55 protein-coding genes, 1 tRNA gene and 1 rRNA gene (1 of these 57 cut by a window edge) are annotated in these 55,948 nt (G+C 69.2%); 37 read left to right on the forward strand and 20 right to left on the reverse strand.

Translation table 11 applies throughout. From position 1 onward, the window contains the following. Nucleotides 1-16: 16 nt before the first annotated feature. Nucleotides 17-133: ribosomal RNA gene (gene rrf, locus AC3A3J_RS08035) — 5S ribosomal RNA — on the forward strand. A gap of 69 nt (nt 134-202) precedes the next feature. Here the strand turns inward: rrf and AC3A3J_RS08040 are convergent. Next, nucleotides 203-1,312 carry a hypothetical protein gene (locus AC3A3J_RS08040; RefSeq protein ID WP_487671781.1) on the reverse strand — a complete coding sequence of 370 codons (1,110 nt, stop codon included), beginning with the start codon at nt 1,310-1,312 and terminating at the stop codon, nt 203-205. On the opposite strand from AC3A3J_RS08040, the gene AC3A3J_RS08045 reads away from it, so the two are divergent. The 5 genes from AC3A3J_RS08045 to AC3A3J_RS08065 all read left to right on the forward strand — a co-directional run bounded on the left by AC3A3J_RS08045 (nt 1,265) and on the right by AC3A3J_RS08065 (nt 4,854). After that, a complete protein-coding gene (locus tag AC3A3J_RS08045; RefSeq protein WP_487671782.1) occupies nt 1,265-2,113 on the forward strand; it encodes a hypothetical protein in 849 nt (282 codons plus the stop codon). The genes AC3A3J_RS08040 and AC3A3J_RS08045 overlap by 48 nt on opposite strands. After that, the gene (locus tag AC3A3J_RS08050) at nt 2,113-3,150 is read left to right on the forward strand and encodes an HAD-IIA family hydrolase (RefSeq protein WP_487671783.1); all 1,038 of its coding nucleotides are present in this window, start codon (nt 2,113-2,115) and stop codon (nt 3,148-3,150) included. Before AC3A3J_RS08045 ends, AC3A3J_RS08050 begins: the two co-directional genes overlap by 1 nt. Nucleotides 3,151-3,204: 54 nt before the next feature. Beyond that, the gene (locus tag AC3A3J_RS08055; protein ID WP_487671784.1) at nt 3,205-3,384 is read left to right on the forward strand and encodes a hypothetical protein; all 180 of its coding nucleotides are present in this window, start codon (nt 3,205-3,207) and stop codon (nt 3,382-3,384) included. After that, the gene (locus tag AC3A3J_RS08060) at nt 3,381-4,178 is read left to right on the forward strand and encodes a TlyA family RNA methyltransferase (RefSeq protein WP_487671785.1); all 798 of its coding nucleotides are present in this window, start codon (nt 3,381-3,383) and stop codon (nt 4,176-4,178) included. The genes AC3A3J_RS08055 and AC3A3J_RS08060 overlap by 4 nt, the downstream gene beginning before the upstream one ends. A gap of 82 nt (nt 4,179-4,260) precedes the next feature. Next, nucleotides 4,261-4,854 carry a hypothetical protein gene (locus tag AC3A3J_RS08065; RefSeq protein ID WP_487671786.1) on the forward strand — a complete coding sequence of 198 codons (594 nt, stop codon included), beginning with the start codon at nt 4,261-4,263 and terminating at the stop codon, nt 4,852-4,854. 458 nt (nt 4,855-5,312) lie between these two features. Here the strand turns inward: AC3A3J_RS08065 and AC3A3J_RS08070 are convergent, their stop codons facing one another. From AC3A3J_RS08070 to AC3A3J_RS08100, 7 genes are all read right to left on the reverse strand, one after another. After that, nucleotides 5,313-5,933, reverse strand: coding sequence for a recombinase family protein (locus AC3A3J_RS08070; protein WP_487671787.1), 621 nt, complete (start codon nt 5,931-5,933; stop codon nt 5,313-5,315). Between the two features lie 240 nt (nt 5,934-6,173). Further along, nucleotides 6,174-6,398, reverse strand: a complete 225-nt coding sequence (locus AC3A3J_RS08075) for a hypothetical protein (protein WP_487671788.1) — start codon at nt 6,396-6,398, stop codon at nt 6,174-6,176. After that, nucleotides 6,395-6,550: a hypothetical protein gene (locus AC3A3J_RS08080; protein WP_487671789.1), complete on the reverse strand. Its 156-nt coding sequence runs from the start codon at nt 6,548-6,550 to the stop codon at nt 6,395-6,397. Before AC3A3J_RS08080 ends, AC3A3J_RS08075 begins: the two co-directional genes overlap by 4 nt. Further along, nucleotides 6,547-6,948, reverse strand: coding sequence for a hypothetical protein (locus AC3A3J_RS08085; protein WP_487671790.1), 402 nt, complete (start codon nt 6,946-6,948; stop codon nt 6,547-6,549). The genes AC3A3J_RS08080 and AC3A3J_RS08085 overlap by 4 nt, the downstream gene beginning before the upstream one ends. Before the next feature lie 2 nt (nt 6,949-6,950). Further along, nucleotides 6,951-7,346, reverse strand: coding sequence for a hypothetical protein (locus AC3A3J_RS08090; protein ID WP_487671791.1), 396 nt, complete (start codon nt 7,344-7,346; stop codon nt 6,951-6,953). A 560-nt stretch (nt 7,347-7,906) separates the two neighbouring features. Beyond that, nucleotides 7,907-8,500 (reverse strand): hypothetical protein, encoded by a 594-nt coding sequence (locus AC3A3J_RS08095; RefSeq protein WP_487671792.1) that lies wholly within the window; start codon nt 8,498-8,500, stop codon nt 7,907-7,909. An 819-nt stretch (nt 8,501-9,319) separates the two neighbouring features. After that, nucleotides 9,320-10,339, reverse strand: coding sequence for a tyrosine-type recombinase/integrase (locus AC3A3J_RS08100; RefSeq protein WP_487671793.1), 1,020 nt, complete (start codon nt 10,337-10,339; stop codon nt 9,320-9,322). Nucleotides 10,340-10,531: 192 nt separating this feature from the next. Here AC3A3J_RS08100 and AC3A3J_RS08105 point away from each other — a divergent pair, with 192 nt between their 5' ends. From AC3A3J_RS08105 to AC3A3J_RS08190, 18 genes are all read left to right on the forward strand, one after another. After that, nucleotides 10,532-11,452: an NAD kinase gene (locus tag AC3A3J_RS08105; RefSeq protein WP_487671794.1), complete on the forward strand. Its 921-nt coding sequence runs from the start codon at nt 10,532-10,534 to the stop codon at nt 11,450-11,452. After that, nucleotides 11,449-13,131 (forward strand): DNA repair protein RecN, encoded by a 1,683-nt coding sequence (gene recN, locus AC3A3J_RS08110; RefSeq protein WP_487671795.1) that lies wholly within the window; start codon nt 11,449-11,451, stop codon nt 13,129-13,131. The genes AC3A3J_RS08105 and recN overlap by 4 nt, the downstream gene beginning before the upstream one ends. Nucleotides 13,132-13,157: 26 nt before the next feature. Next, nucleotides 13,158-14,852 carry a CTP synthase gene (gene pyrG / locus AC3A3J_RS08115; protein ID WP_487671796.1) on the forward strand — a complete coding sequence of 565 codons (1,695 nt, stop codon included), beginning with the start codon at nt 13,158-13,160 and terminating at the stop codon, nt 14,850-14,852. Next, on the forward strand, nt 14,845-15,426 hold the full coding sequence (locus AC3A3J_RS08120; protein WP_487671797.1) for an NUDIX domain-containing protein: 582 nt from the start codon (nt 14,845-14,847) through the stop codon (nt 15,424-15,426). Before pyrG ends, AC3A3J_RS08120 begins: the two co-directional genes overlap by 8 nt. A 4-nt stretch (nt 15,427-15,430) precedes the next feature. Continuing rightward, entirely contained in the window at nt 15,431-16,333 is a 903-nt protein-coding gene (xerD, locus tag AC3A3J_RS08125; protein WP_487671798.1) for a site-specific tyrosine recombinase XerD, read from the forward strand. Nucleotides 16,334-16,504: 171 nt separating this feature from the next. Further along, a complete protein-coding gene (locus AC3A3J_RS08130; RefSeq protein ID WP_487671799.1) occupies nt 16,505-17,527 on the forward strand; it encodes a hypothetical protein in 1,023 nt (340 codons plus the stop codon). 335 nt (nt 17,528-17,862) lie between these two features. Further along, nucleotides 17,863-18,684, forward strand: a complete 822-nt coding sequence (locus tag AC3A3J_RS08135; protein WP_487671800.1) for a nucleotide exchange factor GrpE — start codon at nt 17,863-17,865, stop codon at nt 18,682-18,684. Nucleotide 18,685: 1 nt separating this feature from the next. Beyond that, the gene (locus AC3A3J_RS08140) at nt 18,686-20,287 is read left to right on the forward strand and encodes an efflux RND transporter periplasmic adaptor subunit (RefSeq protein WP_487671801.1); all 1,602 of its coding nucleotides are present in this window, start codon (nt 18,686-18,688) and stop codon (nt 20,285-20,287) included. Next, the gene (locus AC3A3J_RS08145) at nt 20,284-20,958 is read left to right on the forward strand and encodes an ABC transporter ATP-binding protein (RefSeq protein WP_487671802.1); all 675 of its coding nucleotides are present in this window, start codon (nt 20,284-20,286) and stop codon (nt 20,956-20,958) included. Before AC3A3J_RS08140 ends, AC3A3J_RS08145 begins: the two co-directional genes overlap by 4 nt. A 212-nt stretch (nt 20,959-21,170) precedes the next feature. Then, nucleotides 21,171-22,316, forward strand: a complete 1,146-nt coding sequence (locus tag AC3A3J_RS08150) for an ABC transporter permease (RefSeq protein ID WP_487671803.1) — start codon at nt 21,171-21,173, stop codon at nt 22,314-22,316. Between the two features lie 49 nt (nt 22,317-22,365). Beyond that, nucleotides 22,366-23,256 carry a ParA family protein gene (locus tag AC3A3J_RS08155; protein WP_314648116.1) on the forward strand — a complete coding sequence of 297 codons (891 nt, stop codon included), beginning with the start codon at nt 22,366-22,368 and terminating at the stop codon, nt 23,254-23,256. Then, nucleotides 23,240-24,094, forward strand: coding sequence for a segregation and condensation protein A (locus AC3A3J_RS08160; protein WP_487671804.1), 855 nt, complete (start codon nt 23,240-23,242; stop codon nt 24,092-24,094). The genes AC3A3J_RS08155 and AC3A3J_RS08160 overlap by 17 nt, the downstream gene beginning before the upstream one ends. After that, on the forward strand, nt 24,084-24,710 hold the full coding sequence (gene scpB, locus AC3A3J_RS08165; protein WP_487671805.1) for an SMC-Scp complex subunit ScpB: 627 nt from the start codon (nt 24,084-24,086) through the stop codon (nt 24,708-24,710). The genes AC3A3J_RS08160 and scpB overlap by 11 nt, the downstream gene beginning before the upstream one ends. After that, nucleotides 24,707-25,495 (forward strand): pseudouridine synthase, encoded by a 789-nt coding sequence (locus AC3A3J_RS08170; protein ID WP_487671806.1) that lies wholly within the window; start codon nt 24,707-24,709, stop codon nt 25,493-25,495. The genes scpB and AC3A3J_RS08170 overlap by 4 nt, the downstream gene beginning before the upstream one ends. After that, nucleotides 25,492-26,628, forward strand: coding sequence for a prephenate dehydrogenase (locus AC3A3J_RS08175; RefSeq protein WP_487671807.1), 1,137 nt, complete (start codon nt 25,492-25,494; stop codon nt 26,626-26,628). Before AC3A3J_RS08170 ends, AC3A3J_RS08175 begins: the two co-directional genes overlap by 4 nt. Continuing rightward, on the forward strand, nt 26,621-27,331 hold the full coding sequence (gene cmk / locus AC3A3J_RS08180) for a (d)CMP kinase (RefSeq protein ID WP_487671808.1): 711 nt from the start codon (nt 26,621-26,623) through the stop codon (nt 27,329-27,331). The genes AC3A3J_RS08175 and cmk overlap by 8 nt, the downstream gene beginning before the upstream one ends. Nucleotides 27,332-27,368: 37 nt before the next feature. After that, entirely contained in the window at nt 27,369-28,841 is a 1,473-nt protein-coding gene (gene der, locus AC3A3J_RS08185; RefSeq protein ID WP_487673086.1) for a ribosome biogenesis GTPase Der, read from the forward strand. A 154-nt stretch (nt 28,842-28,995) separates the two neighbouring features. Further along, nucleotides 28,996-29,889 (forward strand): NUDIX domain-containing protein, encoded by an 894-nt coding sequence (locus tag AC3A3J_RS08190; RefSeq protein ID WP_487671809.1) that lies wholly within the window; start codon nt 28,996-28,998, stop codon nt 29,887-29,889. Between the two features lie 84 nt (nt 29,890-29,973). Here the strand turns inward: AC3A3J_RS08190 and AC3A3J_RS08195 are convergent, their stop codons facing one another. The 4 genes from AC3A3J_RS08195 to AC3A3J_RS08210 are packed head-to-tail and all read right to left on the reverse strand — an operon-like array spanning nt 29,974 to nt 33,077. Further along, entirely contained in the window at nt 29,974-31,599 is a 1,626-nt protein-coding gene (locus tag AC3A3J_RS08195; protein ID WP_487671810.1) for an HNH endonuclease signature motif containing protein, read from the reverse strand. A 38-nt stretch (nt 31,600-31,637) separates the two neighbouring features. Continuing rightward, nucleotides 31,638-32,018, reverse strand: a complete 381-nt coding sequence (locus tag AC3A3J_RS08200; RefSeq protein WP_487671811.1) for an RNA-binding S4 domain-containing protein — start codon at nt 32,016-32,018, stop codon at nt 31,638-31,640. 10 nt (nt 32,019-32,028) lie between these two features. Next, nucleotides 32,029-32,484, reverse strand: coding sequence for a hypothetical protein (locus AC3A3J_RS08205; RefSeq protein ID WP_487671812.1), 456 nt, complete (start codon nt 32,482-32,484; stop codon nt 32,029-32,031). After that, nucleotides 32,481-33,077 carry a GNAT family N-acetyltransferase gene (locus tag AC3A3J_RS08210; RefSeq protein ID WP_487671813.1) on the reverse strand — a complete coding sequence of 199 codons (597 nt, stop codon included), beginning with the start codon at nt 33,075-33,077 and terminating at the stop codon, nt 32,481-32,483. Before AC3A3J_RS08210 ends, AC3A3J_RS08205 begins: the two co-directional genes overlap by 4 nt. Nucleotides 33,078-33,184: 107 nt before the next feature. Between AC3A3J_RS08210 and AC3A3J_RS08215 the strand changes: the two genes are divergently transcribed. Continuing rightward, nucleotides 33,185-33,261, forward strand: a tRNA-Pro gene (locus tag AC3A3J_RS08215). Between the two features lie 92 nt (nt 33,262-33,353). Here the strand turns inward: AC3A3J_RS08215 and AC3A3J_RS08220 are convergent. Next, nucleotides 33,354-33,662, reverse strand: coding sequence for a hypothetical protein (locus tag AC3A3J_RS08220; protein WP_487671814.1), 309 nt, complete (start codon nt 33,660-33,662; stop codon nt 33,354-33,356). Between the two features lie 9 nt (nt 33,663-33,671). Then, nucleotides 33,672-34,550, reverse strand: coding sequence for a DUF72 domain-containing protein (locus tag AC3A3J_RS08225; protein ID WP_487671815.1), 879 nt, complete (start codon nt 34,548-34,550; stop codon nt 33,672-33,674). Between the two features lie 324 nt (nt 34,551-34,874). On the opposite strand from AC3A3J_RS08225, the gene AC3A3J_RS08230 reads away from it, so the two are divergent. Beyond that, nucleotides 34,875-35,255, forward strand: coding sequence for a hypothetical protein (locus AC3A3J_RS08230; RefSeq protein ID WP_487671816.1), 381 nt, complete (start codon nt 34,875-34,877; stop codon nt 35,253-35,255). A gap of 36 nt (nt 35,256-35,291) precedes the next feature. On the opposite strand, the gene AC3A3J_RS08235 is transcribed toward AC3A3J_RS08230, so the two are convergent. From AC3A3J_RS08235 to AC3A3J_RS08245, 3 genes are read right to left on the reverse strand one after another with little or no spacing between them, the layout of a single operon-like run. Next, on the reverse strand, nt 35,292-38,741 hold the full coding sequence (locus AC3A3J_RS08235) for an error-prone DNA polymerase (RefSeq protein ID WP_487671817.1): 3,450 nt from the start codon (nt 38,739-38,741) through the stop codon (nt 35,292-35,294). Continuing rightward, complete coding sequence (locus AC3A3J_RS08240; RefSeq protein WP_487671818.1) at nt 38,741-40,279, reverse strand: DNA polymerase Y family protein; 1,539 nt, start codon at nt 40,277-40,279, stop codon at nt 38,741-38,743. Before AC3A3J_RS08240 ends, AC3A3J_RS08235 begins: the two co-directional genes overlap by 1 nt. After that, complete coding sequence (locus tag AC3A3J_RS08245) at nt 40,276-41,040, reverse strand: hypothetical protein (protein ID WP_487671819.1); 765 nt, start codon at nt 41,038-41,040, stop codon at nt 40,276-40,278. The genes AC3A3J_RS08240 and AC3A3J_RS08245 overlap by 4 nt, the downstream gene beginning before the upstream one ends. Nucleotides 41,041-41,192: 152 nt before the next feature. Between AC3A3J_RS08245 and AC3A3J_RS08250 the strand changes: the two genes are divergently transcribed. The 6 genes from AC3A3J_RS08250 (at nt 41,193) to AC3A3J_RS08275 (ending at nt 45,587) form a co-directional block, all read left to right on the forward strand. Then, the gene (locus tag AC3A3J_RS08250) at nt 41,193-41,663 is read left to right on the forward strand and encodes a prepilin peptidase (protein ID WP_487671820.1); all 471 of its coding nucleotides are present in this window, start codon (nt 41,193-41,195) and stop codon (nt 41,661-41,663) included. A 47-nt stretch (nt 41,664-41,710) separates the two neighbouring features. Then, nucleotides 41,711-41,923 carry a response regulator gene (locus AC3A3J_RS08255; RefSeq protein ID WP_487671821.1) on the forward strand — a complete coding sequence of 71 codons (213 nt, stop codon included), beginning with the start codon at nt 41,711-41,713 and terminating at the stop codon, nt 41,921-41,923. Continuing rightward, nucleotides 41,916-42,530 (forward strand): CYTH domain-containing protein, encoded by a 615-nt coding sequence (locus tag AC3A3J_RS08260; protein ID WP_487671822.1) that lies wholly within the window; start codon nt 41,916-41,918, stop codon nt 42,528-42,530. Before AC3A3J_RS08255 ends, AC3A3J_RS08260 begins: the two co-directional genes overlap by 8 nt. Before the next feature lie 70 nt (nt 42,531-42,600). Further along, nucleotides 42,601-43,767 carry a type III polyketide synthase gene (locus tag AC3A3J_RS08265; protein WP_487671823.1) on the forward strand — a complete coding sequence of 389 codons (1,167 nt, stop codon included), beginning with the start codon at nt 42,601-42,603 and terminating at the stop codon, nt 43,765-43,767. Further along, the gene (locus tag AC3A3J_RS08270) at nt 43,760-44,479 is read left to right on the forward strand and encodes a methyltransferase domain-containing protein (RefSeq protein WP_487671824.1); all 720 of its coding nucleotides are present in this window, start codon (nt 43,760-43,762) and stop codon (nt 44,477-44,479) included. The genes AC3A3J_RS08265 and AC3A3J_RS08270 overlap by 8 nt, the downstream gene beginning before the upstream one ends. Continuing rightward, nucleotides 44,466-45,587: an FAD-dependent oxidoreductase gene (locus tag AC3A3J_RS08275; RefSeq protein ID WP_487671825.1), complete on the forward strand. Its 1,122-nt coding sequence runs from the start codon at nt 44,466-44,468 to the stop codon at nt 45,585-45,587. The genes AC3A3J_RS08270 and AC3A3J_RS08275 overlap by 14 nt, the downstream gene beginning before the upstream one ends. Nucleotides 45,588-45,638: 51 nt before the next feature. On the opposite strand, the gene lpdA is transcribed toward AC3A3J_RS08275, so the two are convergent. Together lpdA and AC3A3J_RS08285 are read right to left on the reverse strand one after the other, a co-directional pair. Continuing rightward, nucleotides 45,639-47,036 (reverse strand): dihydrolipoyl dehydrogenase, encoded by a 1,398-nt coding sequence (gene lpdA, locus AC3A3J_RS08280; RefSeq protein ID WP_487671826.1) that lies wholly within the window; start codon nt 47,034-47,036, stop codon nt 45,639-45,641. A 9-nt stretch (nt 47,037-47,045) separates the two neighbouring features. Then, the gene (locus AC3A3J_RS08285; RefSeq protein WP_487671827.1) at nt 47,046-47,702 is read right to left on the reverse strand and encodes a copper resistance CopC family protein; all 657 of its coding nucleotides are present in this window, start codon (nt 47,700-47,702) and stop codon (nt 47,046-47,048) included. 100 nt (nt 47,703-47,802) lie between these two features. Between AC3A3J_RS08285 and AC3A3J_RS08290 the strand changes: the two genes are divergently transcribed. The 3 genes from AC3A3J_RS08290 to AC3A3J_RS08300 all read left to right on the forward strand — a co-directional run bounded on the left by AC3A3J_RS08290 (nt 47,803) and on the right by AC3A3J_RS08300 (nt 49,613). Continuing rightward, complete coding sequence (locus tag AC3A3J_RS08290) at nt 47,803-48,288, forward strand: FHA domain-containing protein (protein WP_487671828.1); 486 nt, start codon at nt 47,803-47,805, stop codon at nt 48,286-48,288. After that, a complete protein-coding gene (gene ftsR, locus AC3A3J_RS08295; protein WP_487671829.1) occupies nt 48,288-48,968 on the forward strand; it encodes a transcriptional regulator FtsR in 681 nt (226 codons plus the stop codon). Before AC3A3J_RS08290 ends, ftsR begins: the two co-directional genes overlap by 1 nt. A 99-nt stretch (nt 48,969-49,067) precedes the next feature. Next, on the forward strand, nt 49,068-49,613 hold the full coding sequence (locus tag AC3A3J_RS08300; RefSeq protein ID WP_487671830.1) for a MerR family transcriptional regulator: 546 nt from the start codon (nt 49,068-49,070) through the stop codon (nt 49,611-49,613). An 81-nt stretch (nt 49,614-49,694) separates the two neighbouring features. Here the strand turns inward: AC3A3J_RS08300 and AC3A3J_RS08305 are convergent, their stop codons facing one another. Then, nucleotides 49,695-50,507: a ParA family protein gene (locus AC3A3J_RS08305; protein ID WP_487671831.1), complete on the reverse strand. Its 813-nt coding sequence runs from the start codon at nt 50,505-50,507 to the stop codon at nt 49,695-49,697. A gap of 90 nt (nt 50,508-50,597) precedes the next feature. On the opposite strand from AC3A3J_RS08305, the gene AC3A3J_RS08310 reads away from it, so the two are divergent. Together AC3A3J_RS08310 and AC3A3J_RS08315 are read left to right on the forward strand one after the other, a co-directional pair. Then, nucleotides 50,598-54,005, forward strand: coding sequence for a pyruvate carboxylase (locus tag AC3A3J_RS08310; RefSeq protein ID WP_487671832.1), 3,408 nt, complete (start codon nt 50,598-50,600; stop codon nt 54,003-54,005). Nucleotides 54,006-54,065: 60 nt separating this feature from the next. Then, on the forward strand, nt 54,066-55,948 hold the 5' portion of the coding sequence (locus tag AC3A3J_RS08315) for a MinD/ParA family ATP-binding protein (protein WP_487671833.1). 133 nt of this gene lie beyond the right edge of the window; only the first 1,883 of its 2,016 coding nucleotides appear in the window; the start codon lies at nt 54,066-54,068; its stop codon lies off the right edge, out of view.

Consider the following 55,948-nt stretch of genomic DNA (forward strand, 5'->3'; position numbering starts at 1 on the left):
GAAACATCAATAGTGTTTCGGCGGCCATAGCGTGAGGGAAACGCCCGGTTACATTCCGAACCCGGAAGCTAAGCCTCACAGCGCCGATGGTACTGCAGGGGGGACCCTGTGGGAGAGTAGGACACCGCCGGACTTCTTTTAAGTAAAATGGCCACCCAGTGCTGGGTGGCCATTTTGCGTTTACGGGACAGGAGTCACCATGTCAGAAGAAGAGCGTCGCCCGCGTCGCAACGATGATCGATCGCGCGCAGAGCGCCCTTCTGGTGACCGTCCGCGTTACCGCGACAGCGCCCCGCGCCGCGAGGGCGGGTACAACCGTGACAACCGCGATGGTGCCCCGCGCCGCGAGGGCGGGTACAACCGTGACAGCCGTGATGGTGGTGCGCCGCGTCGCGAGGGTGGTTACAACCGCGATGGTGGTGGCCCGCGTCGCGAGGGCGGGTACAACCGTGATGGCGGTGCGCCGCGTCGCGAGGGTGGTTACAACCGCGACAACCGTGATGGGCGTGCCCCGCGTCGCGAGGGCGGGTACAACCGTGATGGCGGTGCGCCGCGTCGCGAGGGTGGATACAGCCGTGACGGCGGTGCCCCGCGTCGCGAGGGCGGGTACAACCGTGATGGTGGCGCTCCGCGTCGCGAGGGTGGATACAGCCGTGACGGCGGTGCCCCGCGTCGCGAGGGCGGGTACAACCGTGATGGTGGCGCTCCGCGTCGCGAGGGTGGATACAACCGTGACGGCGGTGCCCCGCGCCGCGAGGGTGGATTCAGCCGTGACAGCCGCGATGGTGGTCCGCGCCGCGAGGGTGGTTACACCCGCGACGGTGGTCCGCGTCGTGAGGGTGGTTACAACCGCGATGGCGGTGCCCCGCGCCGCGAGGGTGGATTCAGCCGTGACAGCCGCGATGGTGGTCCGCGCCGCGAGGGCGGCGGCTTCAGCCGTGACAATCACGATGGTGCCCCGCGTCGCGAGGGTGGATTCAACCGTGACAACCGTGACGGTGGCCCGCGCCGCGAAGGCGGCTACAACCGTGACGGTGGCGCCCCGCGTCGTGACTCCCGCGACGGTGATTCGCGCGGTCGTTCGTTCCCGCAGCGTGGGGGAGCGGGCCGCGAACGCCCGGTCCAGGCGTCCAACGAGCGCGAGCGCGTCGACGAGCCCCGCATCCCGGAGGAGGTCACCGCGCGTGATCTGCACGGCGCCGCTCGCAACGAGCTGAAGACCCTCAGCAAGGAGAACGCCGAGCACGTGGCTCGACACCTCGCGATGGCATCCCGCCTGATCGACGAAGACCCGGAACTGGCGCATCGTCATGCTCTCGCCGCTTCGCGGCGTGCGGGGCGCATCGCGATCGTTCGTGAGACGCTCGGCATCACGGCGTATGCGACGGGCGACTTCGCTCTCGCCCTGCGTGAGCTGCGCACCTACCGGCGGATCTCCGGCAACGACGACCAGATCGCCCTGATGGTCGACAGCGAGCGTGGAATCGGTCGTCCCGACCGCGCACTCGAGACCGGGCGTGCCGTCGACCGCTCGACGTTGACCACGCCGGTACGGGTGGCGCTCGCGATCGCGATGTCGGGCGCGCGCCTCGACCAGGGTGACCTGGAGCTCGCGCTCGGTGAGCTGGAGATCCCCGAACTCGACCCCGACCGCGCCTTCGAGTACAGCCCGGCCCTGTTCGCTGCGCGCGCCGCGGTGCTGGAGGACCTCGGCCGTACTGAGGAAGCGGCGTTCTGGGCCCGTCGTGCCGACGTCGCCGCCGAAGCCCTGGGGCTCGATGGGGCCGGCGACGAGGAGATCTACGTCGAGGACGGCCTGATGGAGGACGACTTCTCCGACGACGACAGCGACGGGGTGTCCGCCTCTGAGCGTGACGCGGATGCGGATGCGGAAGCCCACGCGGAAGCCAATGCCGATGTCGACACGCGCGCTTCCGACGCGTCGCACCCGACTGAGGACTCGGAGCCCGAACCGTCGGTGGAAGACGAGGTGCGCGAGCTGCTCGGCGAGACCGACGACTCGGTCGATTCCGACACCGCCGCCGACGCCGCGGACACCGTCGAATCCGACGACGCGTCCCGCCCGGACGACGACGCGGACGACGCCCGCTGATGGCGCTCTTCTCCCGGCGGCGCACCCCGTCGACGCCGCTCGACGGGGTCGACACCGTGCTCGCCGACCTCGACGGGGTCGTCTACGCGGGCCCTGGCGCACTGCCGCACGCGGTGGAGAGCCTGAACGAGGCGGGCAAGACCCGTCGTCTGGGCTACATCACCAACAACGCCTCGCGGACGGATGCATCCGTGGCCGCGCACCTGTCCGGCCTCGGGCTCGATGTCGCACCGCACGACGTGGTGACGAGTCCGCAGGCTGCCATGCGTCTGCTGGCGGGTATCGTGCCGCCGCCGGCCACGATTCTCGTTGTCGGCGGCGACGGACTCGTCGACGAACTCGGGAAAGCCGGCTACACCGTCACCCGCAGCGCTCAGGACGAACCGAGCGCCGTGGTGCAGGGGTTCGCGCCGGAGGTGGCGTGGACCGACCTCGCCGAGGCGTCGTTCGCCCTGCAGCTGCCGGAGGACGAAGGCGGAATCCCATGGATCGCCACCAACACCGACTGGACCATTCCGCGCGAACGCGGGGTCGCCCCGGGCAACGGCACGCTCGTCTCGGCCGTCCACACCGCGGTCGGCCGTCTGGCGACCGTGGCCGGAAAACCCGAGACGCCGATCTTCGAGGAGGCCCTCGCGCGGTTCGAGGCGAAGAAGGCGCTGTTCATCGGCGACCGTCTGGACACCGACATCCTCGGCGCGAGCCGCGCCGGCATCGATTCGGCGCTGGTGCTGACGGGCATCGACCGGCCGAAGCACGTGCTGGCCGCCCCCGAGGGGTCGCGGCCCACGTTCGTGCTCAGCGACCTGCGTGAACTGCATCAGCCGTATCCCGAGGCCGTCGCGCGCGACGGGGCGTTCCACGTGAACGGTGCAGCCGTGCGGGTGCGCGGTGCCGACGTCGAGATCGTGGCGGACTCCGGTTCGCAGATCGACCTGCTCCGGGCCGGTGCCGCGGCGATCTGGGCGTCGGGCACCCCGGTGTTCGTGCTGCGCGTGCCGGAGAAGCTGTACGCCGACCCGTTCCACCGCCCCTGAGCATCCGCGCTGCGGCGCCACGGAGACGTCGGATGCTCCGCGTACAGTAGAAGCGTGAGCGATCAGACGAGAGACAGCGCGCCGACCGACGGCCTCTGGAGCCGCCTGCGCCTGATCGAGGGTCAGCCGCTGGCCGCGCGCGCGGAGGCGTACTCCGCGCTGCACGACGACCTGGCCCGCCGGCTCGACGGCGGCGGCCGTCTCGATCAGCGCGACGCCCCGGCATCTCGATGACCCGTCTCGACGCCGCACTTGCCGCACGAGGCCTCGCCCGGTCGCGCACGCATGCCGCTGCTCTCATCGCCGATGGGCTCGTGACGGTCGACGGACGACCGGTCGTCAAGGCTTCGACCGCGGTCGACGACGGTGCCGACATCGCCGTGGCGGGCGACGACCACTATGTCGGTCGCGCCGCCCACAAGCTCGTCGCCGCGCTCGACGCGTTCGAGGTGCCGGTCGCGGGGCGGCTGGCACTCGACATGGGCGCGTCCACCGGGGGGTTCACGCAGATCCTCCGCGAGCGCGGTGCGCGCCGAGTGCTCGCGGTCGACGTCGGCCACGGTCAACTCGCGCCGACGATCGCCGCCGACGCCGGCGTCGTGGCGGTGGAGGGCTTCAACGTCCGGCACATGACCCCGGAGAATCTCGCCGAAGCCACGGGCGAGACCGCCGCCCCCGATCTCGTGGTCGGCGACCTGTCTTTCATCTCGCTCGAACTCGTGCTCCCAGCAGTGGTGGCTGTCGCCGCATCCGACGCCGACATCGTGCTCCTCGTGAAACCGCAGTTCGAAGTGGGTCGCACCGCGGTGCGCGGCGGCCTCGTCACCGATCCGGCCACGCGAGCCGATGCCGTCGCGCGCGTCGTATGGAGCGCGTGGGACGGGGGACTCGGCATGCTCGGAATCGTCCGGTCGCCGTTGCCCGGCACGCACGGCAACTCCGAATTCCTCGTGCACCTCGCGCCGGGCCGGGGAAGCAATCCGACAGAGTTTATGGATCGGATCAACTCACTGTCAATTTCTAGATAATGACAGGGCTCCCGCGTAGTTCTGCGGGGGAGCGTGGCCATGTTGTGGCCACGGACTGGCCACGCACGAAGGGGACCTTCTGATGATCTTGATGGCGGCGAAAAGTGCTCAGCCTCTCATCTCCGATACCGTCGGCACTGTCCTGGCCACGGGCCTGGTGAGTGTCGCTGTCGCTGTTCTCACGCTGATCCTGTCGAATCGGCACTCACGCAAAGAGGCTGAGGCTCAACGGCGCGAGGCACGAAGAGTCGAGGTGCGGAAACTAATCGCCCAGTTTGTCCATGCGGGGGTCGCTCTGGCTTCGACGAACCAGGCTCTAGTGGCGTCGTACTACGAGGCCGCTGGAACTTCTGACCCTGATTCCTGGTTGGAACTTTCAGATTCTGAGACGAGTAGTCAACTCAGAGACGACCGTTCCACCATCGCCCGGACGGGGCGGGAACTGAAGTTGCTCGTGCGAGACGAGAAACTGCGCGAGGCGATCACTAAAGCTATCGATTCGGTCGTCCAAGACTGGCCGATGAAGGAACTTGTGGACGAGGCGAAGGCCAATGGTGGGGTGGCTCCCGTCGGCAAGAACGCGATGGGCAACGCATCTATGTACTTCCAGTACATGATGATGCGATTCGAACAGGTCGAGATGCGAGCATCCTCAATGCTCCAGGTCGAACTGTGAGACGGCCCGACTACGTGTCTGTCACACCCCAAAACTATGAGTACCTTGCGGCCACCAACTGAAGTTCTAGTTGAACGTGCCCCAGCTTGAGCGCACGACAGTCCAAGTCGTTTCCCAGGTGACGAAGGAAGCGGGATCAAACGTGGAGTCCAGTACCGTCACGCTAACAATCTGAGTCGCGGTGAGCGACAGCACATGGTTGCTAGCGCTATCGCTTTCGAAGTCCCAGAAGTGATAGCAGGGTGTCTTGTCTTTCGCGCGCTTTCGGGGCGCATAGTCCATCGGAGCACACCTCCGAACCAGTACGCGACCGTAGTCCTCCTTAGAACGGAAGGTGACTTCGACCTCGTGGAGATCGTGAATCGCTCGAATAATCTCGTCGTGGTTATCCAACTGCATATGTGCGCTCCTCGCTGAGTAACTTATCCAGACTCTAGCGTGGGTTACGTGCCTCGCTGTCAACCGTGCACCACAGGATCGTACGGGGCGACCTCCAGACGGTGAGCGGCGATGATTCGGTGGACGCTCCCGGACGACAGCCCGGTGAGCTTGGCAATCTCGCGCATGCTGTTACCTGCCTCCCGGTACTTCAATACCTGCTTGGTGTTCTCATCCGTCATCGCACTGCGCGGGCGTCCTGCTACCTGCTCACCGGCCCGAGCGCGGGCGGCGCGAGCGGCCCTAGCCTCTGCCACGCGCTCGGCGTTCATCTCACGCTCCCACTCGGCCATAAGGGTCATAAGGCCCCGCATCAGCTTGCCGGTAGCGCCAGTCATGTTCTCGCTTTCTTTGAGGGAGAGCACGGTGACGCCGCGTTCCTCAAGCTGTGCGATGGTCGTTAGCACGTGGAGGGCGGAGCGCCCCAGGCGGTCGAGTGAGGTTACCTGGATGCGATCCCCCTCCCGCACTCGGCTGAGGAGGTCGTCCAGGCCAGGACGAGCGGTCTTCACTCCGCTGATCTTGTCCGAGTAGATGTCGTCGCGGGCGATGCCAGCATCGATCAGAGCATCCATCTGGCGGTCGAGGTTCTGCGCGGAAGTGCTCACTCGGATGTAGCCGAATGTCTTCGAGGTTGTCATGTTCGACACTGTATCCGTGACGCGGTTTTGGGACAAGTAGCAGAGACAACTTTTGGAACGCCAAGTTGGCTTCTGCATGGTCAAGTCAAGGGGGCCAGGGGAGCGTTCCGAAATCATGGATATGAGACGGCCCTCGGCGGGCAAAGAAGGAAAACCCGCCGAGGGCCGTGGAGGCCGCCCCGGCCTGATACGGGGCGATGTCTGCGCGGCCCCATCTACCTGAGCGCGCAGAGGCATTTTCTAGTTCTTCTCCTCGATGTCCTTCAAGACCTTCGCGAGTCGAGCTACCTCGGGGTCGTCGGCTGGGCCATCGAGGAGGCGACGCACTTCGGGGTTGTTCGGGTCGAGGGACTGCCTCACGTCATCTTCGCTCCATTCGAAGAAGTTCTTCTTCTCTTCGATGGCGGCGCGTTCAGCATCCCGGTTGCCTGCGATCACAGCGCGCAAGTACGGGTCGTCAATCATTCGGTCTTTCCAATCTCACTCAGGCGTCGTAGTGCCCTGTGAAGGTCGTCTGCGGCACCAACAGAGACCGCGAGGCTTCCGTCGTAGATGTCTTGGAGGACATCGAGCAGGGCCAGCATGGCGGCGTCGGTCTTCAGGGTGACGGCACTCACTGCTGTGCCTTCGGACGCAGTGCGGAGCCGTACTTCTTGTTGACTTCTGCGAGGGCGGCGGCGCGCTCGCTGGGGTCGGAGATGCCCTGCGCGTACTCCTTGGCCTTGATGCCACGACGGTAGAGAACGTACTCATCATCGAGGCCGATCCCCATGCCCTCAGGTGCTGGCCCGGTTCCGAACCGTTGCATACCCCAGCGTTGTACTTGCTCTTCGGGGGTGAGGTCGAGCCAACTCTTGCCTAGACGATCCTTTGAAAGTTCGTACTCCTCGGGAGTGACCTCGAAAGTCTCCCCGGCGAGAAGCACACGACCGGCGACAGCATCGCCAGCGGGGGAAAACTTGTTGAGGGTCAGGCCGGTGGCGCGGGCGTGGAACACTCGGTTCTTTGTTGTCATGGTCAGGTCTCCTTGGTAAGACGCTTCAACACGTCGGTGAGGTCAGAGAGCGCGGGGTGCCCTCTAAGGGTCGAGATGAACGAGCGAGTGCTAACGGGGTCCTGACGTGCGAACTCACCCAGTGCGGCCACCAGTTCCATTGCCTCTTCAAACGCGCGCTCAGCGGCAGTGTCATCGATGCCAAGGTGCCGAATCCGGACGGAAAGTGCTTCTGACTCGACCTTGATAGCCCTAGCGCGGGCAACCGGTGTCGCGGTGCGGGACTTCCTGCGGAGGTCACGGGCATCATCCGCGATCTGGATGGCACGCACCACCACATCTGTAGTGGAGGGTTCGTCCTCAGCGAGCTTCGCGAGGTCGCTCTTACGAGAAATCGCGTACCTGGAGAGCGCACTCACGCTCAGGCCTGTCCACGTGCGAATGCTTTCGTAGGTCTCGCCGCTGTCCAGGGCTGTGTCAATGCGTGCACGGGCAGGGTGAGTCTCCACCGTGCTCGGTCGTCCAATACGCGTCATCCTGCGCCAATCGTTGAAGTTTAGGGGAAATGAGAGAATCCCAATGCTTTCGTGCAACGTTCGGTGGAGTCTCCCGGCATGGACAGCCATAAAGGCCGAACGCATCCCCGCTCTCATTTCCTCATTTACTACTATCGCTCGATCCACCGGCGAGAGACGAGAAATCCCTAAATATTTTGAGAATTCTTGGAGGCTATTTGCGGGCATGGAAATCGCTTTAGGTATCCCAGTGGCCCGGAGCGTGCATTAGGCCCGCAGAATGGCCGTGCAGCGCTTCTCAGAGGGTGCTGACGATTGCAGTGAACCTCTTAGTGATCACCAATTCATCGATTCGCGCTGATGCCTGAGTAATCGTCATGTTGGACCAGTCAGATTCCGGTAGCCCTAGTTGATCTTCGAGAAGCATTCCGTATGAGCGTTGTTTCATGGTTGCTGGCCAGTCCCTAGTCATTTCTTACTTCTCCGGTTTCCGTGTTTACTGAGTCAAAGAACTTGCGCATTGCATAGATCGTCGTGCGAGAGCGGATGCCCTTCTTCGTGGTCAGGTAGTTGACGGCCTGGGTTACCGTCATGTCGCGAGTTTCTAGATAATCGTCAAATGTCCACTTGGTCACGGCCCCTGCCTTTACCGCTGTGGCCCTGATCCGCTCCGCCTTCTCGGGGTTCCACATCTTCCGCGCCTCCCGCACTGCCTTCGCGGACTCGTAGCGTTGGTGCTTGCGTGTGACTGTTCGCCCCATCTCTGAGTTCAACTCTTCGGTGTGTGATGCAACGAATAGTGCAATCACATCATCTTCCATAAGTCCATTGAATTGGTTTAGATACCTCAGCGCAATGCTCACCATGTCGCTGAAGACCCGACGTGCTCGATACTGCCGTTCACTTTCTTCTTTTCGCCTACGAGTTCCCCGCTTCAGCCCGTTGAGCTTGAAGGTCTTATTCTCAACACTCCCTTCGGTTGTGTTAGATTCTGGACACTTTTCAACCAGCATTGGCATTGTGGCGGTGTCGTCAAAGAATGCGTGTGAGACTCTCATGTTTTCCTCGTCTTATTCATACGCCTCATTCGGAGACTTCCCCAATCACGAGATTCTTCTCGGCACGTTTCTTTCGAGCGTGCGCCGCGATTGCCTGTCTGCATTCTTGGCATCGGCAACCGCGGGAATACGATGTCGTAGTTCCACACGGAGCAATCTCGCCATTAGGGCGACGAACTCCCTTCGGCTTTCGACTCGCTCGCTTCGCCATCCTGCATTCATCACAGCGACACGCGGAAACTTTGTACGCCCTTAGGGTGCCGTGCTCGATCCCCGAATCACCGACGACTGGAGGACTCACGGACGGCACCATCGGAGTGGAAGTCTCTTTCTTCGGCGGGGCGAACATCGGACGCCGGTCCACTTCCACGACCGAGGCCGTTTTCGTAGGCGCTTTCCATGTCACGGTGACGGGTCTGTGCGTCGGTACGGTCTCATCAGTGCGTGAAATGCGCTTGGCGGGCGCTGTACGCGGTTCTGGGGGCCTGGCGGGGTTTCGTGCGGCCCACGTAGCGCGGGAGGCGAACTCGGCCCGTACAGCGGCGTCAGAGTTTTCGCGCACCCTGCGACATTCATGTCGCGCGTCGAGCACGATACGGGCGCGGTCCGCGTCGGTGGGAGCCGTGCCCACGAGCGCGGCCAAGTAGCGGCGTCGAGGTTCGGGGAGGTCGGTCAAGGTGCGGATGACGGCGAGAGCTTCAGGGATCAGCATGCCTATAGATATCGCGCGAAACGAGCTTGCCTATTTGGGTGCACGGTGCGACATCGATCCATGCCGGGAGATTCCCGCACACGTGCGCCACCTATGCCTTGGACGGCCTACAACACACCTTCGAGAGCGTTCACAAGTTGCTGTTGACGCTCTAGAGAAGGACGCTGATAGACCAGCGCTGACCTGACATCACTATGCCCGCCACGTTGCATGAGTTCGGCGAGGCTGGCGTTGTTGGCAAAGGCGGTCAGGTGGGTAGCTCTGAGGTCGTGCGTGTGGATCGAGTCAAGTCCGAACTCCCTCCTGAGAGAGTCCCAACGGCGGTTCCAGTCCCAATAGGAGAGCCGCTTGCCGACGTTGTTCACGAAGACGGCACCCTTTCCCAGCCCTTGGTCCTTCCACGCTGACAGAGCGGCCACAGCGGCTTGGGTGACCGGCTGGAGCACGTCGGCGTCGGGGTGCTTCTTCCGTCCCGGCTTCACGCCGAATCGGGTCAGGTGCTTGTGCACGCGAAGAGCGGCGTTGTTCAGATCGATGTCCTCCCAATCGAGTGCAAGGACTTCACCAATGCGGAGACCGCTGGACACCAGCGTTTGGATAATGACCGCTACCTGAGGATCGGAGGTGAGCATCTTCAAGAGGTTGACCGTATCGACACTGACCGGGGGGCGCTTCTTGGACACGTCCCGACTGGCCCCCTTGATCTTCACGAACTTCTGAATCTCGCCGTCCTCCACGGCCTGATTCATGATGTTGGAGAGCACGAAGTACGCCGCCTTGCGGGGGCCTGGTTTATCCTCCATGGATGCCCACCAGCGGCGGATCATCGTCGGCGTGATGTCGGTCAACTTCCTGTCGCCGAAGGTGGGGTGAAGGTGGTTCCGATAGGAGCGAACGTAGTTCTCCCATGAGCCGGGAGCAAGATCGTGCTTCCGTGCGTTCAGGTGAGCCTCGGCGTACCGCCAGAACTTGATGTTCCCGCGTCGCTCTTCCTTATAGACGAGCGCCCGGGCCTGAGCCTCCTCAGCCTCCCGGCGGGTATCGAAGGTTCCCAGCGACACCTTCCTACCGTCGCGGTAGATGCGAGCGCGCCAACGGCCACTTGGCAACTTGCTTGGCTTCTCCATCTCGGTACCTCCTTCTCATCTGTACGGTTGAGTCGTGGAGATATCAAAGGAAGTGGCTGAGGCGATGGCCACGCGACTGGCCACGCTTCCCGACCAGGTGCCCTACCTCCGCAGAATCTCAACGGTCTGGAGGGATCGTCCGAACCCTCCGACAGAATGGTTGGACCGCATCAACGCAGTGGCTGGAGGACGATGAACGAGCGCAACATCCTGGTCGTCGCCCACGCCGGACGTGACGCGACGGTCGCGGCGGCGCGGCGGGTGGTCGACGCGCTGCGCGGGGCGGGTGCCCGCCCGGTGCTCGCGCAGGTCGACCGGGCCGAGCTCAGTGCCGTCGACGGTTCGTTCGCCGACGTCGACGTGCTGGGCGACACCGTCGATCCCGCCGCGCTCGAGCTGGCGATCGTCCTCGGGGGAGACGGCACGATCCTGCGTGCGGCCGAGCTCGTGCGCGACACCGGCGCCCCCGTGCTGGGCATCAACATGGGCCACGTCGGCTTCCTGGCCGAGATCGACCCCGACGACATGGACGACGCGGTGCGCCGCGTGATCGAGCGCGACTACGAGGTTGAGGAGCGGCTCGCCCTCTCGGTGCGGGTGAAGGACGCGCAGGGTGTCGTCGTGTACGAGACCTGGGCGTTGAACGAGGCGACGGTCGAGAAGGCCAGCCGTGAGCGCATGATCGAGGTCGTCATCGAGATCGACGGCCGACCGCTCTCGAGTTTCGGATGCGACGGCATGGTGATCTCGACCCCGACCGGGTCGACGGCGTACAACTTCTCCGCAGGGGGACCGGTGATCTGGCCCAGCGTCGAGGCGATCGCCGTGGTCCCGCTCTCGGCCCATGCCCTGTTCGCGAAGCCGCTGGTCGTGAGCCCCGACGCGGCGGTCGCGATCGAGATGCTCGAACGCACGGACGGGTCCGGCATCCTCTGGTGCGACGGTCGGCGCTCGCACGAGCTCCCGCCGGGCGCGAGAGTGGTGGCCCGGCGGTCGTCGCGTCCGGTGCGCCTCGCTCGTCTGCATCCGACCGCGTTCACGAACCGTCTGGTGCGCAAGTTCCAGCTGCCCGTCGCCGGGTGGCGCGGGCAGGAGCCCGGGGGCGTCGCATGATCGAGGAGATGCGGATGCGCGGGCTCGGCGTGATCGACGACGCGGTGCTGCCGCTCGGCGCCGGGTTCACCGCGATCACAGGCGAGACCGGCGCCGGCAAGACCATGGTCGTGACCGGTCTCGGTCTGCTGCTCGGACAGCGAGCCGACTCGGGGGCCGTGCGCGCCGGAGCAACACAGGCCTCCGTGGCGGGCGTATGGGTGGTGCCCGAGAAGGGCGCCGTGGCCGACATCGTCGCGGACGCCGGAGGAGAGCTAGAGCCGATAGACGACACGCGCGCCGAGCTCTACGTCTCACGCACCCTGAGCGCCGAGGGGCGCAGTCGGGCGAGTGTCGGCGGACGGGCGGCTCCCGCCGGGGTCCTGTCGGCCCTAGCGGATGAGCTGGTCGTCGTGCACGGGCAGTCCGAGCAATTGCGGCTGCGGTCGGCCGCGGCGCAGCGCGACGCTCTGGACCGTTTCGGCGGTGCTCCCGTGGGGGCGGCGCTGCAGGCGTACGCGGCATCCTTCGAACGCTGGCGTGCGCTGGACGCCGAGATCACCGACATCTCCGCCAACCGCGATCGACGAAGCGACGAGGCGGCGCGCCTGCGCGAGGCTCTGGCCCTGATCGAGGCGACGGCGCCCGAGCCCGGCGAGGAGGAGCAGCTCGCCGCACGTGCCGAGCGTCTGGCGAACGCGGAGGAGTTGCGGCTCGCGGCTACGCAGGCGCACGGCGTGCTCTCCAACGAGGAGGGGGAGCCGGATGCGTCGGCGATGGTGGCGGAGGCGCGACGCGTGCTCGAGCGCGCGTCGGATCCCACTCTCACCGACATCGCCGAGGGGCTCGCCGATATCGGGTACCGGCTCGCCGACCTCGCGGGGGCGCTGTCGGCGTATCTCGCCGACCTCGACGAATCGGGGCCGCACGAGCTCGCGGCGGTCGAGGAGCGTCGCGCGGCGCTGGGTGTGCTGGTCCGCGCGCACGGTTCGGTCGACGCCGCCATCGATCTGTGGCGCACCGGGTCGGAGCGCCTGGCCGAACTCGACGACGACGACGACCGGCTTGAGCGCCTCTCGGCGGAGCGCGACGCCGCGCGTGCGGACCTCGATACGGCCGCCGACGCGCTCACCGCCGTCCGGTCCGACGCGGCGCAGCGCCTCGGAGCGGCCGTCACCGAGGAACTGCACGCGCTGGCCATGCCCGATGCGCGGCTCGAGGTGTCGGTGTCGCCGGGCAACGAGTCCGCCCACGGTCGTGACGACGTCGCCATCCTGCTCGCCCCGCACCCGGGCGCCGAGCCCCGTTCCGTTGCGAAGGGCGCGTCCGGGGGAGAGCTGTCGCGGGTCATGCTCGCGATCGAGGTGGTGATCGCCGGCACCGACCCCGTGCCGACCTTCGTCTTCGACGAGGTGGATGCCGGGATCGGCGGCGCTGCGGCGATCGAGGTCGGCCGACGACTCGCCCGACTGGCGGAGTCGTCGCAGGTCATCGCGGTCACGCATCTCGCTCAGGTCGCCGCGTTCGCGACGAACCATCTCTCCGTCGTGAAGTCGAACGACGGCGCCGTCACGGCGTCGAGCGTGCGGCGCCTCGAAGGCGAGGAACGCGAGGCCGAGATGGCGCGCCTTCTCTCCGGACTCGCGGATTCGGACGCCGCACTCACCCACGCCCGTGAACTCCTCGGCCTCGGCCGCTGAACGAACTGTTAGGATAGAAGCCCGTGATGAACTCTTCTTCTGCGGGAACCAGCAACGACACCACCAAGCACGTTTTCGTGACAGGCGGTGTCGTTTCGTCTCTCGGCAAGGGCCTGACGGCGGCAAGCCTCGGCAACCTGCTGACCGCCCGCGGACTCCGCGTCGTGATGCAGAAGCTCGACCCGTATCTGAACGTCGACCCCGGCACGATGAACCCGTTCCAGCACGGTGAGGTCTTCGTCACCGACGACGGCGCCGAGACCGATCTCGACATCGGACACTACGAGCGGTTCCTCGACATCAACCTGTCGCAGGCGGCGAACGTCACGACCGGCCAGATCTACTCGCAGGTCATCGCGCGCGAGCGCCGCGGCGAGTACCTGGGCGACACCGTGCAGGTCATCCCGCACATCACCGACGAGATCAAGCGCCGCATGCGCCTGCAGGCGACCGAGGACCCCCGTCCCGACGTCATCATCACCGAGGTCGGCGGCACGGTCGGCGACATCGAGTCGCAGCCCTTCCTCGAGGCGGCTCGGCAGCTGCGCCACGAGCTCGGTCGCGACAACGTCTTCTTCGTGCACGTCTCCCTCGTGCCGTTCATGGGCGCGTCCGGCGAGCAGAAGACGAAGCCGACACAGCACTCGGTGGCCGCTCTCCGCCAGGTCGGCATTCAGCCCGACGCCCTGGTGCTGCGCAGCGACCGCCCGGTCAGCGAGAGCAACCGCAACAAGATCGCGCTCATGTGCGACGTCGACGCCGAGGGTGTCATCAACACCGTCGACCTGCCGAGCATCTACGACATCCCGTCGACGCTCAACGAGCAGGGTCTCGATTCGTACCTCCTGCGTCGCCTGGGTCTCGACCCGAAGGCCGCCGATGTCGACTGGACGCGCTGGAGCAAGGTTCTCCACGCGGTGCACAACCCGAAGCACGAGGTGACGATCGGCCTCGTCGGCAAGTACATCGACCTGCCCGACGCGTACCTCTCGGTCACCGAGGCCCTCAAGGCCGGTGGATTCGCCCAGGAGACGAAGGTCAACATCCGCTGGATCCCCTCCGACCTCTGCGAGACGCCCGAGGGTGCGCGCGACCAGCTCGCGACGCTCGACGGCATCTGCGTGCCGGGCGGCTTCGGCATCCGCGGTATCGAGGGCAAGCTCGGTGCTCTGCGCTTCGCCCGCGAGCAGGGCATCCCGACGCTGGGCCTCTGCCTCGGACTCCAGTGCATGGTGATCGAGTACGCCCGTCACGTGGCCGGGATCGCGGATGCATCGTCGAGCGAGTTCGACCCCGAGACGTCCGAGCCGGTCATCGCGACCATGGCCGAGCAGATCGAGATCCTCGATGGCGGCAACCTGGGCGGCACGATGCGCCTAGGCCTCTATCAGGCCGCCCTCGCCGAGGGGTCGCTGGCCCGCGAGGTCTACGGCGCGGCAGAGGTGTCCGAGCGTCACCGTCACCGCTACGAGGTCAACAACGCCTATCGCGACCGTCTCTCCGAGGCGGGACTGTGGTTCTCGGGTCTCAACCCCGAACTCGACCTCGTCGAGTTCGTCGAGCTGCCGCGCGACGTGCACCCGTACTACGTCGCCACCCAGGCCCACCCCGAGCTGCGCTCGCGTCCGACCGACCCGCACCCGCTGTTCCGCGGTCTCGTGGGCGCGGCCATCGAGCGCTCGCACGCGTCGGAGCTCTTCGAGGTCGACGCGGATGCCTGAGTCGGCGTCCGACCTCCGGGACGAGCCCTTCGACCCCGAGGTGCTGGAGAGCGACCTCGTGTTCGAGGGGGCCGTCTGGGATGTCCGCGACGACCGCGTGCGGTACGGCGACGGCGAGATCCGCCGCCAGTACGTCGCCCACACCGGGGCGGTCGCGATCGTCGCCCTCGACGACGACGGCCGTGTGCTGCTGATCCAGCAGTATCGGCATCCGATCCGGCACCGCGACTGGGAGCTGCCCGCCGGACTGCTCGACGTCGCCGGGGAGGAGCCGCTCGCCGCAGCCCAGCGCGAGCTGGCCGAGGAGGCCGATCTGGTCGCGGACCACTGGGAGCCGCTGGTGTCGTCGTGGACGACGCCGGGCGGCAACGACGAGATCATCCACGTCTTCCTGGCGACGGGGCTCCGTGCGGCCGAGACGGCGCACGCGCGCGTCGACGAGGAGGCCGACATCCGCGTCGAGTGGATGCCGCTGGCGGATGCGGTCGACGCCGTGCTCACCGGGCGCATGCGCAACGGCATCCTGGGCCTCGGGGTGATGGCGGCGACACTGAGGACCAGACGCGAGGGCTGACGCGATGCAGCTCGCGCGTGCTCTCGACGTCTACCTGCGCCATGTCACGATCGAGCGCGGTCTCAGCGAGCATACGGTCGCCGCATACCGCCGCGACCTCGAGGGCTACGTGTCATGGCTCGGGGAACAGGGGATCGTCGACACTGCGGAGGTGACGGCGGCGGTCATCGGCCGATTCGTCGCCGAGCGGGCGGCAGCCGAACCCCCGCCCGCGGCGACGAGCCTGGCGCGACTGCAATCGTCGGTGCGGGGCTGGCACCGATTCCTGGCGAGGGAGGGTGTCGAGGCGGATGACCCGAGCGGCCGACTGCGACCGCCGAAGGCGCCGCGCCGGCTGCCCAAGGCCCTCACCATCGACCAGGTCGAGCGGCTTCTGGCGGCGCCGTCTGCGGAGGAACCCGCGGGGATTCGCGACCGTGCGCTGCTCGAGCTGATGTACGCCACCGGTGCGCGGGTCTCCGAGGCGGTGGGGCTCGATGTCGACGACCTCGCCCACGGCGACGTGCTGCGACTGCGCGGCAAGGGATCGAAAGAACGCATCGTTCCGGTCGGCTCGTTCGCCCGCGCAGCCGTCGACGCGTATCTGACGCGCGCGCGACCGTCGCTGGCGGCGAAGGGCAGAGCGTCATCGCGGCTCTTCCTCGGACTCCGCGGCGCTCCGCTGTCACGGCAGAGCGCCTGGCTGGTGATCAGGTCAGCGGCGGAGCGCGCGCAGATCACGAGCGAGGTCTCGCCGCACACCCTGCGCCACTCGTTCGCGACCCACCTACTGCAGGGCGGCGCGGATGTGCGCGTGGTGCAGGAGCTGCTGGGACATTCCTCGGTCGCGACGACGCAGATCTACACGCACGTCTCCGTCGACACGCTGCGGGACATCTACGCGACGTCGCATCCCCGCGCGCGCTGAAGTACCCGTCGAGCCGCGCGCATCGAGCCCGTCGTCGCCCCAGGCTGGGCCGCTACTAGTTGGTATTCCGGAAGCCACCATGTTCGCCTTGAAAGCATTGCGTCAGCATTCGTTCTCGATCCCTCCTCCGTACTGTGAAACTCTCATCCCCATGGCTTCGGAGACCCTCACATGTGCCTGTCCCGTATTCAGATCGCTGTTCTCGCCTCCGCGGCGTCGCTACTCCTTCTGAGCGGCTGTGCCGACCAATCGGTTGAGGACAGCGCCGACTCAGGATCCCCGCTCGCGCCTTACTACGAAGCGCTTCACGGGAGCGGTCGGACTTCCGAGGACATGGAGAGGGAGATTCGTGAGACGGGCCAGCGCATCGAGGAGGACATCGCTGAGTGCATGAAGAAGCAGGGCTTTCAATACACACCCTTCGTTCCCCCCGCCGTCACTTTCGATGTAGCGGTCGATGAGGAGGGAGGTGCCTCTCCCGACGACAAGAGGTGGGTGGAGAAATGGGGATACGGGATTGTCGCGGGGGTCGGCGAGGTGCAGCTCGACGAGGCGGTTTCCGATGAACCCGTCGAAGACCCCAATAGCCAGTACTACGAATCCCTTACCGCTGCGGAGCAGGTCGCATACAACGAGACCCTGTACGGGCCGGAGGAACCAGCGGAGGGTGACGGCGTGTTTGAGGGAGAGGGCTGGGAGACCGCCGGCTGCGCAGGAGCCGCGGCACACCGCGAGGAGGTCGCGCGGCGAGGGCCCGAACTCGCCGCCTTCGACGACTTGATCGCCCGGATGGATTCTGTCTGGGCAGAATTCGAGAGCCACCCGGGTCTTGTTGCGCTGAATCATGCATGGTCTGCCTGTATGGAGGCGCGAGGGGAACCGGGTTTCGACGCCCAGCAGGATGCGGCAGATTCGATTTCGACGGCATACGCGAAGCTTCGTTTCGCCTCAGACAGCGAGTCTGACGAGGTGCCACCTGTCACGCCCTCCAATCTCTCGCCGGAGGCCAGCCCGCAGGTCGCAGCGCTGGAAGAACGCGAGATCGAGTTGGCACTTGTGGACCTCGCATGCCGCGAAGAAACGGACTTCGACGCAAGTCAAGCAGAGATCTTCGTGCAGATGGAGCAGGAGTTCGTCGACGCGAACAAGGAAGAGCTCGACGCGATGAAGCGCGCGGCGGAACAGGCGGGCTGACGACTCGGACCCAGCGATGCCACCTCGACCGGCGCAGCGTGGCATATCGGAACACTCCAAATCGGCCCTCAAACAGGCGTTTTCATTCCCGGATCGAGTGCGCCGTTTCTTACGTTGGAATTTCCTCGTACCGATCCGGAGATTCCTCATGCGCTCGACCGTCCCCCCTCGTTGTCGTATCCGCGGCGTCGATCCTCGTCCTCGCAGGGTGCTCATCCGCCACGGGAGACGACTCCTCGTCTCGCGCCGATTTGTCGCCGCTTCAGCCCTACCTCGACGCGATCTACGGAAGCGGAAGCGATGCAGAGTCGCAGCGACGCGCGGAGGAGACCGCCGTGGAGGAGAAGATCGCGGCGTGCATGAAGGAGGAGGGATTCGAGTACACGCCGAACATCTCGGCGGATGCCGGCGCGACGACATCGGATGCGGACTGGAGGCCCGATGACCGCAGCTGGGTGGAGCAGTGGGGTTACGGAATCGTCGACTGGCCGGGGCGAGAGCAGGCGAGGGAGGACGGCGAGGCGGCGCTCGCTGCCGACGCCAACTATGCGTACGTGATGTCGCTTTCGGAGGCGGAACAGCGGGCGTACGAGATCGCCCTGTCCGGAGCGGTCTCGAGCGAGCTGCAGGAAGCGGCGGCGAGCGGCGAGCCGCTGCCCGTCACCGATGGAGGGTGTCAAACGAAGGCCAATGACGAGGTCATGGCTGAAGCGCCCGAGATCGATCTCGGCGCGTTCAAGGATCTGATGGGGCGCATGGAGACGCTGTGGAGCGACGTCGAAAGCGACCCGCGATTCGTCGAGCTCGACGAGCAGTGGTCGGCCTGTATGGACGACGGCGGCGAGCCCGGTTTCTCGAGACAGCGCGATGCCTCTCAGTCGATCGCCGAGGCGCTCCGGCAGCTCATGCCGCCGCCCAGTGACGCCGGCGCTGACCCCGCGCAGAGCAGCACCGAGGTGACGCCGCAGACCGATCCGGCTGCAGCCTCACTGCAGGAGCGCGAGATCGAGCTGGCGCTCGTCGACCTCTCCTGCCGCGAGGAGACGGACTACTTCTCGCAGCGCGATGACATCGTTCGCCACGTCGAGCAGGAGTTCGTCGACGCGAACAAGGAAGAGCTCGACGCGATGAAGCGCGCGGCGGAGCAGGCGGGCTGACGTGCGCCACGATGATGTGACATCGACGGAGGTGCTCGCCGAGGTCGACGACGATCGGAACGGCGGTCCCGAGTCGGAGGAGGCGACGCACGCCGACGCGGATCGGGTTCCCGGGGAGAGGTCGTCACGGGCGGCGGGCTGGGGGCGAGTGCTCCGCGGCAACAGGGCGCTGTGGCTCGTCGCGCTCGGCGCTGTCGTGAGCCTCGTGGTCGGGTTGCTCGTCGGTCGGTTCGTCATTCCGGCCGAGGCATCCGCCGACGATGCGCCGGAGCCCGGTTTGGTGACGGCGCCCGTGCAGTACGGAACGCTCACGAACGACGTGACGCTCCGCGCAGACGTGGGATACGCGGATGCCGTGGACGTCAAGGTCGACACGTCCGCCCTGTCCGGGGGTGACGCCGTCGTGACGGGACGGGTGCCCGAGGTCGGCGCCGTCCTCGACATCCGCTCCATCGCTCTGGAGGTCTCGGGGCGTCCGCTGATCGTCCTGCCGGGGGAGCTGCCGGCGTACCGCACGCTCAGCTACGGGCTGGAGGGTCCGGACGTGCTCCAGCTCAAGCAGGCGCTCGCCGCGGCGGGCCTCGATGTCGGCGACGTGACGTCGAACGTCTTCGACCGCGCAACGGCGGATGCCGTCGGCCAGCTGTATGCGCAGGCCGGATATTCGGTGCCCGAGGCCGCGGAGGGTTCGGACGAGGCGGTGAGCACGGCGGAGCAGGGTGTGCGGGCAGCCGAAGACGGTGTGACGGCCGCGGAGAAGGCGCTGCGCGAGGCATCGGCCGGCCCCACCGTCGCCGCACGATTCGATGCGGACGTCGCGGTGGCGGCTGCCGAGCAGGCACTCGCCGACGCGCAGGCGAACGGAGGGAACGTGCAGCAGGCGCAGTGGGACCTGCAGAAGGCGAAGCTCGCCCGGGACGAGGCGCTCGCGGCGAAGGACACGAGTGCGGAGAAATCGGCGGTCGAGTCGGCGAAGGAGTCGCTCGCCTCGGCGAAGAACACGCTCGAGAAGGCGGAGCAGGAGGCTCTGCCCTTCCTGCCGGCGAGCGAGGTTCTGTTCCTCACCGCGCTGCCACGCAGGGTCGACACGGTCGCCGTCCAACGGGGCGATGTGCTCACGGAGGCCGCGATGACCGTGTCCGGAGCGACGGTACGCCTGACAGGTGCGGTCGCCGAAAGCGACGCCGGTCTGCTGAAGAGCGGCGGGGAGGCGACGTTCGAGCTGCCCGACGGCACCGCGCATCGCGCCGTGGTGGCCTCGGTCGAGAAAGGCGAGGGCGAGTCGCCGCGGTGGCAGGTTCTGCTCGACCCCGATCCGCTGACGCCGGAACAGCTCGAAGCGCTGAAAGGAACCAACGTCCGCGTCGATGTGCCCGTCGGGGCGACCGCGGGGGAGGTGCTCTCGGTACCGGTGTCGGCGGTGACCGCCGGTCCGGGCGGCGAGTCCCGCGTCGAGGTGGTCGACTCCGACCCGCGTGAGGGCGACGACGCTGAGACGCATCTCGTCACGGTGAAGACCGGACTGGCTGCGAAGGGTGCCGTCGAGGTCACGCCTGTCGAGGGCGAGCTCGAAGAGGGCGACCTGGTCGTGGTGGGACGGTGAGCGACGGGCTCGTCGAGCTGCGTGACGTCACGCGCTCCTTTCCGGGGCCGCCCGAGGTGCAGGCGCTCAAGAGCGCGACTCTGAGTGTGCCCGCGGGCGACTACATCTCGATCGTCGGTCCGAGCGGCTCCGGCAAGTCGACGATGCTCAACCTGCTCGGTCTGCTGGATCGGCCGAGCGTCGGGGAGTACCGGCTGGCCGGAGCACCGACGAACGCGCTGACCGAGGACGAGCGCGCGGCCGTTCGGGCGCGGTTCATCGGCTTCGTCTTCCAGGCCTTCCATCTCATGCCCCGACGAAGCGTGCTCGACAACGTGCTGCTCCCGATGCTCTACAGCGGGGTGCCCCGGGGTGTCCGCGAGGACCGTGCGCGGGAAGCGCTGATCCGCGTGGGGCTCGGGCATCGCATCGACTTCCTCCCGAACGCGCTGTCCGGCGGTGAGAGGCAGCGGGTCGCGATCGCCCGCGCCGTCGTGAGCGGACCCCGTCTCCTGCTCGCCGACGAACCGACCGGCAACCTCGATCAGCGGACGTCCGCCGAGGTGATGGAGCTGTTCGAGGAGCTCAACGACGATGGACTCACCCTCATCGTCATCACCCATGACCCGGCCATCGCCGCACGTGCGCACCGCCGCATCCGCATCGCCGACGGAAGGCTGAGCGAGCTGTGAACGTCAAGGAATCTCGACGTCCGGGACGGGCGAGACGATCGGGCGCGCTCCCGTCCTACCCCGGGGCGTCCGCGGCGAATGCCGATGATCCGTCGTTCTTCCGCGAGGGTCCGACACTTCTCCGCGATGTGCCGCCGGCCGACCGTTTCTCCGCCCAGGACCTCGTGGCCGAGGCCACCGCCGACATCGGATCGCGCCCGGCGAGGCTCGTCATGACGCTGCTCGGAACGGTCCTCGGCATCGCGTCGCTCGTCGCGACCCTCGGCTTCGCCCAGACGGCCGCCGCCCAAGTGGCGCGGCAGTTCGACGCGCTGGCCCTCACGCAGGTAGTGGTGGCCCCCGCGGAAGCGTCCACCGGAACGAGCGAGAAGACGGTCGCCGCCGGGCGGCTGCCGTGGGACTCGCCCGAGCGGGTCCGATTGCTCGCCGGGGTCGAGAGTGCAGCACTCATCACCTCCATCGAGCTGCCCGAAGGGGAGACCATCACCGCTGTTCCGGTGAACGACCCGTCTGCGCCGCAGGCGACGGCGCCGACTCTCGTCGCCGCGAGCAGTGGGTTTCCCGCCGCGGTCGATGCAGATGTCGTCAGCGGTCGCTTCTTCGACGACGGTCACGACGAACGCCGTGATCGGGTCGTGGTTCTCGGAGTCGGCGCCGCGGAACGGATGGGGATCAACCGGGTCGATTCGCAGCCCTCGGTCTTCATCGCGGGGCTGGCCTACTCGGTGATCGGCATCGTCGACGGGATGGAGCGGCGCGGGGAGTTCCGTGACGCCGTCATCATCCCCGATGGTGCCGCTCGCGCCGACTTCGGCCTCGAGGCGCCGGCCGAGCTGACGATCGGAATCGTGCTCGGGGCCGGCCCGCAGGTGGCGGAACAGTCGGTCGTCGCGCTGCAGCCGGATGCACCGGAGTCGCTCGAGGCGCAGGCGCCGCCCGCCACGTCGGAGCTGAGCCGCGACGTGCGCGCGGATGTGAACGTCGTCTTCCTCATCCTCGGCGCGATCGCTCTGCTGGCCGGCGGCCTCGGCATCGCCAACGTCACCCTGCTCTCGGTGATGGAACGTGTCGGGGAGATCGGACTCCGGCGTGCCCTCGGTGCGACGCGCCGCCAGATCGCAGCGCAGTTCATGGTGGAGTCGGTCGTCATCGGATTCATCGGCGGGTTGATCGGCGCTGCGCTCGGCGTCGCCGGCGTGGTGGTGGTCGCGATCGTCCAGGGGTGGTCGCCGCAGACCGACCCGGTCGTGGCCGGATGCGGTGCGCTCCTCGGCGCCGTCGTCGGGTGCGGCGCCGGGTGGTACCCCGCCCGTCGAGCCGCGCGCATCGAGCCCGTCGCCGCGTTGCGCGGCGTGTGAGAGGACCCAACCGCTAGACTCGACCGAGCACGAGTGAGCAGGAGAATCGGTGGCTGAGAACGCGGGAAAGTCCAGGGCGGCGGCGAAGAAGGTCGACGACGCACCCATCGGACCGACCGGTCGTCCGTACCGCGGTTTCCCGACGCCGAAGCCGCTGGCCTCGCACGGTCCGGCGCGCATCATCGCGCTGTGCAACCAGAAGGGCGGCGTCGGCAAGACCACGACGACGATCAACCTCGCCGCGTCGCTCGCGGAGTACGGCCGCAAGGTGCTCGCGGTCGACTTCGACCCGCAGGGCGCGCTGTCGGCCGGTCTCGGCATCCAGACGCACGACGTGCCCACGATCTACGACCTGCTGCTCGACACCAAGCGCGACGCTCGTGAGGCGATCGTGCACTCCGGCGTCGACGGCCTCGACGTCATCCCCGCGAACATCGACCTCTCGGCGGCCGAGGTGCACCTCGTCAACGAGGTCGCACGCGAGACGATCCTCGCCCGCGTGCTGCGCCAGGTCACGGGCGACTACGACGTCATCCTCATCGACTGCCAGCCGTCCCTCGGGTTGCTCACCGTCAACGCGCTCACCGCCGCCCACGGCGTGATCATCCCGCTCGAGTGCGAGTTCTTCGCGCTGCGCGGTGTGGCTCTGCTGATCGAGACGATCGACAAGGTGCGCGACCGGCTCAACCCGTCGATCGAGATGGACGGGCTGCTCGCCACGATGTACGACCCGCGCACCCTGCACTCGCGCGAGGTGCTCGAGCGCGTGGTCGAGGCGTTCGGCGACGACGTGCTCGAGACGGTCATCGGTCGTACCGTGAAGTTCCCCGACGCCTCGGTCTCGGGCGTGCCGATCACCGAATTCGCGCCGGAGCACGCCGCAGCGCAGGCCTACCTGCGCCTGGCGCGGGAGCTGGTCGCACGTGGCGCCGTCGCCTGAGCCCACGGTCTCACCCGACGACGCCTCACCCGACCACGCCTCGGTCGAGGCATCCGATCCCGGCTTCCGGGTGTCGCTGTCGAACTTCGACGGCCCGTTCGACCTGCTCCTCACGCTCATCTCGAAGCACGAAATGGACATCGCCGAGGTCTCGCTCAGCGCCGTGACCAACGAGTTCATCGCGTACCTCGCGGCGCTCGACGGCGACGAAGAGCTCGATCAGGCGTCGGAGTTCCTCGTCGTGGCGGCGACGCTGCTCGATATGAAGGTCGCCGGGCTGCTGCCGCAGGGCGAGCTGGTGGATGCCGAGGCGGTGGCTCTCCTCGAGGCGCGCGACCTGCTGTTCGCCCGCCTGCTGCAGTACCGCGCGTTCAAGGAGGTCTCGGCCTGGTTCTCCCGGTGCCTGCAGCGCGAGGATCGCCGGCACGCCCGGGCCGTGCGGCTCGACGAGAAACACCGCCGCAAGACGCCCGAGCTGGCCTGGTCGCTCAGTGCCGACGACTTCGCCGCACTGGCGCTGCTGGCCTTCGCGCCCAAGGAGATGCCGCACGTCGGGCTCGACCATCTGCACGCGCCGCTGGTCAGCATTCGGGAGCAGGCGGCGATCGTCGTGACGATCCTGCGCGGGACCGAGGCGGTGAGCTTCCGTGAACTCGTCGCCGGGGTCACGGAACCGGGCATCGTCGTCGCTCGTTTCATCTCGGTGCTGGAGCTGTACCGACACGCCGCCCTGTCGTTCGAACAGCTGGAACCGCTCGGAGAGCTGACGCTCCGCTGGGCCGCCGACTCCTGGTCGGACGAGACACTCGCGACCCTGGGGGCCGACTATGACCGATGACCGTACTGAGACCGCCGCGGTCGAGACGCCGCTCGCCGAACGGATCGAGGCCATCCTCCTCATCATCGACGAGCCGATCGGCCTCGTGGCGCTCGCCGCCGCCGTCGGCGCTCCCGTTCCCGCGGTGCGTCAGACGGTCGCCTCGCTGGTCGACGACTACGACGGGCGCGGCGCGGGACCCCGACGGGGATTCGAACTGCGCGAGGTGGGGGGCGGGTGGCGTCTCTATGTGCGCGAGGATCACGACGATCTCATCGCCGATTTCGTCGGAGGGCAGGCGCCGGCGCGGCTGTCGCAGGCCGCGCTCGAGACGCTCGCCGTGATCGCATACAAGCAGCCGGTGACGCGCAGTCAGGTCGCGTCGATCCGTGCGGTGAACGTCGACTCCGTCGTGCGCACACTGCTCGCCCGCGGCCTGATCACCGAGCTCTTCGCCGACTCCGAGACCGGCGCGATCAACTACGGCACCACCGACGCGCTGCTGCAGCACCTGGGCATCAACTCGATCGACGAACTGCCGCCCATCTCCCCGCTGCTCGATGACGGCGCAGACGGATTCGACGAGGGAGCGCTGCGACGAACGCCGGGCGCTCCGAGCAGGAAGGAAGCGGGATGACCGAGGACACCGGACCCGAGGGCGTACGGCTGCAGAAGGTGCTGGCGGCGGCAGGTGTCGCGTCGCGCCGTGTGGTGGAGCAGTACATCGTCGAGGGGCGCATCCGTGTGAACGGCGAGGTGGTGAGCGAGCTGGGCCGCCGCATCGATCCCGCGACCGACCTGGTCGACGTCGACGGTACGGCGGTGCAGCTCGACGTCTCGAAGCGCTACGTCATGCTCAACAAGCCCACGGGCGTGGTGAGCAGCATGCGGGACGAGAACGGGCGGCCCGACCTGCGGCGCTTCACCGATCACTACGAGGAGCGGCTGTACAACGTCGGTCGGCTCGACGCCGAGACGAGCGGGCTGCTGATCCTCACGAACGACGGGGAACTCGCCCACGTGCTCGCGCACCCCTCATTCGGAGTGACGAAGGTCTACATCGCGAAGGTGCAAGGCGCGGTCACGGCGCAGACGATCGCGAAGCTCACGAAGGGGATCGACCTGGAGGACGGCTTCATCGCCGCCGACAAGGCGCGCCTGCTCGACACCTCCCGCGGATCGAGCCTGGTGGAGCTGACCCTGCACTCCGGTCGCAACCGCATCGTGCGACGGATGCTCGCCGCGGTGGGGCATCCGGTGACGGAGCTCGTGCGCCGGCAGTTCGGGCCCCTGCACCTGGGGACGCTCCCGGCGGGGAAGACCAGGGACCTGAGTAAAATCGAACTCGGCGCGCTGCTGACTCTGTCGCGCCGGGATTCCGGTGTCGCCGCGGCGCCAGGCGAGCAACAGGAGAATCAGTGACCGACACCACGAGTGCGCCCCGTGTGCGTCAGACGACCGGTGTCGCGCCGCGTCTGTCCGGCACGGTGCGCGTCGTCGGCGCCGGTCTGCTCGGTGCGAGCGTCGGCCACGCGCTGCGCGCGAAGGGCGTCGACGTCGCGCTGACGGATGCCTCGCCCGCCCAGCTGCGCCTCGCCGTCGACTACGGCGCCGGACGCTTCGCCGACGACGCCGACGAGCCCGTGCTCATCGTGGTGGCCGTGCCGCCCGACGTCACGGCCGACGTGATCGCCGCGGAGCTCGAACGGTTCCCGCGCGCCGTCGTCACGGACGTCGCGAGCGTGAAGCTCGAACCCTTCCGTGCGCTGCAGGAGCGCGGAGTCGATCTCGCGCGCTACATCGGCTCCCACCCCCTCGCCGGACGGGAGCGCGGGGGAGCGATCTCCGCGCGCGCCGACCTCTTCATCGGTCGCCCCTGGGTGGTCTGCCGCGACGAGCAGACGAGCGCTGCCGACCTCGCCCTCGTCGAGGCGCTCGCGCTCGATGTGGGCGCCATGCCGTTGGAGATGACCCCGGAGGAGCACGACCGATCGGTCGCCCTTACCTCGCACGTGCCGCAGGTCGTCGCCAGCCTGCTCGCTGCACGCCTCGCCGAGGCCGACGAGGGCGCGCTGCGTCTCGCCGGCCAGGGCGTGCGCGACACGACCCGCATCGCGGCATCCGCTCCCGAGCTGTGGGTGCAGATCCTCGGGGCCAACGCGCAGCCCGTGGTCGAGATCCTCGACGCGCTCGCCTCCGACCTGCGCGAGGTGTCCGACGCCCTGCGCGCACCGGGTGCCGCGGGGGCCAGGAAGGTCGTCGCCGAGGCGATCCGTCACGGCAACGACGGCGTCGAGCGGCTCCCCGGCAAGCACGGCCAGAACCGCCGTTTCGAATCGCTCGTGGTCATGGTCGACGACACGGCCGGGCAGCTCGGCCGCCTCTTCGGCGAACTGGGGGAGCTCGGCGTCAACGTCGAGGACCTCCGGCTCGAGCACTCTCCGGGAGCACAATTCGGCCTCGCCGAGATCAGCGTCGACCCGGCAGCCCTGCAGGGCGCCATCGCCGGTCTGCAGGAGCGCGGCTGGCGGATCGCGGGGAGCACCAATGACTGACACCAGCACCCGAGGGGAGACCGCCATGGTCGACTTCATCGCCATCGACGGTCCCGCGGGGTCGGGCAAGTCGAGCGTGTCGAAGGCGGTCGCGCGGCGACTCGGCTTCGGCTACCTCGACACGGGATCGGCGTACCGGGCGCTCGCCTGGCACGTGCTCGACCGAGGGGCCGACACCGACGACGCCGACGCGGTCCGCGCCGCAGCATCCGACTTCCCCGTCCGGCTCGGACTCCACCCGGACGACCGCACCGTGCAGGTCGGCGAGGCCGACGTGACCGACGCGATCCGCGAGACCCGCGTCTCGGGCGCGGTCAGCGGCGTCGCGCGCGTGCCGGAGGTGCGCGCGCAGGTCAACGACCTCTTCCGGTCCCTCGTGGCCGAGGCCCCCTACCCGGCCGTCGTCGTCGAGGGGCGCGACATCACGACCGTCGTCGCGCCCGACGCGCCCGTGCGCATCCTGCTCACGGCAGCCCCCGAGGTGCGCGCCGCGCGCCGGGCCGGCGAACTCGCCGGCGAGAACGCGGCGGCCGTCGCCGAAGCGCTGCACAAGCGGGACGCTTCGGACAGCGCCGTCGTCGACTTCCTGAACGCCGCCGAGGGCGTGGAAGTCGTCGACTCGACCGCGCTCGATTTTTCCCAGACCATCGATGCCGTTCTCGCGGTGATCGAAAGACTCCGAGGAGCACACCGTGGCCGATGACGAATACGAAGGCGCGCCGGATCAGCTCGCCGAGAAGATGGAGAACCTCGACGAGCAGCTCGCCGAGCAGCGCGCCGAAACCCTGCGGCAGGGTCTCGCCGACTACGAGCTGGACGACGAGGACGCAGCCCTCCTCGCGGGCATCGAGCTCGGCGAGGACGGCATCCAGTTCCTCCCGGCCCTGCCCGTCGTCGCGATCGTCGGACGACCGAACGTCGGCAAGTCGGCGCTCGTGAACCGCATCCTCGGCCGCCGCGAAGCCGTCGTGGAGGACACGCCCGGTGTCACCCGCGACCGCGTCACCTACAAGGCCGAGTGGTCGGACCGTCGGTTCACCCTCGTCGACACCGGCGGGTGGGAGCCGGATGCTCGAGGCATCGACCGCTCCGTCGCCGCGCAGGCCGAGGTCGCGATCGACCTCTCCGACGTGGTGCTGTTCGTCGTCGACGCAATGGTCGGCGCGACGTCGACCGACGAGCACGTCGTGAAGCTGCTGCGCAAGAGCGGTAAGCCGGTCTTCCTCGTCGCCAACAAGATCGATGACGCCCGCCAGGAGCCGGAGGCCGCGGCGTTGTGGAACCTGGGCCTGGGGGAGCCGCACCCCGTGTCGGCGATCCACGGTCGCGGCGTTGCCGACCTCCTCGACGAGGTGCTGAAGAAGCTCCCCGAGGTGTCGGCCGTCGCCAAGGCCGAGATCGGCGGGCCGCGTCGGGTGGCGATCCTCGGCCGCCCGAACGTCGGCAAGTCGTCGCTGCTCAACAAGGCTGCCGGCGAGGAGCGCGTCGTCGTGAACGACCTCGCCGGCACCACCCGCGACCCGGTCGACGAGGTGGTCGAGCTCGGCGGCAAGCTGTGGACGCTCGTCGACACCGCCGGCATCCGCCGCCGCGTGCACATGGCGCAGGGCGCGGACTTCTACGCCTCGCTGCGCACCTCGGCCGCGTTGGAGAAGGCGGAGGTCGCGGTCGTCGTGCTCGACGTCTCGGAGACCATCAGCGAGCAGGATGTGCGCATCATCGACCTGGTGCTCGAATCGGGGCGCTCGCTCGTGCTGGCGTTCAACAAGTGGGACCGCCTGAACGACGACGACCTCGAGAACGCCGACCGCCGCCGGTACCTCGAGCGCGAGATCGAGCAGGACCTGGCGCACGTCGCCTGGGCGCCGCGGGTGAACATCTCGGCGAAGACCGGTCGTCACCTCGACAAGCTCGTGCCCGCGCTCGAGACCGCTCTCGAGAACTGGGACCGCCGCATCCCCACCGGCAAGTTCAACGCGTTCCTCGCCGAGCTCGTCGCAGAGCACCCGCACCCCCTGCGGGGTGGGAAGCAGCCGCGCATCCTGTTCGGCACGCAGGCGTCGACGCGTCCGCCGACGTTCGTGCTGTTCACGACCGGGTTCCTCGACCCGGGGTACCGGCGCTTCATCCAGCGTCGTCTGCGCGAGCTGTATCCGTTCGAGGGAACGCCGATCGTCATCAACATGCGCGTGCGCGAGCGTCGGCAGCGCTGACATCGCGTGGACGTAAACGGCGGGTGTGCTCGAATCGAGCCGCCCGCCGTTCGCGTCGGTGCCGCCGGACTTTCGTCTGTGCGAGGAGGAGACTCCTTTGCGTCGTGTGTCTGCGGTCGACGCCGGTGGCGTGCGGCTGTGACAGGGTGGAGGGGTGACGATCGTTCCTCCTGCCGACGGTGAGCCGCGCCGCCCTCAGGGACCGCGCGACCCGGGTGATGCCTGGGTCGAGGCGCCCAGTGGCCAGCGCTACTGGGGTCGGTTCGGAGCGGCGGGCCTGTTGGCCGTCGACCCCGACCGGGGCGTGCTGCTGCAGCACCGGGTCGCCTGGAGCCACTTCGGGGGGACGTGGGGACTGCCCGGCGGTGCGCTGCACCAGGGAGAGGCGCCGATCGACGGCGCGCTGCGCGAGGCGCAGGAAGAGGCCGGAGTGCCTGACGGCGCCGTGCGGCCGATCTTCACGAGCGTGCTCGACCTCGATGTGTGGGCGTACACGACGGTGGTCGCCGCGGTCGAGGTGCCGTTCGATCCGGTGATCAGCGATCCCGAGAGCGTCGCGCTCGAATGGGTGCCGCTCGACGAGGTCGAGAGCCTTCCGCTGCATCCGGGGTTCGCGTCGTCCTGGCCCACGCTGCGACGTCTGCTCGCGGAGCGCCTGAGTCTCGTCGTCGACGCGGCGAACGTCGTCGGGTCGGTGCCGGACGGGTGGTGGAAAGACCGGGCGGGAGCGACCTCGCGTCTCATCTCTCGCGTGTCGGGCATCGGTGTGCCGGCGGAGTCCGTCGGACTCGAGGGGGCGACCTGGTTCCCGACCGTGGCGATGGTGGTCGAGGGGCAGGCGAGGGCGGTCGACTCCGGTGAGACGGCGGTCGCGATCGTTCGGGCGGATGCCGCGGGCGACGATGCGATCGTCGCGGAGGTCGAGCGTCGTGTCGCGGCGGGGGAGCGGGTGGTCGCCGTGACGAGCGACCGCGAGTTGGTGGGGCGCCTCGAGCGGGCCGATGTCGCCGCCGTGCGCTCGGCGGGCTGGCTGCTCGACCTGGTGTGAATCGGCGTCGTCTCGGCGCGTGATCGGTTCGTGGGGGTTCACACGAACATCACGCGTTTCGGGGCGCGATCGATTGGTTTGCGTTCACACGAACATCACGCGTCTCGGGGCGCGATCGGAGTACGTGCGTCCGAGCGGGCTGGTCCATTCGATGGTGCCGTCGCGGAGCGACCTCGCCGACCACCGGTGCGCGTCGTGCACGTCGGGGTGTTTGAGTGCGTGATGCGCGCGACAGAGGTGGCTCAGGTTGTCGAGCCGTGTTCGACCGCCTCGGGAGTGCTCGTGCGTATGGTCGACGTCGCAGCGGTGCACAGGAGTCCGGCAACCGGGGAAGCGGCAGTGCTGGTCGCGGGCGCGCAGGAACCGTCGCATGTTCTCGGTCGGCGTGTGCGCATCGGTCTCGGTGACCATGCCGTCGGCGTCGAGGAAGAGGCGGCTCCAGCCCGTCGCCCCGGCCGCGAGGGCGCGGGCGGTGTCGGCGTCGATCGGGCCGTGTCCGTCGAGCTCGGCGAGCCGATCGTCGAGGCCGGCGAGCGTGGTGGCTGCGACCGTCACCTGCACGCGCGCCTGGATGCGGTCGAGGCCGGTGCCGTGACAGTCGCTCGGCGTACCGGCGAGGAGCAGGTCGGTGAGAAGATCGGCCCGCACCTGATCGAGCGTGCGCGTGTCACCCGTGCGGTGCTCGACGCCCTCGACGACTCCCGCGCCGATCTCGGTCGGCGTGGATCCGGAACACGCCGCGACGGGACCGCACGAGGTGGACGGACCGGAGGCCGTCGATGGGTCGGAGGTCATAACGCCGCCGGGTGTCGCGAGGACATCCAACGCCGTGATGGTGTCGGACGTCGGGAGCGGGTCGGACGTCGGGAGCGGGTCGGACGTCGGAAGCGGGTCGGTCGTGAATGTGGAGCCACCGAAGATCGCGTCGTCGAGACCGGCGGCCTCCGCATCGTCCCAGGCGACGTGCTCGGGGAGGATCCACTGATCGGGGGAGGTGTCGGCACGGTCGAGCAGCGGGTGCGGCATCCACGCCGGTTCGCGGTCGTCTCGCGTGGCGATGACCTCTCTGGCCATCGTGGTCAAGCGATCGCGTACCGCGAAGGCGAGCGCCTCGGGAAGCACAGCGGTGAGCAGGGCGAGTCCGTCGTCGAGGGACTTTACGCTCACACCCCGTTCGTCCGCCGCGCGCCGGTGTCGCTCACTCACGCTCTCTCCGACGAGAGCCGCCGCCAGGCGCCGCGCGTGCATGCGCGTGCGGGTGGCGGTCTCGCTCTCGGCGACCACCAGCACCGCGTTCTCATACAGGCCGAGCGCCGAGGCATCCGCCCTCCCGTTGCGGATGGCTTCGACGACCACCGCTGCGCATCGCGCGATCTCGTGCGCATGCGCGGCCGTGATGTCGCCCCGCTGGAACGCCTGGCCGACCGCCGGAAGATCGCGCCCGACCGCCATGGCGTCCGCGAACGCGAACTCGATCGCGCCCTGCGATAGTCGGCCAGCCGCTGCGTACTCCGCGACCATGGACCGATGGATGGCGTCGCGATGATGCGGATGCTCAGCGATGTCTCCGTCATGCGTCCGCAGTCGTTCGCCGAGGAGCGCAGACGCCTCCGCTTCGAGCCGAGCGATCTGCCGCCGCACGTCGACCCACGCGTCCACCAGACGTCGACGCTCGTCGAGGTCGAGGGGAGGAGTGGGGGAGCCGGACATACGAACAGTTTAGAACATATGTTCGAACAACGGAAGAGCTATTCGGCGAACGGATCCCGAGAGTTCCGCCCCTGTAGGCGGTCGATCTCGCGCCGCTCCCGCTTGGTGGGCCGGCCTGCTCCGCGGTCGCGCACCGCGATGACCGCTTGAGGCTCACGCACCGGTGTGCGGTCTTCCGCGGCGACGGCCGCGAGCGGCGCGCCCACACGCTTCACGAGCAGCTGCCGCACGATGAGGATGCGATCGAATCCCGAGATGCGGATGCGCACCTCATCACCGATCTTGAGGGCCTGGGCGGCCTTCGCCTTGTCGCTGTTGACCCGCACGTGACCCGCCCGGCACGCCGTCGTGGCGGCCGAACGCGTCTTGAACACGCGCACCGCCCAGAGCCAACTGTCGACCCGTACCGTCGCGCTCATGCGGTGGGCCTCATGACTCGACGGTGACCGTCGCCACCGTGTCGTCGTCGGCGAGGTGCGCCGCGGGCCAGTACCCCTCGGGGAAGTGCTCGCCGCACCCATCGGTGAAGTGCAGCACGATCGATCCGTCGGCTCCGGCCTCGACCGCCTCGAGCAGCAGATCGGACGCGCCCTCGTCGAGGTCGTGCGGCGACGGGTCGCCCTGACTGAAGGTGGCGACGACGGCATCCGATGCAGCCCGCTGCACGCGATGCAGGTCGGCCATCACCGCACGCACGCGGGGGAGCCGCTTCCGTGCCTCGTCGGGGTCGGCACCTTCGAGCATCAGCTCGACCGTCTCGCCGTCGACGTCGGCTGATCCGGTGTACCAGTCGTAGGTCGCCACCGACCCGTCCTCCATCTCGCCGGTCGCGCGCTCGAAGGCGCCGAGAACGAAATCGTCGATGGAGGGATGCTCGTCGCTCATACCTCCACGCTATCGCCGAGGTGGAGCGTCACGAGCGTCCGCCCGCGGGTGAGGTCGCTGCGTCGGACGAAACCCGCGCGCAGGAACGTGCCCAACGTGCCGTGGAACAGCTCATTCGATGCTTGCTTCTGGCCCCGCGTATCGACCGGATAGCCCTCGATCACGCGAGCGCCGCTCGCCCGCGCGAAGGCGACGGCCTCCTGGAGCAGCCGATCATTGAGTCCCTGCCCCCGATGCTCCCGACGCACGACGAAGCAGGTCACCGCCCAGACATCGTCGGTGTCGAGCGGCTCAGCCGTCGCGGCGACGATCGCGCGCGTGTGACCGATCCGCTCCTGCCGCACACGCGGGCCGACGCGGATCCACCCTGCTGCCTCGCCGTCGATGTACGCGACCAGGCCCGGGGGAGGGCCCGCCTCGATCTCGTCGCGGAAGAGCCGCGCCCGATCGTCGAGGGTCGTGGCGTTCCAATCCTTGTTGCGGAGCACCGGCCACACGCACTGGCAGCTGGCGCCGTCGCCCCCGCCGGTGAGCGCGTGCTGCACATCCTCCCACCGCGCGATCGTCGCGGGTGCGGTCGTGATCGTCGTCATGGCCGCACGCTACGCCGGGGCTCCGACACACGCAACGGGCGCTGGTTCGCGGACGCCCGAACCTCAGGCTAAGATGGATGAGTTGCCTGCGCGAGAGTGCAGAACAACGGGCTGTGGCGCAGCTTGGTAGCGCACTTGACTGGGGGTCAAGGGGTCGCAGGTTCAAATCCTGTCAGCCCGACCAGAAAGGCCCGGAACTCATAGGAGTCTCCGGGCCTTCGTCGTACTCGGGCGCCCCGCCTCAACCGACGAGGTATCGCCTCGCGGGAGGACGGATTACCGTTCGGATGATGCCGCCGACGACGACCGCGCCGCCCGCTCTTGCGCGAGCTGCCGCCGCACCTCGATCACCCCTCCCACGAGCGTCACCACGAACAACAGGTCGAACCAGATCGCGAACCCCGTGTGCCACGCCCGCTCGGCGTCGCCCACCGCCTCGTCGCCGGTCCACCCGAGCACCGCGCCGACGGTGAAACATGCGGCGATCGCTCCGAGCGGCAGAAGAGTGATGACACCCCACATGATGCGTCGCGCGGCGGTGCGCGGGGCACGGCGCTGGCCGGCGTGGAGCAGTGCGGACGACATGCCGTGATTCTATGCGCGCCCCGACGAAAGTTCCCCGAGCATCCCGACGAGCGTTCGTGCGTCGTGCGGTGCGAAGCCGCGGGCGTCGTTGTCGAAGTAGACGTACACGTCGCGGGGGCGCCCGTCGCCGGTGGACGTTCCGTCGATCCACCCCTGCACGGAGTCGGCCCAGGCGCGCAGCTCCGCCCCCGTGTATCCGCTCGCATAGAGGGCTTGCGCGCCGTGCAGCCGCACGTAGACGAAGTCCGCGGTGAGCGCTTCGAAGCGCGGCCAGGTGCCCGCCGTGTCGGCGACGACGAGTGAGACGCCGTGCTGCGAGAGCAGGTCGAGAGCGGCTGCATCCGCGAAGTCCGCCGAGCGGGGCTCGAGCGCGTATCGGATCGGCGCATCCGTTTCGATCTCGAGCCAGGCACGCCCGTCGAGCCGCTCGTCATGACGCCGCGCGAGGTCGAGAGCCTCCCCGGTCGTGGTCGGCAGGGCGTCGAGGAAGGCCGCGATGACCTCGGGCTCGAACTTCTGCCGGGCCGGGAGCTGCCAGAGGATCGGCCCCAGTTGCGAGCCGAGCGCCAGCACCCCCGACGCGAAGAAGTTCGCCAGCGCCTGCTCGACGTCGCGCAGTCGCAGCATGTGCGAGATGTACCGCGACCCCTTCACGGCGAACGGAAAGTCCGGCGGCACCTCGGCGCGCCACCGTCGATAGCTCTCGGGGCGCTGCAGCGAGTAGAACGATCCGTTGATCTCGACGCTCGTCATCTGCTCGCCGATGTAGGCGAGCTCCCGCCGCTGCACGAGTCCCTTCGGGTAGAAGTCGCCGCGCCAGCGGGGATAGCGCCACCCCGACACGCCGACGTAAGCCCGCCCGCGGGTCGGTTCCGGTGTCTCGGCCATGCGGCGACGGTAGACGGCCGACCTGGCCGACTCCGAGCGTCTTGACCGGTCGGGGCGGGAGGGCTATGCGGATATCGCCCTCTCGATCGGCCCGCCCCAGATACGGGTGTCATCGAGAGGGCTCACCGCCCTTCCCCGGGCGGGAGGCCGCGAATCATCGCTGCGCTCGTCGACCGATTCCCCAGTCCTCGGCCGTCGCCCCCGCTATGAGATGCAGGGTACGCCCAAAACCTCGTGTCCGCCATATGGGGGACACGGCAATTTTCGCCGGGCATCCGCGACGGTCGGCTATCGCCGTGCGCGGATGCTTCCTAGAGTGGTCGCATGGACAGGACGATCGTGGTCCCCGGGCAGGTCGCCATCGCTCAGGGGCACCGGCTCGAAGTCGTCGAGCGCCTCGACGGGGTGACGGGCGAAGCGGTGATCGCCGGGCTCCGCGACCTCGAGACCAACGTGCGCTATCGGTTGATCGAAGAGGCGGGGGGAGACCCGGTGCGGTGGCTCGGACGGGTGCTCGACTGCACGGTCGTGCTCTCGGCCACGGGTTCGCGCACCGAGCTGCGTCTCGACGCGACGGGCCCCGGAGCGATCGGGGCGACGGTCGCGCTCGACGAGGCGGATGCCGCCGCCGAGGCCGCGAAGGCGGAAGCCGACCGCTGGGGGAGCGCAGTGCCGGAGCCGGAGCAGACCGAGCGCTTCTGGTGAGCACGCCCCCCGCGCGCCGCCCCGTGAGAGCTGGCGTCAGCGGAAGTCCCGCGACCGGTGCGCCACCCCGGTGCGAAGGTCTTCGAAGGCATCCGCCAGCACGTTGATGACGCCCTCGTCCGACCGCTCGAGGATGCCGCGAATGATGAGCGCCGGGGAGTCCCGGGCGACACGGCGGTAGCGGTTCCAGACGCCGACCGAGCAGATGACGTTCACCAGCCCGCCCTCGTCCTCCAGATTGAGGAAGGTCACACCCGCTGCCGTCGCGGGCCGCTGACGGTGCGTGACGAGACCCGCGACCTCGACGCGGCGCCCGGTCTCGTGCGTGCGCAGATCGGTCGATGCGAGCACCCCACGGTCGCGCAGCGCCGCGCGGAAATGCAGCATCGGATGGTCGTCGGTCGAGACCCCCGTTGCCCACAGATCGGCGGAGAGGCGCTCGTAGCTGGTCTGGTCGGCGAAGAGGGGCGGCTGCACCGCCACCGCGGTGCCGGGGAGGTACCGCGAGCGGTCTTCGGCGGCGGCACCCGCCATCCAGATGGCCTCGCGTCGGTCCAGCCCGAGGCACGCGAAGGCTCCGGCGGTCGCGAGCGCCTCCAGCTGTGCGGCCGTGGCATCCGTCCGCCGCACGAGGTCGTGCAGGTCGCGGTACGGGCCGTGCGCTTCGCGCTCGGCGACGATCCGCTCGGCCATCGGCACCCCGATCCCGCGTACCCCGCTCAGGCCCATCCGCACGGCGTAGCCGCCGTCGCGCCGATGCGCCTCCGCCTCGTCCGGGGCGCTCCGGTCGAACCGCAACGTCGGCGGCTGGGGAACCGCGCGGCACGACTCCCGCCCCGTCGGACCGGCCGGGGTCGCGTCGGTCAGGGGTTCGAGGGTCTCGGTCGCGCCGGACAGCTGCAGATCGGGGCGCCGCACCTCCACCCCGTGTCGTCGCGCATCGGCGGTCAGTGTGGCGGCCGAGTAGAACCCCATGGGCTGCGAACGCAGCAGTCCGGCGAGGAACGCAGCGGGGTAGTGCAGCTTGAGCCACGAGCTGGCGTACACGAGCAGCGCGAACGACAGTGAGTGCGATTCGGCGAACCCGAAGTTCGCGAAGGCCTGGATCTGCGCGTAGATGCGGTCGGAGGCATCCTGGTCGAGTCCGCGCCGCTCCATGCCCGCATAGAGCTTCTCGCGCACCTTCTCGATCTTCTCGAGTCCGCGCTTGGACCCCATGGCCCGCCGCAGCAGGTCGGCCTCGTCGGCCGTGCAGTCGCCGACGGCCGTCGCCATCTGGATCAGCTGCTCCTGGAAGATGGGGATGCCCAGCGTGCGTTCGAGGATCGGCTCCAGATCCGCGTGCGGGTAGGGGATCGGGAACTCCACCGGGGCCTCGCCCCTGGCCGCTCGGGCGCGGTTCTCCTCGTCGACCCTGTCCTTCTCCATCTTGCGGCGCACGAACGGATGCACGGCCCCGCCCTGGATGGGCCCGGGGCGGATGAGGGCGATCTGGATCGCCAGGTCGTAGAACCGCCGCGGCTGCAGGCGGGGGAGGAGCCCGATCTGCGCTCGGGACTCCACCTGGAACACCCCGATCGAGTCGGCGCGGCACAGCATGTCGTACACCCCCGGCTCCTCCTTGGGGATGTCCTCCAGCGTCCACAGCTCGCCCGTGGCCTCGTGGATCAGGTCGAAGCAGTGCTGCAGGGCCGCCAGCATCCCCAGGCCCAGCAGGTCGAACTTGACCAGGCCCATGAAGGCCGCGTCGTCCTTGTCCCACTGGATGACGGTGCGGTCCTCCAGGCGTGCATGCTCCACGGGTACGACCTCGCCCACCGGACGCGCCGTGAGCACCATCCCGCCCGAGTGGATGCCGAGGTGCCGGGGCGCCTTCATCAACTCGCCCGCGTAGGCGAGCACGTTCTCGGGGATGTCGTGCCCCTCGGCCGGTTCCAGACCCGTGCTCCAGCCGTCGACCTGTCGCGACCAGGAGTCCTGCTGACCCACGGAATGACCGAGCGCCCTGGCCATGTCGCGCACCGCGTTCTTCGGGCGGTACTGGATCACGTTCGCCACCTGCGCGGCACGCTCCCTGCCGTACTCGCGGTAGACCCATTGGATGATCTCCTCGCGGCGCCGGGAGTCGAAATCGACGTCGATGTCGGGCTCCTCCTGTCGGGTGGTGGCGAGGAACCGTTCGAACGGCAGGCCGTAGAGGATGGGGTCGACGGCGGTGATGCCCAGCAGGTAGCAGACGGCGCTCGCCGCGGCCGATCCCCGACCCTGGCAGAGGATGCCGCGCCGACGGGCTTCGGCGACGATGCCGTGCACGATGAGGAAGTACCCGGGGAAGTCCTTCTCCTCGATCACGTCGAGCTCGCGCGCGATGCGGCGCCGGCCGTCCTCGCCCAGGCGGGGGTAGCGGCTCGGCACCGCCTCCCACACCAGCCTGCGCAGCCAGCTCATGGGCGTGTGCCCCTCCGGCACGTCCTGCTTCGGCAGGGCGGGGCGCGCCAGCCGCAGGGGGAAGGCGGATGCCTCCGCCAGGTCGAGCCCGGCGGAGATGGCGCCCGGATACCGGAGGAACCGCGCCGTCATCTCGGCTCCGCTGCGGAGGTGGGCGCCGCCGTGCGCGGGCATCCATCCGTCGAGCTCGTCCATGCTCCGCACCGCACGCACCGCCGCGATCGCCTCCGCCAGCGGTGCCTTCTGCGGGGTGGCGTAGTGCACGTTGTTCGTCGCGACGACGGGCAGGCGCATCCGCCGTGCCAGCTCCGCCAGCTCGTCGTTGCGCCGGGAATCGAGCGGATCCCCGTGGTCGAAGAGTTCCACCGCGACGTTCTCGGCCCCGAACATCCCGGTCAGCCGTCGCAGGGGCGAGGCGGCGTCACCCGCCTCGAGTCCTCGGCGCACCGCGCCCTTGCGACAGCCGCTGAGGATCGTCCAGTGGCCGCCCGCGCTCTCGACGAGATCGTCGATGTCGTAGACGGGGCGCCCCTTCTCGCCGCCGCGCAGCTGCGCCCGGGTGATCGCGCCCGAGAGGCGGTGGTAGCCCTCCATGCCCCGGGCGAGCACGAGCAGGTGCTCGCCCTCGGGGTCCGCCGCTCCGCGCTGGGGTGCCGACAGGCCCAGCGACAGCTCGGCCCCGAACACGGTCTGCAGCTTCACGTCCATGAGCTCCGCCACCTCGGCGAAGCGCGCCGCGCCGTAGAAGCCGTCGTGGTCGGTGAGCGCGAGCGCGCTGAGCCCCAGGCGCTCGGCCTCGATCAGCAGCGCCTCGGGGGAGGAGGCGCCGTCGAGGAACGAATACGACGAGTGCGCATGCAGCTCGGCGTAGGGAACCGCATCGTCGGGTCGCGGGGTGGAGGTCGGAGGGAGCGACTTGCGCCGCCGGCTGACCGGTCCGGGGTCGGCACGAACGCCGATGGGCTCAGCGCTCGGCGGCTCACCGGCCAGAGTGCGCTGCAGCTCGGCCCAGGTCTGGGGAGGGTTGTGCCATCCCATCAGCGGTACCTGCCCTCGGCCCACCAGCGCCCGCCGGCGCAGAACATCAGCCAGGCCCGGTCCTTCTCGTCGACCACTTGGAAGCGGTGCCCGCGTTTGCCGCCGCCGGCCGCCCATCGGCGCTCGTTCACCGGCCACGGCCCGGCCCAGGCGTGCACTGCGGCACCGTCGACGAAGGCGGGATCGGCCGAGAGCAGCCCCCGGTCGTCGATGCGCACCGCCTCGCCGGCCCCGTCGGTGACCCCCAGGGGCCGCGGCGGGCGGAAGACCTCGGCCGGCAGCGGGTCGGGCAGGCTCCCCGGCCACGGAGACGACGGGTCGCGCGGGGCGACGGGCCGCTCGCCCCACGGAGTGAGCACCTGCCGGTCGGCGAGCCACCGCCCACCGGCGACCGCCGCCGTGACGACACCCTCGTGCCCGAGCATCGTCTGCACCCGCGAGACGGCGTGGTGCAGGCGTTCGTCGGTGCCCGAACCGAAGAGTCCCGGCTGGTGGTGCGCGGCGTCGTCGACCGCCACCGGCACGATCCGCACCGCGACGATGCCGCCGAACGCCCGCGCCTCGTCGACGGGCTCCTTCGCGTTCCGCGCGGCGAGCGCCTCCAGCTGCCAGCGCACCCGGTCGACCAGGTCGGCGGCGTCGAAGCACGACGGATGCAGCCACGGGCGACTGAACACCTCTCCGTCGTCATCGGTGAGATCGATGCGCACCTCGGTGCACACGACGGATGCCTCGCCCAGGGCCAGCATCACGGCATCCGCGGTCTGCCGCACGGCGAACGCCACCTGGTCGGCCCCGCTCAGCGGCGTCTCGAACTCCACCGTGCGCACCAGCTCGGGGTCGGGCGGGCGCGGGGTGAGCGGTCGGGAATCGGCGCCGGCGGCCAGTGCCTGCAACCGGGTGCCGCGCTCGCCGAAGCGGTCGCGCACGTCGGCCACCGGCAGGGCGGTGAACTCGCCCAGCGTGCGGATGCCGAGGCGCATCAGGAGAGCGGTGAGCTGTTCGTCGCGCAGCACCTGCACGGGATAGGGGGCCAGGAACTCGCGGGCGCCGCCCGCCGGCACGACCGTGCACCGCTGCGGACCCCGGGCGGCGATCTCGGCGGTGAAGGGGCCGTCGGCGACGCCGATGCGCACCTCGGGGAAGCCCGCATCGGCCAGCACGGAGACGAGTGCCTCCGCTGCTTCGGCCTCGCCGCCGTGGTACCGGGCGATGCCGCGCGAGCGGAGTACGGCGAGCCCCGGACGCAGCGGGGCGACGCCGGGCGCGTGCTCCTCGATGAGCTGCAGCACCGGCACGAAGGCGCGCTCGTCCTTGGCGGGGTCGTGGGGGAGCACCTGCAGCGACGAGAGCCGCCCCTGCGCCTCGCGGCGTCGCTGCCCCGCCCGCACGCCGTGCTCGCGGGCCGAGGCGCTGCAGGCGACCACCGTGTTCGCGTGCAGGAGGGCCGTCGGCGGATGCGGGAGCGCGCCGCCCAGAGCAGCGCGCAGGGGCCAGTCCGGGAACCACAGCACCAGCACGCGGAGGGGCTCGTTCATCCCGCCTCCGCCCAACGGAGGAGCTCGGGCGCGGGGTCCGCGGCGGGAGTGCGCTGCGGGAGGGCGGGGAGTGCGGCGAGCTCGGGGGTCACCGGCTCGAGGGATCCGTCCCGACCGGGCAGGCGCACCCGCACGCTGGCGGGCAGGGGGCTGCGCCGGGTGCGGGCGGTCACCGTGACGGTGCGGTCGGAGAGCAGTCCCCAGCCGGCGCCGAGGCCGTTCCACTCCGGATCGTGCACGCGGATCGATCCTTCGCTCTGCGGCCAGACGCCGGTGACGAGCAGCGTGGTGCCGCGGTCGCGCAGCCGCGCGCTCAGGCGCGAGACGTCGGCGTCGCGCAGACGGCCGCCCGGGTGCACGGCGATGAGCGGGACGACCTCGGCCAGGGCGGAGGTGGCGGCGAACCAGCGATCGCCCGGGTCCGGCACGAGGATGAGGCGGTTCAGGTCGATGCCGAATCCCGCCGCGGCCTCGACCCCGAGGGTGGGCATGCCGATCACGGCGCACCACAGTCCCTTCTGCGACGCCGCCCCCATCAGGGCGAGCACGAGACTGGGAGAGGGGGAGAGCGAGTACGACGTGCCGGTCAGCAGCCCCTCGTCCGGGAGGAGGGGGGCGAGGGCGGGGTCGAGCGGCAGCAGCGTCTGATCACTGCGCCGCCGCTGCATGCGACTGATCTCGCGGCGCAGCCGCAGCACCTCTCCGGCGCGTGTGTCGCTGGTCGGAGAGAGCGCGGTCACCGCATCGAGCCCGATCCCCATACATCCATCCTCGAAGAGATATTCGAATATATCAAGTGCGGTTCCGACGATACTTCGTACATCGGACATCGCGATTCGGATGCCACCTCCCCCCGCGTCGACTTATCCACACGCTCCTCCGGCCCACCCCGGCGATCTCCTAGCCTTCCGGCATGGATCCGCGTCTCAGCCTCGTCGTGCTCGTCCACCTCGCCCTGGTCGGCATCGGCGGATGGCTGATCGCCATCGACGCGCGCACGCATCGACTGCCCGACCGCATCGTGCTCCCCACCCTCGCCGCGCTCCTCGCGCTCGCCGTCGTCGACGCCCTCGTCACCGGAGATCGCGCCCCCTCGATCCGCGCGCTGCTGGGCATGATCGCCCTGGGCGGCTTCTACGCCCTCCTGCGCCTGATCAGCCGCGCGGGCATGGGCGGGGGAGACGTCAAACTCGCCGCGGTGATCGGCCTGGTGCTGGCCTGGCACGGGTGGACGCCGTTCGCGGTGGGGGCGGCATCCGCCTTCGTCCTCGGCGCGCTCTACGTGCTCGTGCTCCTCGCGCTCCGCCGCGTCGATCGCCGCACCCGCATCGCCTTCGGCCCGTGGATGATCGTGGGCGCCGCCCTGGGCATCCTCGTCGCCTGAGCCGCCCGATCCGCGCATCGCCATCGGTGCGGGGATAGGGTGAGCACATGGCACTCGCACGACTCCACGGAGGCCCGCTCGACGGGCAGATCATCCCCCTCGGCGACGCGGACGACAAGCTGATCGTCCCCTACAGCGAGACCCAGGTGGTGTACGAACGCCGAGGCGAGCCGCAGCACACCGGCTCAGACGACGGCCCCACCGAGGTCGACTACTGGTACGACGAGTCCCTCGAGAACCTCACCACCGGCGATGACTGAACCGTCGCGGAGCGTCGAGGTCGAGCGCAAGTACGACGTCGACGCCGCGACGCCCCTGCCCGTGTGGACGGCTGTCCCCGGTGTCGATGCCGTGACCGAGGGCGAGCTGCGCGCACTCGACGCGCAGTACCTCGACACCGCCGATGCGGCGCTCGCCCGCGCCGGGGTCGCCCTGCGCCGCCGCACCGGAGGGCCCGACGCGGGATGGCACATCAAGGGTCCGCGCGAGGGCGACGGACGTGTCGAGCTCGGGTGGCCGCTGGGTGACGACGATCGAGTGCCGGATGCCGTCGCCTCGACGCTCTCGCGGTGGACGACCGATGCGCTGACGCCGCTCGCGCGCATCCGCAACGATCGCACGGCATACCTGCTCGAAGGCGCAGGCGGCGTCATCGCCGAGTTCGTCGATGACCGTGTGCGGGCGACCGACGTCCGTCAGGGGATCGAACGCGAGTGGCGCGAATGGGAGGTCGAGCTCGGCCCCGCGGCTCCCGCCGACGCCGAGGGGCGCGCGGCGTTCTTCGCCGCGGTCGACGAGGCCGTGCGCGCGGCCGGGGGCCGTGATGCCGCCTCCGACTCCAAGCTCGCCCGTGCGCTCGGCTTCTGACGCGTCGCAGAGCACCGCGATCCGCCGCAACCCCCTACCCGCCCTCCTCGCGCGGTGATTGAGTGGCACTATGACCCGACCCGCCATCCTGCGATCGTTGCAGACCATCGTGCCCGATACCGTGCTGGCGCAGGACGCCGTCCGCGACGTCTTCGCCCGCCAGCCCGGCCTCGGGCGTCTGGCGCAGCGCATCGTGACGGCATCCTTCGACGGCTCGGGCATCGACACGCGCCACACCGTCATCGAAGAGCTCTCGCCGTTCGCCGAGGTCGACGAGCCGGTGTTCTACGACCGGGAGTCGAACCTGCTGCTCTCGCCGACCACCGGCACCCGCAACGACGTGTACGTGCGCGAAGCCACTGCCCTCTTCACGGCCGTCGCGCAGCAGGCGCTCGATGCCGACCCCGATCTGCAGGCCTCCGACATCACGCACGTGATCACCGTGTCGTGCACCGGCTTCCATGCGCCAGGGCCCGAGTACGAGATCGTCCGCGCGCTCGGTCTGTCCGACAGCGTGCAGCGCTTCCACCTGGGATTCATGGGCTGCTACGCCTCGATGCCCGCGCTGCGGGCCGCGAGCCAGTTCTGCGCCGCCGACCCCGACGCGGTGGTGCTCGTCGTGAGCGTCGAGCTGTGCACGCTGCACCTGCGCACCTCGGAGGACCCGGACACCATCGTCGCCACCTCGCTCTTCGCCGACGGTGCGGCGGCCGGGATCGTCACGGCTCGCCAGCTGCCCTCCCCGATGCCGTCGCTGAGCCTCGACCGCTTCCACACCGCGATCGTGCCCGAGGGGGAGAAGGACATGGCGTGGACGATCGGCGACTCCGGCTTCGAGATGATCCTCTCCACCGCCGTGCCCCAGATCATCGGCGAGACGATCCTCGGCGCCCTCCGCCCGCTCTACGTCGGCGAGCACGACATGTCGCTCGCCTTCGAGGAGGGCACGATCGGCGAGCGGGTCGCCCACTGGGCGGTGCACCCCGGGGGCCGCAGCATCGTCGACCGCGTGCAGGAGCGCCTGCACCTCAGCGACGACCAGATGCGCCCGGCCCGCGAGGTGCTGCGGCGCAACGGCAACATGTCGAGCGCCACGATCCTGTTCGTGCTCAAGCACATCCTCGAGCAGGAGGGGGCGGAGCGGGGCGACCGCGTGGCGGCGATGGCCTTCGGGCCGGGGCTCACCGCCGAGAGCGCGCTGATGACGATCGAGACGCCGCGGCCGCTCGATGCCTGACCTGCGCGAGCGGGCCACCGGTCTGCGCGAGCTCATGGACGACCCGGGCGCCGACCTGCGCCTGCTCGAACGCACCTACGACCGCTTCACGTACGTCAACGCGGTCGTGTCGCGGCCGGGTCTGGTCTACCGGCGCGACGTGCGGCCGCGCGCACGACGCGGCCCGATACGCATCCTCGACATCGGGGCGGGTGGCGGCGACCTCTGCCGCTCCCTCGCCGCTCGTGTGCGTCGAGACGGTCTGCGCGCCGAGATCACCGCGCTCGATCCCGACGAGAGAGCGATCGCCTGGGCCGAGGAGCACGACGACGGCGCGGGCATCCGCTACCGGGCCGCGCACAGCTCGCAGCTCGTCGCCGAGGGCGAGCGCTTCGACGTGGTGCTCTCGAATCACCTGCTGCACCATCTGACCGGGGCGGAGCTTCGTGCGCTGCTCTCCGACAGCGAGCGCCTGGTCGCGCACGGCGGCGTGGCCGCGCATCACGACATCGCCCGCAGTCGCACCGCCTATGCCGCGTTCGCCGTGGGCACGGGCCTGCTGTCGACCACACTGCTGGCCGACTCGTTCATCCGCATCGACGGGCTGCGGAGCATCCGTCGGTCGTACACGGCGCGCGAGCTCTCCGCCGTCGCCCCCGCCCCCTGGCGTGTGCGCTCCCATCTGCCCGCCCGACTCGAGCTGCGCTGGGAGCCTCCGCATGCCCGACCATGACGTGGTGATCGTGGGCGGCGGTCCGGTCGGAATGCTCCTCGGCTGCGTGCTGCGGCAGCGGGGCGTGGATGCGGTGGTGCACGAGCGACGCATCGATTCGGACCAACGCAGCCGCGCGATCGGCATCCACCCACCGGGTCTCGCCGCTCTCGACGCGGCCGGCGTCGGAGAGGCGATTCGGCGCGAGGCGCTTGCGCTGCGCGGCGGCGACGTGGTGAGTCAGGGCAGGACGCTCGCGGCGATCGACTTCCCGTCGGACCGCCCCGTCCTCACGCTCGGACAGCAGCGGATGGACGCATTGCTGCGCGCACGCCTGCAGGCGCAGGGGGCGGACGCCGTGCGGTCCGGCAGCGCGGTCGGCGCTCTCGTCGACGAGGGACCGCGCGTGCGCGTGCTCACCGACGACGGACGAGGAGCCGGCGAGAGCACGGCGCGATTCGTCGTGATCGCCGACGGCGTGCACAGTTCGCTGCGCAGCGGTCTCGGCCCGCGATGGCGTCGGCGCCCGGGGCACGGCGAGTATTCGATGATCGACATCGACGATGCGGATGCCGGCGACCGGGCGACCCTGTTCTGCGAGCCGGACGGCTTGGTCGAGTCGTTCCCGCTGCCGAACGGTCGACGGCGGTGGGTGGTGCGGCGTCGCGCCGGAGACGAGGTCGAGACGGCCGAGGGGTTCGCCGCCACGGTGGAGCGGAGGGTCGGGATCCGACCGGACGTGCCGTGCGGGGTGCGGCCGTCGACGTTCCGCGCGACGCAACACCTCGCCGACCGCTTCGTGCGCGGCCGGATCGCGCTGATCGGCGACGCGGCGCACGAGGTGAGCCCGATCGGCGGACAGGGCATGAACATCGGCTGGACCAACGCCGTGCGTTTCGCGGATGCGCTGCCGACGCTGAGCGGGCTCGTGCCTCCGGACCTCGGGGCGTGGGAGGACCGGGCCCGACGCTCCGCGCGGCGCGCGCAGGATCGGTCCCGTTTCTATATGGCGATGGGGATGCCGCTGCCCTTCGTCGCCGCGCGCGGGCGCGAGGCCGTGATCCGGGCTCTCGGCGCGCGGTCGATGCGCCGTCGCTCCGCCGACCTCGTCACGATGAACGGTCTGTGACGCGCGAAGGCCCGGTCGCGCGAGCGCGGACCGGGCCTTCGAGACGGGCGATCAGAAGTTGATCATGTGCCCCGCGAGGCCGTGGAAGCCCTCCTGGAGTGCCTCCGACAGCGTCGGGTGGGTGTGCACGTTGCGCGCCAGCTCGAGCGCGGTGAGGTCCCACTTCTGCGCGAGGGTCAACTCGGGCAGCAGCTCGGAGACGTCGGGGCCGATCATGTGCGCGCCGATGAGCTCGAGGTGCTCGGCATCCGCGATCAGCTTGACGAAGCCGACCGGCTCGCCCAGGCCGTGCGCCTTGCCGTTGGCCATGAACGGGAAGGTGGCGACCTTGATGTCGCGCCCCTCGTCCTTCGCCTGCTGCTCGGTGAGGCCGAACGACGCGACCTGGGGCGAGCAGAAGGTGGCGCGCGGCATCATGCGGTAGTCGCCGAGCGGCATGGTCTCGGCCTTGCCGATCGTCTCGGCGGCGACGACGCCCTGGGCCTCGGCGACGTGGGCGAGCTGCAGCTTCGCGGTGACGTCGCCGATCGCGTAGATGCCCTCGACGTTCGTGCGCATGTGGTCGTCGATGTCGATCGCGCCGCGCTCGGTGAGCTTGACGCCCGTGTTCTCGAGACCGAAGCCCGTGACGTTCGGTGCGAAGCCGATCGACATCAGCACCTTCGAGGCCTCGATCGAGCCGGCCTGGCCGTCCTTGCCGGTGTAGGTGACGGTGACCGAGGAGCCGTTGTCCACGACGGTCTCGACCTTCGTGGAGGTGAGGATGTCGACGCCGTAGTTCTTGTACTGCTTGGCGATCTCCTTCGACACGTCGGCGTCCTCGTTGGGGAGAGCGCGGTCGAGGAACTCGATGATCGTGACCTTCACGCCGTAGTTCGTCATGACGTAGGCGAACTCCATGCCGATGGCCCCGGCACCGACGATGACGATCGACTCGGGCAGATCGCGGGTCATGATCTGCTCTTCGTAGGTCACGACGTTCTCGCTGAGCGTGACGCCCGGGAGGAGGCGGACGGTCGAACCGGTCGCGATGATGACGTTGTCGAACGTGACCTCTTCGGTCGAACCGTCGGACTTGGCGACCGAGATGGCCTTCGGGCCGGTGAAGGTGCCGCGGCCGTCGTACTCGGTGACCTTGTTCTTCTTCATCAGGAAGTGGATGCCCTTGACCCGGCCGTCGGCCACGACGCGGCTGCGGTCGAACGCCTTGCCGAAGTCGATGGTGAAGTCACCCGAGATGCCGAAGAAGTCGGCCTTGTGCTTCAGGGTGTGGGCGAGCTCGGCGTTCTTGAGGAGCGCCTTGGAGGGGATGCAGCCGACGTTGAGGCAGACACCACCCCAGTACTTCTCCTCGATGATGGCGGTGGACAGGCCGAGCTGCGCGCTGCGAACCGCAGCGACGTACCCACCAGGACCTGCACCGAGGATGACGACGTCGTAATGAGGCATGTCTCCAGCCTATCGCGCTGCGGGAGCGTCGGAATCGGGCGAGGAGCCCGCGCGGCGGTGCCGCTTCGACAGCACGACGGCAGCGGTGACGGCGGCGGCGAGCACGAGCAGACCGATGATCGCGAGCACCCAGACGAGCGCGGCGGATGCGGGGTTCTCGTCGGTGTCGGCCGGAGCCGTGGTCGCCGTCGTCGACGGGGCGGGCGCGGCCGTCGTCTCGGGGGTCGCGGTCGCCGTGACCGCGGGAGACGGTGCGTCGGTGGGCGCGCCGGAGGTCGTGGTGAACGTGAACTCGCCGGAGGTGGGATGCCCGTCGCTCGAGACGACCTTCCACACCACCCGGTACGTCCCGGCCTCGCCGCCCTCGGCGAGCGGCTGGGTGACCGTGGCGCCCTCGGTGACGGCGGCGCCGTCGGTGACGAGCGTCCCCGCGGCATCGGTCACCTGCACCTCGGTCGCGCCGTCGCCGGTGATGAGGTCGGCGCTGAAGGTGAGGACGAGCTCGGCGGGCAGCGTCTCGACGGTCGAATCCGCCTCGGGGCTCGACGACACGAGCGCATCGTGCGCGGATGCCGACATCGGGGAGAACAGGACGAGGAAGGCGGCCAGCAGCGCCGCGGCGAGGGCGGCGGGCGCGAGGGGGCGGCGCAGAGCGGTGGTGTTCACGGGACCAGCCTAGGAATATCCGGTGTGCACGCGCTGAGTACGACTCGCGGCTCCCGTCGGACCCTCTCGATCCGTTAGTCTGGTGAGCCAGGAGGGCAAAGTGACAGACAGCGAGAGCCGACCGGCCGCAGACGCGGCGATCCACCGCTCGGGCGAGCCCAGGCACGACGTGACGCAGACGTTCGGACACGACTCCGACCTCTCCTTCGTGCCCTTCGGCGTGGAGTTGACCGAGGTCGAACAGTCCGCCATCGCCGCGCTCCCGTCGGGGTCGGCGCTGCTCCTCGTGCGCTCCGGTGCGCTGGCCGGCGCGCGCTACCTGCTCGACACCGATGTGACGACGGTCGGGCGTCACCCCGAGGCCGACATCTTCTTCGACGACGTGACGGTCTCGCGCCGCCATGCCGAGATCACCCGTAACGGCACGTCGTTCGAGATCATCGATCAGCGCTCCCTCAACGGCACCTATGTGAACGGCGAGCGGTTCGACCGCAGCCCGCTCGTCGACGGGGCCGAGGTGCGCGTCGGCAAGTTCCGTCTCAACTTCTTCGCCTCCCCGGTCGACCGTTCCTCGGCGACCGCCTGATGGCGGCATCCGCCGCCCGCGAACGATCCTCGTCCGCGGGGCTGCTGAGCATCGGCCAGGTGCTGGCGCGACTCACGCCCGAGTTCCCGGATCTCACCTCCAGCAAGCTCCGCTTTCTCGAGGTGCAGGGCATCGTCACGCCCTCGCGCACCGAATCGGGCTACCGCAAGTTTTCGGCAGCCGACATCGAGCGTCTCCGTGTGGGACTCACCCTCCAGCGTGACCACTACCTGCCGCTCAGCGTCATCCGCGAACAGCTCGACGCCGCCGGTTCCGAGGCGTCGTCGATCGTCGCGCCGCCGTCGATCGCCCCGGCGCCGCGCCGGTACCGCCGCGACGAGTTGCTCGCGGCGGCGGGCGCCGGGCCGCAGATCCTGAACGATGCGATCAGCACCGGTGTGATCACGGCTCAGGAGACCTATCCCGAGGCGACCGTCGTGCTGCTGCGCGGTCTCGTCGCGCTCGATCGTCACGGCATCGAGCCGCGCCACCTGCGCTCGCTGCGTCAGGGCGCCGAGCGCGAGGTCGCGCTCATCGAATCGGCGCTCACCCCGATGCTGCGGCGCACCGACGCCGCCTCTCGCGCGCGGGCCAGCGAACTGGCCCCGGAACTGGCGGGGAAGATCGACGAGGTCCGCGCACTGTTCGTGAAGGATGCGATCGCCCGTCTGCTTTCGTAACGAACTGGTTGCGACACACCTTCGGTGCGCGGGCGATGTCGTTGCCGGTGCCGGGGTGCTGCTCTACCGTGGAGATAACCGTTCCAGGGAGGATAAGAAATGAATGCGGATGAGCTCGCAGGAGACCCGCGGTTCGTGACCGAACTCCTCTTCACCGACGGTCTGCCCGCCATGGACGACGAGGTCGGCTACCGCGGAGCGGTCGCCGCTCGTGCGGCGGGGATCACCTATCGTCAGCTCGACTACTGGGCGCGCACCGAGCTCGTGGTCCCGACGGTCCGCGGAGCCAGCGGCTCCGGGTCGCAGCGCCTCTACGGTTTCCGCGACATCCTCGTGCTCAAGCTCGTGAAGAGCCTGCTCGACACCGGCATCTCCCTGCAGCAGATCCGCACCGCCGTCGATGAGCTGCGACGCGCCGGCATCCGCGACCTCGCCGGTACGACCCTGATGAGCGATGGCGCCTCGGTCTACCTCTGCACCTCGAACGACGAGGTCATCGACCTCGTCAGCCGCGGTCAGGGCGTGTTCGGTATCGCCGTCGGCAAGGTGCTCCGCGAGGTCGAGTCCACGCTCGTCGAGTTCGATCCGACTGCTCCCGATCCCGTCGACGAGCTGGCGAGCCGACGGGCGAAGCGCTCCGCCTGACCCTCTGGACGAACGAGAACGGCCACCCTCCGAAGAGGATGGCCGTTTCTGCTGTCTGCGCAGATCACATGCCGAGCGGCCTCACGCCGGCGAGCCGTTCTCCGGCACCGCGATGCGGCCGGTGCGGATGATGCGGTCGAGCAGCTGGTCGAAGTCGGCCGCGAGCTCCTGCGCCGAGTCGCCGGGCCAGATGTGCAGCGGCTTCGCGGCGCCCTGCGCCTGCTGCAGCGAGGTGCGCTCGGGCAGCTGCGGCGAGAGCACCAGGGGGCCGAACATGTCGCGCAGCTCCTTGATGCGGAACTGGTGCTCGATCGACTGCGGACGAACACGGTTCACCACGATGCCCAGGGGCTGAAGGCGGGGGGAGAGGCCGCGGCGGATCTCCTCGATGGCGCGCAGTGCGCGGTCGGCGGCGGCGACCGAGAACAGACCGGGCTCGGTGACGACCATGACGCGGTCGCTGGCGGCCCAGGCGGTGCGGGTGAGCGCGTTCAGCGACGGCGCGCAGTCGATCAGCACGAGGTCGTACTCCGACTCGACGGCCGCGAGGGCTTCCTCGAGCTTCCAGACGTCGCGCACGCTCGGGTGGGGGCCGTCGAAGTTGATCGCCGACGGGCTGCCGATGAGCACGTCGATCGTGCCGGGGTGCACCTTCGCCCATCCGCTGGAGGTGATCGCCTGGCGGACGACCTTCTCCTTCGGGTTCGCGAGGACGTCGGCGACGTTGAGTCGCCCGGCGACCTGGATGTCCATACCGGTGGAGACATCCGACTGCGGGTCGAGGTCGACGACGAGAGTCCGGATGCCCCGGGCGAAGGCCGCAGAGGCCAGGCCGAGGGTCACCGTCGTCTTGCCGACGCCTCCCTTGAGAGAGCTGACGCTGAGTACGTGCACGACCTCCACGTTACCTTGCCCTAGTCTGGGGAGACACTCAGCCCCGCCCCATGCGCGTCCCCCGCGTGCATCGAGCTCCCAGAGGTGTGCATGTTCCAGAAGATCCTTGTGGCCAATCGCGGCGAGATCGCGATCCGCGCCTTCCGAGCCGCCTACGAGGTCGGCGCCAGGACCGTGGCGGTGTTCCCGCACGAGGACCGGGGCTCCGTCCACCGGCTCAAGGCGGACGAGGCGTACGAGATCGGCGAGCGCGGGCATCCGGTGCGCGCGTACCTCGACGTCGACGAGATCATCCGCGTCGCGGTCGAGTCGGGCGCCGACGCGATCTACCCCGGGTACGGCTTCCTCTCCGAGAACCCGGAGCTCGCGGCCAAGGCGGCCGAGAACGGCATCGTGTTCATCGGCCCGCCGTCGGCGGTGCTCGAGATGGCCGGGAACAAGGTCGAGGCCAAGCGGCACGCCGTCGAGGCGGGAGTCCCCGTGCTGCGGTCGACCGAGGCGTCCGACGACGTCGACGCGCTCGTCGCTCAGGCGGCGGAGATCGGATTCCCGCTGTTCGCCAAGGCGGTCGCCGGCGGCGGCGGGCGCGGGATGCGCCGCGTCGAGAGCGCCGACGAACTCGCTCCGGCTCTCGCCGAGGCGTCGCGCGAGGCCGGCAGCGCCTTCGGCGATCCGCGCATGTTCCTCGAGCAGGCCGTGGTGCGCCCCCGTCATATCGAGGTGCAGGTGCTCGCAGACAAGACCGGCGAGACGGTCCACCTGTTCGAGCGCGACTGCTCGGTGCAGCGGCGTCACCAGAAGGTGGTGGAGATCGCTCCCGCACCGAACCTCGACGACAGCATCCGCACGGCGCTGCACGGGTACGCCACGGCGTTCGCCCGTTCGATCGGCTACGAGAACGCGGGCACGGTCGAGTTCCTCCTCGAGACGGCGGGGGAGCGCGCGGGGGAGGTCGTGTTCATCGAGATGAACCCGCGCATCCAGGTCGAGCACACCGTGACCGAGGAGGTCACCGACGTCGACCTGGTGCAGAGCCAGATGCGGATCGCCGCCGGGCAGACCCTGGCCGAGCTGGGGCTGCAGCAGGACGACCTGCACCTGCGCGGCGCGGCGCTGCAGTGCCGCATCACCACCGAGGACCCCACGCAGGGATTCCGCCCCGACACGGGCAAGATCACCACGTACCGTTCCCCGGGCGGCGCGGGCGTGCGCCTCGACGGCGGCACGGTGCACCAGGGGGCGCAGATCAGCCCGCACTTCGACTCGATGCTCTCGAAGCTGACCTGTCGAGGGCGCGACTTCCCGGCCGCGGTCGCCCGGGCCCGACGAGCTCTCGCCGAGTTCCGGATCCGCGGCGTCTCGACGAACATCCCGTTCCTCCAGGCGCTCCTCGACGACGACGCCTTCGTCGCCGGCGACCTCAGCACGTCGTTCATCGACGAGCGCCCCGAGCTGCTGCGCGGGCGCCTGTCGAAGGATCGCGGCACGAAGATCCTGAACTGGCTCGTCGACGTCACCGTCAACAAGCCGAACGGCCCTCACCCGGGCGTCGTCGACCCGCGCACCAAGCTGCCGCAGATCGACCTGGCCACGGAGCCGACCCCGGGCTCGCGCCAGCGCCTCCTCGACCTCGGCCCCGAGCGCTTCGCCGCCGAGCTGCGGGCCCAGACCGCGCTCGCGATCACCGACACGACCATGCGCGACGCCCATCAGTCGCTCCTGGCCACCCGGGTGCGCACGCGCGACCTCGTCGCCGTCGCACCGTACCTCGCTCGTCTCACCCCGGGTCTGCTGTCGGTCGAAGCGTGGGGTGGGGCGACCTACGACGTCGCGCTCCGTTTCCTGGGTGAAGACCCGTGGGAGCGCCTCGACAAACTGCGGGCCGCGCTGCCGAACGTCGCCATCCAGATGCTGCTCCGCGGTCGCAACACCGTGGGCTACACGCCGTACCCGACCGAGGTCACAGAGGCGTTCGTCGCGGAAGCCGCCGCCAGCGGTGTCGACATCTTCCGCATCTTCGATGCGCTCAACGACATCGAGCAGATGCGTCCGGCGATCGACGCGGTCCGCCGCACCGGCACGGCGGTGGCCGAGGTCGCGCTCTGCTACACCGGCGACCTCCTCAACCCCGCGGAAGACCTGTACACCCTCGACTACTACCTCGGCCTCGCCGAGCAGATCGTCGACGCGGGCGCGCACATCCTCGCCATCAAGGACATGGCCGGGCTGCTGCGCCCCGCAGCCGCGGCGAAGCTCGTCTCGGCGCTGCGCGAGCGGTTCGACCTGCCGGTGCACCTGCACACGCACGACACCCCGGGCGGACAGCTCGCGACTCTGCTCGCCGCGAGCGCGGCCGGAGTGGATGCCGTCGACGCGGCCTCGGCCCCGCTGTCGGGCACGACGAGCCAGCCGTCGCTGTCGGCGCTGGTCGCCGCGCTCGCCCACACCGACCGCGACAGCGGCATCGATCTCGCGGGTGTGTCGGATCTCGAGCCCTACTGGGAGGCGGTGCGGCACCAGTACGCACCGTTCGAGTCGGGTCTTCCCGGGCCCACGGGCCGCGTGTACCACCATGAGATCCCGGGCGGTCAGCTGTCGAACCTGCGCCAGCAGGCGAAGGCGCTGGGTCTCGCCGACGACTTCGAACTCATCGAAGACATGTACGCCGCTGCCGACCGCATCCTCGGGCGCGTGCCCAAGGTCACCCCCTCGTCGAAGGTGGTCGGCGACCTCGCCCTGCACCTCGCGGCGGTGAAGGCCGATCCCGCCGACTTCGAGGCGAACCCCGAGAAGTACGACGTGCCGGACTCGGTCGTCGGGTTCATGGCGGGCGAGTTGGGCGACCTGCCGGGCGGGTGGCCGGAGCCGTTCCGCACGAAGGTGCTGGCCGGGCGGTCGGTGCGCACCGGTGTGACCGACATCACGGACGACGATCGCGCCGCACTCGGTGGCGACAGCCCGACCCGGCGTGCGCGGCTGAACACCCTGCTGTTCCCCGCCCCGATGCGCGAGTTCACGCAGATGAGAGAGCTGTTCGGCGACCTCTCGGTGCTCGACACGAGCGACTACCTCTACGGCCTCGTCTCGGGTCAGGAGCATCTGGTCGAGATCGACCGCGGCGTGCAGCTGTACGTCGGGCTCGAAGCGGTCGGCGAGGCCGACGACAAGGGCATGCGTACCGTGATGACCACGCTCAACGGGCAGCTGCGCCCGGTGTTCGTGCGCGATCGATCGATCGCGGTCGACGCGCACGACGTCGAGAAGGCCGACACCTCCGTGGCGGGGCAGATCGCTGCGCCGTTCTCGGGAGTGGTGACCGTCAAGGTCGAGCCAGGCGCCTCCGTGCGGGCCGGCGAACCGGTCGCCTCGATCGAGGCCATGAAGATGGAGGCGGCGATCACGACGCCCATCGACGGTGTGGTCGAACGCCTGGCGATCTCTGCGACCCAGCAGGTCGACGCCGGTGATCTTTTGGTCGTGGTCCGCCCGGCGCACTAACCTTGTGCGGTGCGGGGGCGCGGGCGATCGCCTGCACCTCCGCCCGCGCGAGCTGGGAGCATGACCGTGAACACGAACAACACCACCGATCCCGTCGACGACGACTCGACCGGAGTGCTCGACGAGGCGATCGCCATCGACACCACCGCGATCGGCATCGTCGGGAGCCCCGCCACCGCGCAGGTGAGCGTCATCCTGCCCATGTCGGTCGATGACGACCTCGCCGATGACGAGGTGATCGACGGAGAGGTCGATGAGTCGGTCGTCGCCGACCTCGTCACCGATCCGGGCAGCCGGAGCATCGCGTCTTCCGTGGACGACTCGGACCTCGGCACCCGGCCCGAGGCCGACGGCCCGACCACCGGCGCGATCGTCATCTCTTCGTTTCCCGCGGGACCGGCGGGCAGCGGCGACGATACCGATGGCGAGCCGGTCGATGCGGAACCCGCCGATGAGCAGTCGGTCGACGAGTCGGATGTCGTTCCGTCGGAGGACGAGGAACCGGCCGACGAGGAGTCGGCCGACGAGGAGCCGATCGGCGGGGAACCGGCCGACGAGGACCCCGCCGACGAGGAGCCGATCGACGGGGAACCGGCCGACGACGAGCCGATCGACGAGGAACCGGCCGACCACGAGCCGATCGACGAGGAGCCGGCCGTGCTGGCGTCGGACGTCGTGCCGTCGGAGGTTTCTACGCCCGCGGACGCAGAGCGCGCCGACGCAGAGTCACCCGCCACGGAGACACGGTCGACCGACGAGGAGCCCACGGAACCCGAGGCTGCGGAAGCCGATCCGGTGGAATCGATGGATATCGAGCCCGCAGACGTCCATCCGATGGAGTCGATCGATGCCGCGCCGGAGCGTGCCGAGCCCGCGGATGAGGAACCCTCTGACATGGGGAACGCGGAGGTCGATGCCCGCGCCGTGGAGTCCGGGGATGCGGACCCCGAGCACCTCGCTCCGCCTCTCGTCCGCCCGACCACGCGGCGCGCGGCCGCGCATCCCGAAGCGAAGGAGGCCCCCCGCATGGAGGACCCGAAGCGAGCCGTCACCCGCCACGCAGCGCGGTCGACCGAGCCGAGCCCGACGCCGGCCGCGAAGCGCGTGGGCGACCTTTCCGAGTCCTCACGCGAGTCCGCAGACCTGCTCACCTCCGACCGGCTGCTGGTTCCGAGCCGCGCCGCCCGCCCCGAACCCGAGGGCGGCTGGTCGCACCTGATCTACAGCCTCACGGGAGGTCGCATCAACCTCGGCGACGGCCGCCGTGCGCGCGAGCGCAAGGCGCTGAGCGCTCGGATCGCCGCACCGTTGACCGGCGGCGCGCGCTTCGTGCCGGTGCTCTCGCGCAAGGGCGGCGTCGGCAAGACGACCATCACCGCCGTGCTGGGCATGGCCCTCGCGGATGCTCGAGACGACCGGGTTATCGCGATCGACGCGAACCCCGACCGAGGCACGCTCGCAGACCGCATCGCCCACAACGGGCGGACGAGCTCGGTGCGCGATCTGGTGAAGGCGCGAGACCGGATCTCGGGCTACCACGACGTCTCTGCCCTTGTCGCGCGCGACAGCACGCGACTCGACGTCCTCGCCTCCGACGACGACCCTCGTGTGGCCGAGGCCTTCGGAGACCCCGCGTACCGCCAGGTCGCGGATGTCGCGGCGCACTTCTACTCTCTCGTCCTCACCGACACGGGCACCGGTATCGTGCACGACGTGATGTCCGCCACGCTCGATCTCGCGGACCGTCTGGTGATCGTGTCCGGTCTGAGCGTCGACGAGGCCCGGCTGGCGAGTGAGACGCTCACCTGGCTCGAGACCAACGGCCACGCCCGGCAGGCGCGCGAGGCCATCGTGGTGCTCAACCAGTCCGCGCCCGGAACCCCGCTCGTGCGCGTCGATGAACTGCAGGCCCACTTCGCCACGCGGGTGCGCTCGGTGGTGCG

Source organism: Microbacterium sp. Soil_N32, assembly GCF_057655505.1.

Coding starts and splice junctions, on each gene's coding strand:
- AC3A3J_RS08105 (WP_487671794.1), top strand. CDS start 10,532: ATGAACGAGCGCAACATCCTGGTCGTCGCCCACGCCGGACGTGACGCG.
- AC3A3J_RS08085 (WP_487671790.1), bottom strand. CDS start 6,948: ATGACAACAAAGAACCGAGTGTTCCACGCCCGCGCCACCGGCCTGACC.
- AC3A3J_RS08070 (WP_487671787.1), bottom strand. CDS start 5,933: ATGACAACCTCGAAGACATTCGGCTACATCCGAGTGAGCACTTCCGCG.
- AC3A3J_RS08270 (WP_487671824.1), top strand. CDS start 43,760: ATGCCTGACCTGCGCGAGCGGGCCACCGGTCTGCGCGAGCTCATGGAC.
- AC3A3J_RS08205 (WP_487671812.1), bottom strand. CDS start 32,484: ATGAGCGACGAGCATCCCTCCATCGACGATTTCGTTCTCGGCGCCTTC.
- AC3A3J_RS08265 (WP_487671823.1), top strand. CDS start 42,601: ATGACCCGACCCGCCATCCTGCGATCGTTGCAGACCATCGTGCCCGAT.
- AC3A3J_RS08210 (WP_487671813.1), bottom strand. CDS start 33,077: ATGACGACGATCACGACCGCACCCGCGACGATCGCGCGGTGGGAGGAT.
- AC3A3J_RS08260 (WP_487671822.1), top strand. CDS start 41,916: ATGACTGAACCGTCGCGGAGCGTCGAGGTCGAGCGCAAGTACGACGTC.
- AC3A3J_RS08275 (WP_487671825.1), top strand. CDS start 44,466: ATGCCCGACCATGACGTGGTGATCGTGGGCGGCGGTCCGGTCGGAATG.
- AC3A3J_RS08230 (WP_487671816.1), top strand. CDS start 34,875: ATGGACAGGACGATCGTGGTCCCCGGGCAGGTCGCCATCGCTCAGGGG.
- AC3A3J_RS08095 (WP_487671792.1), bottom strand. CDS start 8,500: ATGAGAGTCTCACACGCATTCTTTGACGACACCGCCACAATGCCAATG.
- ftsR (WP_487671829.1), top strand. CDS start 48,288: ATGGCGGCATCCGCCGCCCGCGAACGATCCTCGTCCGCGGGGCTGCTG.
- AC3A3J_RS08250 (WP_487671820.1), top strand. CDS start 41,193: ATGGATCCGCGTCTCAGCCTCGTCGTGCTCGTCCACCTCGCCCTGGTC.
- AC3A3J_RS08100 (WP_487671793.1), bottom strand. CDS start 10,339: ATGGAGAAGCCAAGCAAGTTGCCAAGTGGCCGTTGGCGCGCTCGCATC.
- xerD (WP_487671798.1), top strand. CDS start 15,431: ATGCAGCTCGCGCGTGCTCTCGACGTCTACCTGCGCCATGTCACGATC.
- AC3A3J_RS08195 (WP_487671810.1), bottom strand. CDS start 31,599: ATGTCCGGCTCCCCCACTCCTCCCCTCGACCTCGACGAGCGTCGACGT.
- AC3A3J_RS08045 (WP_487671782.1), top strand. CDS start 1,265: ATGGCATCCCGCCTGATCGACGAAGACCCGGAACTGGCGCATCGTCAT.
- recN (WP_487671795.1), top strand. CDS start 11,449: ATGATCGAGGAGATGCGGATGCGCGGGCTCGGCGTGATCGACGACGCG.
- AC3A3J_RS08130 (WP_487671799.1), top strand. CDS start 16,505: ATGTGCCTGTCCCGTATTCAGATCGCTGTTCTCGCCTCCGCGGCGTCG.
- AC3A3J_RS08050 (WP_487671783.1), top strand. CDS start 2,113: ATGGCGCTCTTCTCCCGGCGGCGCACCCCGTCGACGCCGCTCGACGGG.
- der (WP_487673086.1), top strand. CDS start 27,369: ATGGAGAACCTCGACGAGCAGCTCGCCGAGCAGCGCGCCGAAACCCTG.
- pyrG (WP_487671796.1), top strand. CDS start 13,158: ATGAACTCTTCTTCTGCGGGAACCAGCAACGACACCACCAAGCACGTT.
- AC3A3J_RS08060 (WP_487671785.1), top strand. CDS start 3,381: ATGACCCGTCTCGACGCCGCACTTGCCGCACGAGGCCTCGCCCGGTCG.
- AC3A3J_RS08235 (WP_487671817.1), bottom strand. CDS start 38,741: ATGGGATGGCACAACCCTCCCCAGACCTGGGCCGAGCTGCAGCGCACT.
- AC3A3J_RS08200 (WP_487671811.1), bottom strand. CDS start 32,018: ATGAGCGCGACGGTACGGGTCGACAGTTGGCTCTGGGCGGTGCGCGTG.
- AC3A3J_RS08220 (WP_487671814.1), bottom strand. CDS start 33,662: ATGTCGTCCGCACTGCTCCACGCCGGCCAGCGCCGTGCCCCGCGCACC.
- cmk (WP_487671808.1), top strand. CDS start 26,621: ATGACTGACACCAGCACCCGAGGGGAGACCGCCATGGTCGACTTCATC.
- AC3A3J_RS08225 (WP_487671815.1), bottom strand. CDS start 34,550: ATGGCCGAGACACCGGAACCGACCCGCGGGCGGGCTTACGTCGGCGTG.
- AC3A3J_RS08170 (WP_487671806.1), top strand. CDS start 24,707: ATGACCGAGGACACCGGACCCGAGGGCGTACGGCTGCAGAAGGTGCTG.
- AC3A3J_RS08240 (WP_487671818.1), bottom strand. CDS start 40,279: ATGAACGAGCCCCTCCGCGTGCTGGTGCTGTGGTTCCCGGACTGGCCC.
- AC3A3J_RS08065 (WP_487671786.1), top strand. CDS start 4,261: ATGATCTTGATGGCGGCGAAAAGTGCTCAGCCTCTCATCTCCGATACC.
- AC3A3J_RS08075 (WP_487671788.1), bottom strand. CDS start 6,398: ATGATTGACGACCCGTACTTGCGCGCTGTGATCGCAGGCAACCGGGAT.
- AC3A3J_RS08300 (WP_487671830.1), top strand. CDS start 49,068: ATGAATGCGGATGAGCTCGCAGGAGACCCGCGGTTCGTGACCGAACTC.
- AC3A3J_RS08150 (WP_487671803.1), top strand. CDS start 21,171: ATGACGCTGCTCGGAACGGTCCTCGGCATCGCGTCGCTCGTCGCGACC.
- AC3A3J_RS08120 (WP_487671797.1), top strand. CDS start 14,845: ATGCCTGAGTCGGCGTCCGACCTCCGGGACGAGCCCTTCGACCCCGAG.
- AC3A3J_RS08245 (WP_487671819.1), bottom strand. CDS start 41,040: ATGGGGATCGGGCTCGATGCGGTGACCGCGCTCTCTCCGACCAGCGAC.
- AC3A3J_RS08310 (WP_487671832.1), top strand. CDS start 50,598: ATGTTCCAGAAGATCCTTGTGGCCAATCGCGGCGAGATCGCGATCCGC.
- lpdA (WP_487671826.1), bottom strand. CDS start 47,036: ATGCCTCATTACGACGTCGTCATCCTCGGTGCAGGTCCTGGTGGGTAC.
- scpB (WP_487671805.1), top strand. CDS start 24,084: ATGACCGATGACCGTACTGAGACCGCCGCGGTCGAGACGCCGCTCGCC.
- AC3A3J_RS08255 (WP_487671821.1), top strand. CDS start 41,711: ATGGCACTCGCACGACTCCACGGAGGCCCGCTCGACGGGCAGATCATC.
- AC3A3J_RS08040 (WP_487671781.1), bottom strand. CDS start 1,312: ATGACGATGCGCCAGTTCCGGGTCTTCGTCGATCAGGCGGGATGCCAT.